The organism is Bacillus sp. CCNWLW194 (assembly GCF_037120585.1).
GTDB lineage: Bacteria > Bacillota > Bacilli > Bacillales > Bacillaceae_G > Bacillus_A > Bacillus_A basilensis.
In genome coordinates, this window is the sequence record NZ_JBBBBL010000003.1 from 1 (window position 1) to 57,671 (window position 57,671).

59 protein-coding genes, 1 pseudogene and 2 other annotated features (1 of these 62 running past the window's edge) are annotated in these 57,671 nt (G+C 37.0%); of the genes and pseudogenes, 8 read left to right on the forward strand and 52 right to left on the reverse strand.

Annotated elements, in window-relative coordinates; genetic code table 11:
• Positions 1-138: 138 nt before the first annotated feature.
• Together V7S50_RS06460 and V7S50_RS06465 are read right to left on the reverse strand one after the other, a co-directional pair.
• On the reverse strand, positions 139-996 hold the full coding sequence (locus tag V7S50_RS06460; protein ID WP_242256466.1) for a VOC family protein: 858 nt from the start codon (positions 994-996) through the stop codon (positions 139-141).
• A 21-nt stretch (positions 997-1,017) separates the two neighbouring features.
• Positions 1,018-1,422 (reverse strand): DoxX family protein, encoded by a 405-nt coding sequence (locus V7S50_RS06465; protein ID WP_063222888.1) that lies wholly within the window; start codon positions 1,420-1,422, stop codon positions 1,018-1,020.
• Between the two features lie 156 nt (positions 1,423-1,578).
• On the opposite strand from V7S50_RS06465, the gene V7S50_RS06470 reads away from it, so the two are divergent.
• Positions 1,579-2,124 carry a helix-turn-helix domain-containing protein gene (locus V7S50_RS06470; protein ID WP_001020700.1) on the forward strand — a complete coding sequence of 182 codons (546 nt, stop codon included), beginning with the start codon at positions 1,579-1,581 and terminating at the stop codon, positions 2,122-2,124.
• Positions 2,125-2,156: 32 nt separating this feature from the next.
• Here the strand turns inward: V7S50_RS06470 and V7S50_RS06475 are convergent, their stop codons facing one another.
• From V7S50_RS06475 to V7S50_RS06535, 13 genes are all read right to left on the reverse strand, one after another.
• Complete coding sequence (locus tag V7S50_RS06475) at positions 2,157-2,534, reverse strand: MaoC/PaaZ C-terminal domain-containing protein (protein WP_063222886.1); 378 nt, start codon at positions 2,532-2,534, stop codon at positions 2,157-2,159.
• A 126-nt stretch (positions 2,535-2,660) separates the two neighbouring features.
• Positions 2,661-3,119 (reverse strand): GNAT family N-acetyltransferase, encoded by a 459-nt coding sequence (locus V7S50_RS06480; protein ID WP_063222885.1) that lies wholly within the window; start codon positions 3,117-3,119, stop codon positions 2,661-2,663.
• A 56-nt stretch (positions 3,120-3,175) separates the two neighbouring features.
• Entirely contained in the window at positions 3,176-3,682 is a 507-nt protein-coding gene (locus tag V7S50_RS06485; protein WP_242256464.1) for a GNAT family N-acetyltransferase, read from the reverse strand.
• A gap of 308 nt (positions 3,683-3,990) precedes the next feature.
• Entirely contained in the window at positions 3,991-4,386 is a 396-nt protein-coding gene (locus V7S50_RS06490) for an ankyrin repeat domain-containing protein (RefSeq protein WP_242256462.1), read from the reverse strand.
• Entirely contained in the window at positions 4,353-5,171 is an 819-nt protein-coding gene (locus tag V7S50_RS06495) for an ABC transporter ATP-binding protein (RefSeq protein WP_242256460.1), read from the reverse strand. The genes V7S50_RS06490 and V7S50_RS06495 overlap by 34 nt, the downstream gene beginning before the upstream one ends.
• Complete coding sequence (locus tag V7S50_RS06500; protein ID WP_242256458.1) at positions 5,158-6,186, reverse strand: FecCD family ABC transporter permease; 1,029 nt, start codon at positions 6,184-6,186, stop codon at positions 5,158-5,160. Before V7S50_RS06500 ends, V7S50_RS06495 begins: the two co-directional genes overlap by 14 nt.
• Positions 6,187-6,191: 5 nt before the next feature.
• On the reverse strand, positions 6,192-7,139 hold the full coding sequence (locus V7S50_RS06505; RefSeq protein ID WP_242256456.1) for an ABC transporter substrate-binding protein: 948 nt from the start codon (positions 7,137-7,139) through the stop codon (positions 6,192-6,194).
• 156 nt (positions 7,140-7,295) lie between these two features.
• Positions 7,296-7,523 carry a YrhC family protein gene (locus V7S50_RS06510; protein WP_063222879.1) on the reverse strand — a complete coding sequence of 76 codons (228 nt, stop codon included), beginning with the start codon at positions 7,521-7,523 and terminating at the stop codon, positions 7,296-7,298.
• Between the two features lie 126 nt (positions 7,524-7,649).
• Positions 7,650-10,253 (reverse strand): bifunctional acetaldehyde-CoA/alcohol dehydrogenase, encoded by a 2,604-nt coding sequence (gene adhE, locus V7S50_RS06515; protein WP_242256455.1) that lies wholly within the window; start codon positions 10,251-10,253, stop codon positions 7,650-7,652.
• 260 nt (positions 10,254-10,513) lie between these two features.
• A complete protein-coding gene (locus V7S50_RS06520; protein WP_242256453.1) occupies positions 10,514-11,647 on the reverse strand; it encodes a bifunctional cystathionine gamma-lyase/homocysteine desulfhydrase in 1,134 nt (377 codons plus the stop codon).
• Between the two features lie 3 nt (positions 11,648-11,650).
• On the reverse strand, positions 11,651-12,574 hold the full coding sequence (locus V7S50_RS06525) for an O-acetylserine dependent cystathionine beta-synthase (RefSeq protein WP_242256451.1): 924 nt from the start codon (positions 12,572-12,574) through the stop codon (positions 11,651-11,653).
• 82 nt (positions 12,575-12,656) lie between these two features.
• On the reverse strand, positions 12,657-13,352 hold the full coding sequence (gene mtnN / locus V7S50_RS06530) for a 5'-methylthioadenosine/S-adenosylhomocysteine nucleosidase (protein WP_063222875.1): 696 nt from the start codon (positions 13,350-13,352) through the stop codon (positions 12,657-12,659).
• A gap of 15 nt (positions 13,353-13,367) precedes the next feature.
• Positions 13,368-14,006, reverse strand: a complete 639-nt coding sequence (locus tag V7S50_RS06535) for a class I SAM-dependent methyltransferase (RefSeq protein WP_063222874.1) — start codon at positions 14,004-14,006, stop codon at positions 13,368-13,370.
• Positions 14,007-14,142: 136 nt separating this feature from the next.
• Here V7S50_RS06535 and V7S50_RS06540 point away from each other — a divergent pair, with 136 nt between their 5' ends.
• On the forward strand, positions 14,143-14,358 hold the full coding sequence (locus V7S50_RS06540) for a YrzA family protein (protein ID WP_000010984.1): 216 nt from the start codon (positions 14,143-14,145) through the stop codon (positions 14,356-14,358).
• Between the two features lie 35 nt (positions 14,359-14,393).
• Here V7S50_RS06540 and V7S50_RS06545 read toward each other — a convergent pair whose 3' ends face one another.
• The 12 genes from V7S50_RS06545 to alaS all read right to left on the reverse strand — a co-directional run bounded on the left by V7S50_RS06545 (position 14,394) and on the right by alaS (position 26,480).
• A complete protein-coding gene (locus tag V7S50_RS06545; protein ID WP_242256449.1) occupies positions 14,394-15,041 on the reverse strand; it encodes a YrrS family protein in 648 nt (215 codons plus the stop codon).
• A gap of 116 nt (positions 15,042-15,157) precedes the next feature.
• Positions 15,158-16,912: a peptidoglycan D,D-transpeptidase FtsI family protein gene (locus V7S50_RS06550; RefSeq protein ID WP_242256447.1), complete on the reverse strand. Its 1,755-nt coding sequence runs from the start codon at positions 16,910-16,912 to the stop codon at positions 15,158-15,160.
• Positions 16,913-17,004: 92 nt separating this feature from the next.
• Positions 17,005-17,481: a transcription elongation factor GreA gene (gene greA, locus V7S50_RS06555; RefSeq protein WP_063222872.1), complete on the reverse strand. Its 477-nt coding sequence runs from the start codon at positions 17,479-17,481 to the stop codon at positions 17,005-17,007.
• A 279-nt stretch (positions 17,482-17,760) separates the two neighbouring features.
• Positions 17,761-18,399: a uridine kinase gene (gene udk, locus V7S50_RS06560; protein ID WP_000537079.1), complete on the reverse strand. Its 639-nt coding sequence runs from the start codon at positions 18,397-18,399 to the stop codon at positions 17,761-17,763.
• A 17-nt stretch (positions 18,400-18,416) separates the two neighbouring features.
• Positions 18,417-19,697 (reverse strand): peptidase U32 family protein, encoded by a 1,281-nt coding sequence (locus tag V7S50_RS06565; RefSeq protein ID WP_000217970.1) that lies wholly within the window; start codon positions 19,695-19,697, stop codon positions 18,417-18,419.
• Between the two features lie 18 nt (positions 19,698-19,715).
• Positions 19,716-20,645, reverse strand: a complete 930-nt coding sequence (locus V7S50_RS06570) for a peptidase U32 family protein (protein WP_063222871.1) — start codon at positions 20,643-20,645, stop codon at positions 19,716-19,718.
• A gap of 7 nt (positions 20,646-20,652) precedes the next feature.
• Positions 20,653-21,294: an O-methyltransferase gene (locus V7S50_RS06575; RefSeq protein ID WP_242256445.1), complete on the reverse strand. Its 642-nt coding sequence runs from the start codon at positions 21,292-21,294 to the stop codon at positions 20,653-20,655.
• 202 nt (positions 21,295-21,496) lie between these two features.
• Complete coding sequence (gene mltG, locus V7S50_RS06580) at positions 21,497-22,567, reverse strand: endolytic transglycosylase MltG (RefSeq protein ID WP_242256443.1); 1,071 nt, start codon at positions 22,565-22,567, stop codon at positions 21,497-21,499.
• Between the two features lie 219 nt (positions 22,568-22,786).
• A complete protein-coding gene (locus V7S50_RS06585; protein WP_000392245.1) occupies positions 22,787-23,065 on the reverse strand; it encodes a DUF1292 domain-containing protein in 279 nt (92 codons plus the stop codon).
• Between the two features lie 12 nt (positions 23,066-23,077).
• Entirely contained in the window at positions 23,078-23,491 is a 414-nt protein-coding gene (gene ruvX, locus V7S50_RS06590) for a Holliday junction resolvase RuvX (protein WP_063222868.1), read from the reverse strand.
• 3 nt (positions 23,492-23,494) lie between these two features.
• Entirely contained in the window at positions 23,495-23,761 is a 267-nt protein-coding gene (locus V7S50_RS06595) for an IreB family regulatory phosphoprotein (protein WP_000348590.1), read from the reverse strand.
• Positions 23,762-23,837: 76 nt separating this feature from the next.
• The gene (gene alaS, locus V7S50_RS06600; RefSeq protein WP_060632359.1) at positions 23,838-26,480 is read right to left on the reverse strand and encodes an alanine--tRNA ligase; all 2,643 of its coding nucleotides are present in this window, start codon (positions 26,478-26,480) and stop codon (positions 23,838-23,840) included.
• A gap of 40 nt (positions 26,481-26,520) precedes the next feature.
• Positions 26,521-26,740: a binding site (T-box leader), on the reverse strand.
• A gap of 222 nt (positions 26,741-26,962) precedes the next feature.
• Here alaS and V7S50_RS06605 point away from each other — a divergent pair.
• Entirely contained in the window at positions 26,963-27,307 is a 345-nt protein-coding gene (locus V7S50_RS06605) for a PH domain-containing protein (protein WP_242256441.1), read from the forward strand.
• A gap of 38 nt (positions 27,308-27,345) precedes the next feature.
• On the opposite strand, the gene V7S50_RS06610 is transcribed toward V7S50_RS06605, so the two are convergent.
• Positions 27,346-28,413, reverse strand: a complete 1,068-nt coding sequence (locus tag V7S50_RS06610; protein ID WP_063222865.1) for an AI-2E family transporter — start codon at positions 28,411-28,413, stop codon at positions 27,346-27,348.
• 176 nt (positions 28,414-28,589) lie between these two features.
• Here V7S50_RS06610 and V7S50_RS06615 point away from each other — a divergent pair, with 176 nt between their 5' ends.
• On the forward strand, positions 28,590-28,802 hold the full coding sequence (locus V7S50_RS06615) for a hypothetical protein (RefSeq protein WP_060632362.1): 213 nt from the start codon (positions 28,590-28,592) through the stop codon (positions 28,800-28,802).
• Between the two features lie 35 nt (positions 28,803-28,837).
• Here V7S50_RS06615 and V7S50_RS06620 read toward each other — a convergent pair whose 3' ends face one another.
• The 7 genes from V7S50_RS06620 to cymR all read right to left on the reverse strand — a co-directional run bounded on the left by V7S50_RS06620 (position 28,838) and on the right by cymR (position 35,232).
• Positions 28,838-28,966, reverse strand: coding sequence for a YrzQ family protein (locus V7S50_RS06620; RefSeq protein ID WP_001053553.1), 129 nt, complete (start codon positions 28,964-28,966; stop codon positions 28,838-28,840).
• Positions 28,967-28,984: 18 nt separating this feature from the next.
• On the reverse strand, positions 28,985-29,173 hold the full coding sequence (locus V7S50_RS06625; RefSeq protein ID WP_000469281.1) for a hypothetical protein: 189 nt from the start codon (positions 29,171-29,173) through the stop codon (positions 28,985-28,987).
• Between the two features lie 127 nt (positions 29,174-29,300).
• Entirely contained in the window at positions 29,301-31,637 is a 2,337-nt protein-coding gene (recD2, locus tag V7S50_RS06630) for an SF1B family DNA helicase RecD2 (RefSeq protein ID WP_242256439.1), read from the reverse strand.
• 95 nt (positions 31,638-31,732) lie between these two features.
• Entirely contained in the window at positions 31,733-32,392 is a 660-nt protein-coding gene (locus tag V7S50_RS06635; RefSeq protein ID WP_242256438.1) for a tetratricopeptide repeat protein, read from the reverse strand.
• Positions 32,393-32,502: 110 nt separating this feature from the next.
• The gene (mnmA, locus tag V7S50_RS06640) at positions 32,503-33,618 is read right to left on the reverse strand and encodes a tRNA 2-thiouridine(34) synthase MnmA (protein ID WP_016135363.1); all 1,116 of its coding nucleotides are present in this window, start codon (positions 33,616-33,618) and stop codon (positions 32,503-32,505) included.
• 16 nt (positions 33,619-33,634) lie between these two features.
• Positions 33,635-34,780 carry a cysteine desulfurase family protein gene (locus V7S50_RS06645; protein ID WP_063222862.1) on the reverse strand — a complete coding sequence of 382 codons (1,146 nt, stop codon included), beginning with the start codon at positions 34,778-34,780 and terminating at the stop codon, positions 33,635-33,637.
• Positions 34,781-34,815: 35 nt separating this feature from the next.
• Positions 34,816-35,232, reverse strand: coding sequence for a cysteine metabolism transcriptional regulator CymR (cymR, locus tag V7S50_RS06650; RefSeq protein ID WP_000704116.1), 417 nt, complete (start codon positions 35,230-35,232; stop codon positions 34,816-34,818).
• Positions 35,233-35,524: 292 nt separating this feature from the next.
• Between cymR and V7S50_RS06655 the strand changes: the two genes are divergently transcribed.
• A complete protein-coding gene (locus tag V7S50_RS06655) occupies positions 35,525-36,811 on the forward strand; it encodes a replication-associated recombination protein A (RefSeq protein WP_242256436.1) in 1,287 nt (428 codons plus the stop codon).
• Between the two features lie 37 nt (positions 36,812-36,848).
• Complete coding sequence (locus V7S50_RS06660; RefSeq protein ID WP_063222860.1) at positions 36,849-37,490, forward strand: RsfA family transcriptional regulator; 642 nt, start codon at positions 36,849-36,851, stop codon at positions 37,488-37,490.
• Between the two features lie 510 nt (positions 37,491-38,000).
• On the opposite strand, the gene V7S50_RS06665 is transcribed toward V7S50_RS06660, so the two are convergent.
• From V7S50_RS06665 to V7S50_RS06725, 13 genes and pseudogenes are all read right to left on the reverse strand, one after another.
• Positions 38,001-38,768: a tRNA threonylcarbamoyladenosine dehydratase gene (locus V7S50_RS06665; protein WP_000903182.1), complete on the reverse strand. Its 768-nt coding sequence runs from the start codon at positions 38,766-38,768 to the stop codon at positions 38,001-38,003.
• A 355-nt stretch (positions 38,769-39,123) separates the two neighbouring features.
• Positions 39,124-40,899 carry an aspartate--tRNA ligase gene (gene aspS, locus V7S50_RS06670; RefSeq protein ID WP_242256434.1) on the reverse strand — a complete coding sequence of 592 codons (1,776 nt, stop codon included), beginning with the start codon at positions 40,897-40,899 and terminating at the stop codon, positions 39,124-39,126.
• A 12-nt stretch (positions 40,900-40,911) separates the two neighbouring features.
• Positions 40,912-42,183 (reverse strand): histidine--tRNA ligase, encoded by a 1,272-nt coding sequence (gene hisS, locus V7S50_RS06675; RefSeq protein WP_242256432.1) that lies wholly within the window; start codon positions 42,181-42,183, stop codon positions 40,912-40,914.
• Between the two features lie 69 nt (positions 42,184-42,252).
• Positions 42,253-42,483: a binding site (T-box leader), on the reverse strand.
• Between the two features lie 54 nt (positions 42,484-42,537).
• Positions 42,538-42,714: a hypothetical protein gene (locus V7S50_RS06680; RefSeq protein ID WP_001242605.1), complete on the reverse strand. Its 177-nt coding sequence runs from the start codon at positions 42,712-42,714 to the stop codon at positions 42,538-42,540.
• A gap of 85 nt (positions 42,715-42,799) precedes the next feature.
• Positions 42,800-42,991: a hypothetical protein gene (locus tag V7S50_RS06685; protein ID WP_063222857.1), complete on the reverse strand. Its 192-nt coding sequence runs from the start codon at positions 42,989-42,991 to the stop codon at positions 42,800-42,802.
• Between the two features lie 84 nt (positions 42,992-43,075).
• Positions 43,076-43,306 (reverse strand): annotated as a pseudogene (locus tag V7S50_RS06690) (YrdB family protein); the annotation flags it as partial.
• A 171-nt stretch (positions 43,307-43,477) separates the two neighbouring features.
• Positions 43,478-43,918 (reverse strand): D-tyrosyl-tRNA(Tyr) deacylase, encoded by a 441-nt coding sequence (locus V7S50_RS06695; RefSeq protein WP_001266956.1) that lies wholly within the window; start codon positions 43,916-43,918, stop codon positions 43,478-43,480.
• Between the two features lie 17 nt (positions 43,919-43,935).
• Entirely contained in the window at positions 43,936-46,119 is a 2,184-nt protein-coding gene (gene relA, locus V7S50_RS06700) for a GTP diphosphokinase (protein ID WP_063222854.1), read from the reverse strand.
• A 209-nt stretch (positions 46,120-46,328) separates the two neighbouring features.
• Entirely contained in the window at positions 46,329-46,841 is a 513-nt protein-coding gene (locus V7S50_RS06705) for an adenine phosphoribosyltransferase (protein ID WP_000346213.1), read from the reverse strand.
• 47 nt (positions 46,842-46,888) lie between these two features.
• Complete coding sequence (recJ, locus tag V7S50_RS06710; RefSeq protein ID WP_063222853.1) at positions 46,889-49,228, reverse strand: single-stranded-DNA-specific exonuclease RecJ; 2,340 nt, start codon at positions 49,226-49,228, stop codon at positions 46,889-46,891.
• A gap of 101 nt (positions 49,229-49,329) precedes the next feature.
• Positions 49,330-50,223 (reverse strand): cation diffusion facilitator family transporter, encoded by an 894-nt coding sequence (locus V7S50_RS06715; protein WP_063222852.1) that lies wholly within the window; start codon positions 50,221-50,223, stop codon positions 49,330-49,332.
• A gap of 153 nt (positions 50,224-50,376) precedes the next feature.
• Positions 50,377-52,641: a protein translocase subunit SecDF gene (secDF, locus tag V7S50_RS06720; protein WP_242256430.1), complete on the reverse strand. Its 2,265-nt coding sequence runs from the start codon at positions 52,639-52,641 to the stop codon at positions 50,377-50,379.
• Between the two features lie 270 nt (positions 52,642-52,911).
• A complete protein-coding gene (locus tag V7S50_RS06725) occupies positions 52,912-53,196 on the reverse strand; it encodes a post-transcriptional regulator (RefSeq protein ID WP_000884549.1) in 285 nt (94 codons plus the stop codon).
• Positions 53,197-53,367: 171 nt separating this feature from the next.
• Between V7S50_RS06725 and spoVB the strand changes: the two genes are divergently transcribed.
• Positions 53,368-54,927 (forward strand): stage V sporulation protein B, encoded by a 1,560-nt coding sequence (spoVB, locus tag V7S50_RS06730; protein WP_242256428.1) that lies wholly within the window; start codon positions 53,368-53,370, stop codon positions 54,925-54,927.
• Positions 54,928-54,956: 29 nt separating this feature from the next.
• On the opposite strand, the gene V7S50_RS06735 is transcribed toward spoVB, so the two are convergent.
• Positions 54,957-55,604, reverse strand: coding sequence for a DUF421 domain-containing protein (locus V7S50_RS06735; RefSeq protein ID WP_242256426.1), 648 nt, complete (start codon positions 55,602-55,604; stop codon positions 54,957-54,959).
• 103 nt (positions 55,605-55,707) lie between these two features.
• On the opposite strand from V7S50_RS06735, the gene V7S50_RS06740 reads away from it, so the two are divergent.
• Positions 55,708-56,091: a TIGR04086 family membrane protein gene (locus V7S50_RS06740; RefSeq protein ID WP_242256424.1), complete on the forward strand. Its 384-nt coding sequence runs from the start codon at positions 55,708-55,710 to the stop codon at positions 56,089-56,091.
• A 36-nt stretch (positions 56,092-56,127) separates the two neighbouring features.
• Here V7S50_RS06740 and yajC read toward each other — a convergent pair whose 3' ends face one another.
• The 3 genes in view from yajC to queA are tightly spaced (at most 27 nt apart) and all read right to left on the reverse strand, a layout consistent with a single transcriptional unit that may run on beyond the window.
• Entirely contained in the window at positions 56,128-56,388 is a 261-nt protein-coding gene (yajC, locus tag V7S50_RS06745; RefSeq protein WP_063222847.1) for a preprotein translocase subunit YajC, read from the reverse strand.
• 27 nt (positions 56,389-56,415) lie between these two features.
• The gene (gene tgt, locus V7S50_RS06750; RefSeq protein ID WP_000125368.1) at positions 56,416-57,555 is read right to left on the reverse strand and encodes a tRNA guanosine(34) transglycosylase Tgt; all 1,140 of its coding nucleotides are present in this window, start codon (positions 57,553-57,555) and stop codon (positions 56,416-56,418) included.
• A 12-nt stretch (positions 57,556-57,567) separates the two neighbouring features.
• A protein-coding gene (queA, locus tag V7S50_RS06755; protein WP_062922781.1) for a tRNA preQ1(34) S-adenosylmethionine ribosyltransferase-isomerase QueA crosses the window boundary here: on the reverse strand, positions 57,568-57,671 show its 3' end. It continues 949 nt past the right edge of the window; only the last 104 of its 1,053 coding nucleotides appear in the window; its start codon lies off the right edge, out of view; its stop codon occupies positions 57,568-57,570.

A 57,671-nucleotide genomic window follows, 5' to 3' on the forward strand; every position in this document is an offset into this window, starting at 1 on the left:
TTAAATATAAATCTACAGCTTTTTTCTTAAATTCCACATCGTAAGTGACCCTAATTTTGCCCACAGAAAAATCCCCTCCATAGTAAACAGGTTAATGTGCTTTCTTTTTCCTGTCTACTATAAGGGGATCATATCATTTTAGGCTTCTCCTTTTATTTTGAAATGTATACAATGTCCAAATGGATCCTCGACTTGTAATATTCCATCTTTGTACGTAGCAATCTTGCCAATATTTTTTAAACTTTCACATACTTGCTCTTTTTGTTTTTCATCTGCTAATACAATTGTGAAATATTTCAAGCCAACGGAATTTGGCATTTGCGGTAGTATTCCTTCACCTTGCCACGTATTTAAACCGATATGGTGATGGTAGCCACCTGCCGATACGAACAACGCCCCATTACGAGCTGGGATTGTTACTTCAAAGCCAAGACCATCCACATAGAAACGTTTCGCTTCTTCCAAATCAGCTACATGGAAATGAATATGTCCCATCACAGTACCAGCTGGAAAACCGTTCCACGCACTTCCTTGCTGCAATAATTCTTCACCAGCTAACGGGTTACTAACAAATGGTAGTTCTCCATTCTCATCACGCCAAACCTCTTTTTGGCGATCATGATAAATTTCAATCCCGTTTCCATCTGGATCAGCTAAATAAAGGGCCTCACTAAAGTAATGGTCGGCTCCGCCGTGCAGTGGATATACCATTTCTACAAGATGACGAAGGACATTCGCTAAATCCTGTCTGCTTGGTAATAAAATTGCATAATGATATAACCCCGTTCTCCCTCTTTGCTTTGGTAAGGCTTCTTTCTTTTCTTCAATGATAAGGAGTGGTTCGTTATTTTCATTCCCAAATGTAACGACCATTTCATCTTCTTTTAGTACTTTCATACTTAGTACTTCTGTATAAAACTCTAGTGATTTCTTTATATTTGATACATATAAATGAACAACATCAAGTGTTGTATCGGGATGAAGTTGAAAACTCATCTTGTTAGCCCCCCATTTAAATTAGTTCTTCTTTGACATTTTCTCTTTTAAGAAATTATCTACAAAACCATCCGCTTTCGCAACAAATAAGTACGCACCCATTGCTAGTAATGCAAGTTCTAATTCGAAGCCAGGATTCTTTCCATCTCCTAATAAACCAGCTGACCATTTTACTTTTACAATTGCTCCAACCATAACAAGTGCAAATAATAATCCAATATATCTTACACCTAAACCTAGAATTAACAATATACCACCAACTAATTCTACTGTTGCTACACCGTATGCCAGTCCTCCTGGTAAACCAATGCTTGTGAACCACCCTGCAATATTGTCAATTCCTGATTGGAATTTTGTTAAACCGTGCATAAAGAACGTTACCCCTAACACGATACGAATAATTAAGTTACCAATATGTTGATTCATTTCTTTCTCTCCTTTATAGTTTTCTTATACAAAACTTTTATTTACATTACAAAACATACACTAAATTTTTTTATTCGTCAATTCATTTTCACTGGGAAAAAATATATTTTTTTTGCTATGATACAAATAGTTGTTTACAAAAAGGAGCTTGATTTTATGAATATTGGTTCTGCAATACGTGAAATTCGTCAACGTAGAGGCATAACAATCGCACAAATTTGTGAGGGAACAGGTCTTTCTAAAGGATTTATGAGTCAGGTTGAAAATAATAAAACATCACCTTCTATCTCAACTTTAGAAACGATTTCCAATTTCTTGAATGTTCCTCTTCCCTACTTATTGTTAGAACAAAAAGATCGGTTGAAAGTTGTCAAAAAGGTAGAGCGTAAATACAGTGTATACGGAAAAGATGAACAAAGAATTGAGCATGTTGCAGAGCAGGGTGGCCTTCGCCTAAATCTCGTAGAAATTCCTGCTGGATTTCCGAAAGAAAATACACCAAATGCACATGAAGGGGAAGAATGTCACCTTGTATTACGCGGCAAACTAGAAGTTCAACATGGAGAAGATATTGCAATTGTAGAAGAAGGTGATTCTTTCTCCTGGAATGCATGTGTTCCTCATATTGTTCGTAATATAGGGGAAGAAACTGCATTATTACTCATCTCTAGTCATGCGGAAAATCGGAAACGTGTTTATTAAACAAAAAAGAAGCCTGTAAATCAGGCTTCTTTTTATTCCCTTATAACTCCATAACTTGTCCCAACTAGTACAGTTTTTTCATGTTGATTGCGATAAACTGACTCGATTGAAACCTTTTTGTATCCTTCCATCTGTTCAACATTCGTTAAAGTTAATTCACAAGTGATCGTATCTCCTGCAAAAACTGGTCTAATAAACTCACTTACTAATTCTCTTGCTATGTAATGTAACTCTTCTCCTACTTTCGTTCCAATACTAGCAGTCAATAAACCATGAACCATTAAACGTCCATTTTCATCATATTCCATATGATGCCTACCTTTATCTCCTGTAATATTTGCAAATTCAAAAACCTCTTCCTCAGTAAATCTTCTTTCGTACTTAAATACATTCCCAACTTTTATACTCATTTTTATCCCCCTAATAATAAACAGAATTTTCTTTCATTTTATCATAAAATGAGTCTCAATTTATTTTCTATTATAAAAAGAATGAAAAATACTTATAACTGTACTTATTCTTTGTCTTTCGCTCTTTTACCGGTGCCCATCTCTTTTGGCAATTTGGTATCCATAGTACGCACATGTTCCATTTCTTGATAACTCTCTTACCTCAAAACCACAACTTCTATAAAAATCAAAATTACTCGCAGATGTGTGCGCAAACCAGTCGCCATGTGGTAGCTTTTGTAAACAAAGGGCGACAAGTTTCTTACCTAGTCCCTTCCCTCTATATTCACACTTCACAACTAAATTTACTATATTCGCGACCATGATTCCATCAGAAATGACTCTAACCATAGCAATCATCTCTTCTTCATCCCAAATTGTGAATGCCCATGTTGAATTTTCAAATGCTATCGTGAATTTTTCAATTTGCCAAGAAGGGATATTATCATTACTCCAACCGGCATCTTCGAATAAAGTTTTAATTGCATATGCAGGTACACCATTCGTTCCCTCACGAATAATAAGTCCATTATGGTAAATATACATGTAATCCCCCCTTTATTTTTATATACCATTCTTCAAAAGATGCAATTTACCTTTTTTCATCCAACGCGCTTAATGGAATACACGAGAACATCCATCCCATGAAATGAAGTTGTTTTCTCATAACTAAGCCCTGTTTTTCTAGCAACAAAGATTGAGGCAGGGTGGTCCGGATTAATAAGAGAAACTAATTTATTCATTCGTAACGCTTGAAAGCCATAGTCTCGAAATGCTGCCGCTGCTTCTTTCGCATACCCTTTTCCCCAATACTTAGGTAATAACCAATAACCAATTTCAATTTCCTCTTTCCCATCTATCTGCTGCTTTACTAATCCTGCATGACCAATTCGTATTCCCGTTTCCTTTTCAATCAATACAAATAAACCGAGACCGTTTTTATAGCTAGGGATCACCCATTCCTCCAAACTTTTTTTACATTGCATATATGTTTTTAACGCCCCATTTCCAATATAGCGCATTACCTTCTCATTTCCCCATAGTGAAGCATAGAACTGTAAATCATCCATTGTATATTTGCGAATTTGTAAACGATCTGTATGAAACATCTTTTTCTCCTTCCCACTAATTTGTACTTAACTACACGATCATGTTTTGTATATATACTAAATGTTACTATCTATTATAAATGAACTAACGGAAAAATGCAGAGTATTCAATCTCTCAAGAGTTTAAAAAAGGCAGTAGACAAATATTGTCTACTGCCTCCATATCATAACTAGCATACAGAAAACTACAATTGAGGGGGGTGTAGGATTTTCAAATATACTAGATACTTATCCCGTTCTAACGGGCGGTAAACTTTTCAATTATATGAAAGTGAAAAGTTTACCGCACATAAGAACCTTTGCGGTCATTAAGAGAGCACCGTTAAGTACTCAAATACACGCTGTGCTTTTTCTCCACCCATTCGTGCATGTTGAAGAAGGGAAATACCGTGGGGACCAGGTGCATGTAATGCTTCTGGTTGTGCTACTAAAATAGCTTGTACGACTTCTAATTCTCCAAGCATAGCAGCTGCGAAAATATCCATTCGAGCACCTTTTTCTAATAAATAAAGAGCAATATCTTTACGACCTACATGTGCTGCTGCTCCTAACGCACTTTCCCAATCTGATCCGTCCCAATTGTAAGAAGCATGAAGTAAGCTTGGCGATTCAGCCAACAGTTCTTGTACTTTCTCTAAATCTCCATGAGCTGCCATTACAAATTCCCTTACTAACTCAGTGGTAACACGTTCTTCTGTTCGCATCTTGTTCCTCCTCTTTTAGAAATTCGTTTCGGTGTGAAAAATGGCTTGTCGCTTCCTTGAAAAATATCTACATCTATACCAAATACATGTTGAAACATTTCATGACATAATACTTCTTCTGGTATACCGTCATACTGAATCTTCCCTTGCTTTAATACGAGTAAGCGATCACTATATTGAGCAGCTTGGTTAATGTCATGTAAAACCATTATAATTGTCATTCCAAACTCCTCGTTTAATCGTTTCACAAGTTCCATTACTTCCAACTGATGTACGATATCTAAAAAGGTTGTTGGCTCATCCAATAATAAGACATTTGTACGTTGTGCTAGCGTCATTGCAATCCAGGCACGTTGTCTTTCTCCTCCTGATAAAGATTGTAAAAGACGATATTCATACCCTTCAAGATTTGTAACAGACAATGCCCAATCAACAATTTCTTCATCTTCTTTATTTAAGCGGCTACTCCATGATTTATGGGGGCCTCTTCCGAATTCAATTAGTTCTTTCACGGTTAAATCTAATTGATGATCATGCATTTGTGGTAACATCGCTAATTGCTTCGCTACATCTGCACTTTTCATCTTATGAATACTTTTTCCATCTAAAATGATATCCCCTTCGCTTTGTTTAAGTAATCTTGCCATTAAACGAAGCAAAGTAGATTTCCCTGATCCATTCGGTCCAATTAAACTAACGACCTCTCCAGCTTTAATATGTACATTCATATTTTGCATTTGAAATCTTTCAGAATGTGCGTAAAACACTTTGTTAACGGAAATCACGTTGTTTTCCTCCTCTATGAATTAAATATAAGAAGAACGGACCACCTAAGAAGGATAATAAAATACCAACAGGTAATTCAATTGGATCGAACCAACTTCGAGCTATCGCATCCGCAAAAACAAGTAATATCCCTCCGCCAAGGCATGATAATGGCAGTAAATATTTATAGTCATTTCCAACCAATAAACGTAACATATGTGGTACGACCAGACCGACAAATCCAATAAGACCAGAAACACTAACTGCAATTCCAGCTAATAATGTGCTTACTACTATTAAATAAAAACGGCTTCTCTCCACGTTATGACCTAATAATTTCGCCATTTCATCTCCAAGCATTAATACTCGAATATGTTTAATACCAAAGAAGGCTAATATAATAGCGAATATTGCATAATAAATAATCATGTTTAAATGTGCCCAACTTACACCACCAATGCCGCCCGCTAACCACGGTAACACGGATTGTACTTTGTCACTATGTAATAACATTAATGCTGACGTCGCTGCACCAATTAATGCATTAATTGACACACCTACTAAGACAATTCTTGAAGGTGGTGCCCCTTTTTGCCATGATAAAGCATAAATGACCATCGCCGTTATGAAAGCTCCTAAAAACGCCCCGAGCGGTAAAAAAGCCATATGCTGAGGGAATAAAATCATAATTACAATTGCTACAAGGCCTGCTCCAGATGAAACTCCGATAATACCAGGGTCTGCAAGAGGATTTCTCATAACTCCTTGTAGTAATGCACCAGATGTAGCTAAACATGTCCCTACTATAAACCCAACGAGCACTCTTGGTATACGAAGGTCCCATACAATTCGATGAACTGTCGAACCCTCATCTTGTATCCCTGTTAGAATATCTCGTAAAGAAAAGGATAAGCTTCCTGCGAAAAGGCCGTAAAAAAGACCTAAGATCGTTAATACAACTAAACTAACTGCTATTATCCATCTTTTTTTCGCAAAAGGATGTTCCTTTTCCCTTACTACTTCACTACTTTCCATACTTATCATTTCCTTACATCTTGTATACTTTTATACATAAAGTCCATCGCTTCTGTAACTTTTGTTCCAGGATTAGATCCAAATAAATCAGGTGGCAAAATAACTACACGATTTTGTTTTACTGCATCTAAATTTTTCCACGCTTCATTTTTCATCATTTCGCCTTCAAATGCTTTTTTAACGCTATTTGGATCTCCATGTGTAATTAAATAAATCACATCTGGATTTGCCTCAATAATACGTTCTACGCTGAGCTGTGCATATTGCGGATATTCCTTCATTTCTGGAAAATCAGCTGCAATATTTTTCCCGCCTGTCTTTTCTAAAATATCACCTGATAAAGATGTTGGTAATGCTGCTAAATATGTACCTGGTGCTCCATACACTAGCAATGCTTTCACATCGCTCTTTTTCTCATATTTCTTTATTTGATCATTAATTTTTTGGTTAAGTTCTTTTGCTTTATCTTCTTTCTTCATTATCGTTCCATATAGCTCAATATTCTTTTGAATATCTTGTACAGAATTTGCAGAAGAAATCATTACTTTCGTTCCTTGTCTTTCAACCGTTGGAGCGTTCTTTTGGAATCCATTGTTAGCAATAAGTACATCAGGCTTTACACTAGCAATTTGCTCAAAATTCGGCTGATGTGCGTTCCCGATTACTTGTATTTTCTTTACATCCTCTGGAAGAGTTATTTTTGCATCTGGACGACCTACTATTTTTCCACCTAAAGCATGAATTATATCCATATCTCCCATACTCAACGTAGCAAAACTTTCTGGCGCCTTATCGAATGTTACCTTCCTTCCTGACAGATCCGTAACTTCGATTTTCTCTTTTCCTTTTTCCGTTTTTGTTGCCGATGCTGTTTCGTCTCCTTTTGCACTGCAACCTATTAATAAGAAAAAAATTGATAAAATCGCTGTGAATAGCGTAATAGATTTATTCATCCTTTCACCTCTAACTGATAATGATAATCATTAACTACCATTCTACTTTAATTGATAAGGATTATCATTGTCAATATGAAACGCATACATTTTCTAGAAAAAACAAAAAGCGTTACAAAAAAATTCCTTCTTTTTGTAACGCTCTATTTATCAGTATTATTCACATTCGTTTCCCTCTAACTCGTCTCGCATCACTTTCACACGCTGAAAGAAAAAGAAGGATAAACCTAAAAATATAACGATGCTCCCCATCATAACAAAAGGTTGTAATGTTTCTTTTGCTCCATTCGGAATCAATAAGCCAACCATTAACAATGTACTTACAGCGAGAAGAATTTGTCCGAACCGAGTATAATCTTCTATTTTTTCTTGTAATTCTTTCATTATATTCTCACTCCTCCATTTCACTGTATCATATTCTATTAAACTTAAAGACAAGTAAATACAGCCATTCTGGGAGATGTTTTCCAAAAGAAAAAGAGCCGCTTTATTGCGACTCTTTCATAACCATTACTCACCTTTATATGCTTCCATATAAATTTCTTTTAGCTCTGAAATGAGAGGTAATTTTGGATTAGCTGTTGTACATTGATCTTCAAAAGCTCTTTCTGCTAATAATCCAACAACCTCTTCAAATTGATCTTTAGCAACTCCTTGTCCTGCAATACTCATATTTATATTTAAACTTTTTCCAAGCTCAATAATTGCTTTAACGAGTGATTCCACACCTTCTGCTGTTGAACGTGCTGGAAGCCCGAGCATTCTCGCAATATGTGCATAACGTTCATCAGCTACAAAGTGCTCATATTTTGGGAACAATGCGTGTTTTCTTGGCTTAATAGCATTATAGCGAACTACGTGTGGCATAAGAATTGCATTCGCACGTCCATGCGGAATATGGAATTCCGGCCCAATTTTATGTGCTAAACTGTGATTAATACCTAGAAACGCATTTGCAAATGCCATCCCTGCGATTGCAGAAGCATTATGCATTTTTTCTCGTGCTTCTTCATCATTTCCATCTTTAAATGCTCTTGGTAAGTATTTAAATACGAGATCAATGGCCTTTAATGCTAATCCATCTGTATAGTCATTTGCCAGAACAGACACATACGCCTCTATTGCATGCGTCAATACGTCCATCCCAGTGTCTGCTGTTACATGTGGCGGTACTGTCATTACAAATTGTGGATCTACAATTGCTACATCTGGCGTTAATTCATAATCTGCAAGTGGATACTTTATATTATTTTTCTTATCTGTAATAACCGCAAATGGTGTCACTTCTGATCCTGTTCCTGATGTTGTTGGAATGGCAACAAACTGCGCCTTACTTCCTAATTCCGGATATTTACATGTACGTTTTCTTATATCTAAAAACTTTTGTTTAATTCCATAGAATGTTGCTTCTGGGTGCTCATAGAAAAGCCACATCCCTTTCGCTGCATCCATAGCTGAACCTCCACCAAGTGCGATAATGACATCCGGCTTAAAACTTCTCATCATTTCCGCACCTTTAAAAACAGTTTCATCTGATGGATCTGGCTCGACCTCAAAGAAAACTTCAACTTTCACATCATTTGCATGTTTACGTAAATAGTGCGCGACTGTATCTACATATCCGTGCTCAACCATTCCCGGATCCGTTACAATAAATGCACGTGAAATGTTAGGCATACTTGCTAAATATGCCGTCGCATGTTTTTCAAAATAAATTTTTGGTGGTAATTTGAACCACTGCATATTCTTTTTTCTATTTGCCAACCTTTTTATATTTAATAAATGCATCGCTGTTACGTTTTGAGAAACTGAGTTTTTCCCATACGAGCCGCAGCCAAGCGTAAGTGATGGAATAAACCCATTATATATGTCACCGATTCCTCCTTGTGATGAAGGAGCATTTACAATAAGGCGGCAAGCTTTCATGCGTAATCCAAATTGCTTTTGCACTTCTTTATTTACAGAATGAATGACTGCTGAATGTCCTAAACCACCGAGGCTTAACATTTCTTCGCAATATATAAATCCTTCTTCTAATGAATTTGCTTTTACACAAGCTAATACTGGACTCAATTTCTCACGAGATAGTGGATATGCTGCTCCGATACCTTGTATTTCAGCTACAAGCATTTTTGTATTTTCAGGTACAGCAATTCCAACTAATTCGGCAATATACTGTGCTGATTTCCCTACAATATCACTATTTACTGCACATGTATTTTCATTAATAACGAGCTTTTCTAATTTTCTTCTCTCTTCCTCGGTTACAAAGTAACAATCATTTGCAATCATTTCTGTTTTCACATCATCATAAATTTCCTTGTCTACAATGATTGCTTGTTCTGATGCACAAATCATACCGTTATCAAACGTTTTTGATAAAATCAAATCATTAACCGCTCGTTTTATATGCGCTGATTTCTCTATATAACACGGTACATTACCAGGACCTACACCTAGCGCTGGTTTTCCAGTAGAATAAGCTGATTTCACCATACCTGCTCCTCCAGTTGCCAAAACAAGCGCAACACCTTCATGGTTCATTAATTGTTTCGTTGCTTCGACAGAAGGTTTTTCAATCCACTGAATACAATGTTTTGGTGCCCCCGCCTTCACCGCTGCATCGTATACTGTTTTCGCGGCTGCAATAGAACAGTTTTGTGCTGAAGGATGAAATGCGAAAATAATTGGATTTCTCGTTTTTATCGCGATTAATGCTTTAAACATTGTTGTCGATGTCGGATTCGTTACCGGCGTTACCCCAGCTACTACACCAACAGGTTCCGCAATTTCTATTATTTCTTCATGAGGATCTTCGTGAATAATCCCTACTGTTTTATCTTTCTTTATGCTATGCCAAATATATTCAGTAGCAAAAATATTTTTAATGCATTTATCTTCGTATACACCACGCCCTGTTTCTTCAACAGCCAACTTTGCAAGTGGCATATGTTGATCAACACCTGCTAATGCCATTTCATGAACAATGTTGTCAATTTGCTCTTGTGTAAAACTTTCTAATGCTTGTAAAGCCTTCCGACCGTTATTCACTAACGTATTAATCATCTCTTTTACTTCCTGCATTTCATTTACAACTTTCTCTTTGACTACCATGTAAATTCCTCCTATTCTGCTATCTTGGACTAAATAAGACCCTATAGGTCATCACAAGTCCCGATTAGCGCAAAAAAAATAGAGTTGCTTTCCTACATGAACTTCATTGTTTGTGAAATATTTCACAAGCTTGTTCGTGAGTAACACTTCATGAATTCAATATACATGAAATCATTTCATTTGTGTATGTCTATTTTGTGAAAACTTTCACAAAATAGTGTAATAAAAACGCACTGCTCTATATTAGCAGTGCATTTTTACTACACTAATGCTTGTGCTAAATCTTCAATTAAATCTTCACCGTCTTCAATACCGACAGAAATTCGAATTAATGTATCTGTAATTCCTAATTCTTTGCGACGATCTGCCGGGATTGATGCATGTGTCATTTGAGATGGAATAGAAATTAAACTTTCTACTGCTCCTAAACTTTCAGCAAGTGTAAAGTATTGCAATTTCTCAAGTACTTTATTTAATGTCTCTTCGCTATCTACATCAAATGAGATAATTGCACCAAATCCATTTGCTTGCTCTGTTGCTAGTTCATGGTTTTGATGTGATGCAAGACCTGGATAATATACTTTATTTACTTTTGGATGGTTATTTAAAAACTCAGCAATAGCGCGTGAATTCGTTTCATGTTCCTCCATACGAATTCCTAATGTTTTTAAACCGCGAAGTAGTAAGAAGCTGTCTTGTGGTCCAAGAATACCTCCTGTTGAGTTTTGTACAAAGTGAAGGTCTTCTGCTAGTTGTGGGCTATTTACAACTACTAGACCTGCCACTACATCACTATGACCTCCTAAATATTTCGTTGCACTATGAAGCACAATATCTGCTCCTAAAGAAATCGGCGACTGCCAATATGGCGTCATGAATGTGTTATCAATAATTGTTAATAAGTCTTTCTCTTTAGCAAGAGTAGAGATTTTCTTAATATCAGTAATTTTTAGTAGTGGGTTCGTTGGTGTTTCTACATAAATTGCTTTCGTATTTGGACGAATCGCTTCTTCAACTTCTTCTAGATTTGTTGTATCTACAAATGTATGTTCAATACCGAAGCGATTTAATACTTTCGTAATAACGCGATACGTTCCGCCATACACATCATCTGTTAAAAGAACGTGGTCACCTTTTGAGAACAACATAATTGTCGCTGTAATAGCAGCCATTCCTGAACCAAATGCAAATCCAGCATGACCATTTTCTAATACAGCAATCATTTCTTCTAAAGCAGCACGTGTTGGATTGCCTGTACGTGAATATTCATATCCTTGATGCTTACCAACTGCTTCTTGTTTGTACGTACTTGTTTGATAAATCGGTACGTTTACAGATCCAGTTGAAGGTTCTCCTATGCGAATACCATGAATTAACTTTGTCTTTGCTCTCATTTTTTATTCCCATCCTTTGTATATGTCTTTACTTAAATAGCGCTCACTACTATCAGGAAAAATCGTTACAATATTTGTACCTGGCGCCGCTTTCTCTGCTTCAAGTAAGCTTGCATGAAATGCTGCTCCTGAAGAGCTTCCAACGAGAAGTCCTTCCTTCTGCGCTAATTCTTTCACTCGTAAAAATGCATTTCGATCAGAAATTGTATGAATTTCATCAAAATAAGATGTTTTCAAAAATGGCGGGATGAATTCAAGGCCAATCCCTTCTGTTTCATGTGAGCCGGCTTTACCACCATTTAAAATGGATCCTTCTGGTTCCACAATAACCGTTTTTATATCTATATTTTTTTCTTTCAAATAAGATGCAGTCCCCATAAATGTACCACCAGTTCCTGCTCCTGCAACAAATATGTTAATCTCTCCGTTAAGTGCATCCCAAAGTTCAGGACCTAGTGTTTTGAAATAAGCACGAGGATTTGCTTCATTTGCAAACTGACTTGGAGAGTATGAATTCGGTATTTCATTTACTAGCTCTTTGGCTTTTGCTATTGCGCCGGTCATTCCTTGCTCAGTCGGTGTATGCACGACCGTTGCACCTAGTGCTTTCATTAATTCTTGCTTTTCAATACTAAATTTCTCTGGTACACAAACAATAACGCGTAAATCATGTTCTAACGCTGCAAGTGCCAGTCCAATACCAGTATTTCCAGCAGTCGGTTCAATAATTGTTCCGCCATCTGTAACAAGCCCTTTTTCGAGTGCATCTTCAATTAATTCTCTTCCTAAACGATCCTTAACGCTTCCACCTGGGTTATAAAATTCAAGCTTCGCAAATAAACGGACCCCTTCTGGAAGTGAAAAACGAGTAATTTCTACAATTGGTGTATGACCAATTAACTCATGAACTCCACGATATACATTCATCGTGTTCTCCCCCTTATTTGCCAATAAAGAAAAGGCAACTGTATGTATTTTCTTTATATGAGACAGTTGCCTTTTTGTTACATTACTTTAACTCTTCTAATACTTTTACGATAAAGTTTGTAGAATGAAGAGCTGCTTGATCTAAAAATTGATCAAATGAAACATTTGATTCTTTACCAGCAATATCAGAAAGTGCACGAATAATAACAAACGGAACTTCATATTGGTGGCATACTTGTGCAACAGCTGCTGCTTCCATTTCTACTGCATAAAGATCTTTAAATTTATCACGAATGGCTGCAACGCGGTCCGGATCACTCATAAATGAATCGCCTGTTGCAATCATACCTTTTACAACTTGAATACTTTCTTCTGTTTGCATACATTTCTCAGCTAATGCAACTAATGCTTCATCAGCCTTGAATCCAGGCGGCATTCCTGGTACTTGACCATATTCATAGTTAAATGCTGTTACATCTACGTCATGATGACGAACTTCTGTTGAAATCACTACATCTCCAACATTTAGAGAATGATGGAATCCACCAGCTGAACCAGTATTAATTACTTTTTCAGGCTTATATTTTTCTAATAAAATTGTCGTTGACATCGCTGCGTTTACTTTACCAATACCAGACTTTAACAAGATGACTTCATGTCCTGCTAATTGTCCTTTCGTAAATTCACAACCCGCAACCGTTTCTGTTTCTGCTTGTTCTAATTTGTCACGTAAAATACGTACTTCTTCTTCCATTGCTCCAATTACAGCAATTCTCAATCTAATTCCCTCTTTCTATCGCTTAGTTGCCTCCATTACCCAAACGAAATGATTTAATCTCGTAAACGTTACATGGAAGCCATTGTTTTCAAAAATAGATTGCATGACTGGAATACGTGTATAGTATTCTGTTTGCAAATCGTTTGCTAAATCGTGAAAACCTCTTTGTTTTGCTGCTTCAACAGTTTTATCATATGCATCTTGATCTGCAAATATCGTATCAGCAAACACTATTTTACCACCTTTGTTTAGTAATTGACTATACTTCGCAATCGCTACATTTTTTTCATCATCTGTTAAATGATGAAATGCATAGGTGCTTACAATGGTATCAATTGAATTTGGGACTTCAAACGAAAGAAAATCACCTTCTGTAATGGAAAACTCTTGCGGTAATTTCTCTTTTGCAATCATGCGCATTTCACGTGACGGTTCTATACCGTAAACTGTGCGGCCAGCAAGTAATAATTTATTTGTTAAATTACCTGTACCAACACCAAATTCTAATACATGACCAAATGACTTGTTAACTACATCCTCTAGAATGTCCTCATAATGGGCGAAAACTTCTTTATATTGTATATCTTCGCCTTGTACGAATGAGTCGTACGTATGAGCCCACTCATCAAATAAACCATTAAATTCTGTCCCCATAAAAATTCCCCTTTTTCTTATCGGTTTTATCAGTATGATATTCCCTCTTTCTAAAAATGTCAATTGAAATGTACATGGTATTTCCTTCTTTTCTTTGTTACACTATAGTTGATTACATAGGAGAGGGGCCGTCTTCATGTCATTTACCTTTGAAATGTTAGAAGATAAAGTAGAATTTTTTGAAGCGGGAGACTTAGCTTCTTTAGAGCGAAAAATTAGTGAACAAATCGATAATAATAAAGCACTTATGCTTGAAGTTCATCACATCTCACATCAAATGGTTATGGATCCCGAAAGCAAAAGACCGTATTATAGCGCGGTTGTTCATTTTAAATTAAAGAAATTACGCTAACAAAAAAGAGAAGCTCCTAAGGAGCTTCTCTTTTTTTAGTTTAGAGTTTGAACAAGTACTGGTTTCCAGCCCTCATTATCTACCCAATCAATATTTACATAATATCTTTTACCCGATTGTTTATCTTGTACGTTACCGTAAGCTTTATTTTTACCGTTATTTCCGATTCGATGAATAACTAATTGCTCTACTGGAACGTCAATTGCAGCTGAAATCGCTTGATTCATCTCATTCCAATCTGCTGTACCTTTTTTAAACGTCATCGCAGGTGTTGCACCTTGCTCTGTACCTACTGGCTTCCAAGAAGGTTTCGTATAAGCGTCAGTTGCCTTTGGCTGTGTTTTTTCAGCTGCTACTTTCTCGTTAGCCTTCGCTTCTTCTTCAGCTTTTTTCTGTTCTTCTTCAGCCTTTAGCTTCTCTTCTTCTTCTTTCTTAGCCTCTGCCTTCTCTTGTTCATTCTTCTTCGTCTCTTCTTTGCCCTTAGCTTTCTCAGCTTTATTCTCTTTCGTTGTTTGCTGAGCTACTTTTTTGTCACTAGAAGACGCTTGTTCTTTTCTTTCAGGAACAAACAATTGATATGATACAATAGCTACTAATATTAATACAATTGCGATTGCAATATTTAAAACACCGTTTTGACGACGTTTTTGTTGTTTCTGTTGGAATCTAGATCCTCCTGCCATTCTTCAAACCTCCATGCAGTTTTTCATACTTGCTATTGTAACATTAAATCTAGAAAGGTTGAACATTTACAATAATATTTTCACGAAATGAAAACATTTCACTATGAATTGCAAGATTACTTTTCATTCTCTAATTGATGGATTGATTCTACAATAGCTTTGAAAATAGGTGTAACTGTATTTACCTTGCTATTCGTTTCTATATCCACGACAACTAAAGCATATCTTGGATTTTCATATGGAAAATAGCCCGCAAACCAACGATTCGCTTTCGTCCCTTTTCCTGTTTGCGCTGTCCCAGATTTTCCGGCAACACTTAGCGGCAATGATTGGAATGCTGCTCCTGTTCCTTTCTCCGTTGTTACAACACCCCTTAATAACTCTTGTAATGTTTTCACTGTTTCATACGAAAGCTGTTTTCCACCTAATGTATGGTCTTCAAATGTATAAAAGTCCGTTCCATTTTTATACATTATTTTTTCAACAGCTTTCACTTCCATCTTTTCTCCGCCTCTAGCAATTGTCGCCATCATATTTGCAATCGCTAGAGGTGACATACGTACATTTTTCTGTCCAATTGCTGTTTGCGCTACCGCTTTTTTACTATTCTTATTTCCTTCATTCCCCCAGATCGTAACACTCTTCTCCTCTGGCATTTGCTCAAAATGAGGTGTATGAAATACAGGACCTTTCCATCCAACCTTATCAGCGGCTCCTAAAGCCGCTACGTAAGTTTCTAACACCATCTTATCCTTTTGTATCAACTCGTTACCTAACTCTGCAAATGTCCTGTTACAGCTTCTAGCAAAGCTCTCTTTAAAACTAAGTGTACCCATCATAACTTGTGGGTGGTCTTCACCATATAAATCTTTACTACAATTAAATGCGCGATTAAAAACATTTTTATTTTGATCAATCACTGCCGCTGCAACTATTGTTTTAAAAACAGAACCGGGAAAATGTGGTGTTAACATTTGATTTTCAAGCGTAGTTTTATATAAATTCTCATCTTTCACCTGTACAGACGGTTTACTGACCATCGCTAAAATTTCATGTTTCTTTACATCAAGTAACACTAATCCCCCCTTCTTTATTTCGCTTGCTTCAACCACTTCTTCTGCTTTTTGCTGTAATTCGTTATGTAAAGTAGTTTGAATCGTCACTGGGTAAAATGGATTTCCAGGCGACGTATATTTCGCTTGTTTCCCAAAAATCGGTTCTCCTTGTCTGTCCACTTGATACAATACTTTTGCCCCTCCATCGGTCAAAAGAAATTCATCAAATGATTGTTGCAATCCTGAAATGCCAATTGGCGTTTGTTTTGAAATTTTTCTTACTTCTCCGTATCGTTTTTGAAATTCCCGTTCATTCTCACCCACATCGCCAATTAAATGATTCATCACGCTAGTTTGCCGTAAACGAACTTCAGCTGCTACAATGCCTAATACATTTAATTGATTCACCTTCTCCATCTGCTCTCTTGCCAAGCGAAATGGTCCATTTCCTCTTTGCATGATAAATGCACTTTTCTTATCTTTCATTTGACTTTCAATCTCTTGTCTCGACATACCAATGATATGCGCAATTTTTTCTAACATGCCATTTTTTATTTGTAGAAATGGAAAAACAATTAACACCGGATACTTTTGCTCACCTATTTCCTTACCGTTTCGGTCTATGAAATGGCCTCGTCCATCATCTACCGTAATGGATTGCGTCCGTTGTGTAACACTTTTTTCAAGTAAATTAATCTTACGATCCGTAAATGATTCCGTATCTGTAATTTGTATTTGAATTAAACGACAAAGTAATATAAACATGATACTTATAAAAAAAATTAAAACAATTGTAATTCTCCGTTTTATTTTCATAAAAAACACCTCGTCTCATGTAGTTTAGACGAGGTGTTTCATCTTTTATACAAATAAAAAAATCACCCGTTTTTACACGAGTGATTTTTACGTTATTTTACAGAGATAATCTCTACTTGCATTTCTCCACCTGGTGTTTGAATTGCTACCTTCTCACCAATTTGCTTACCTAATAAACTTTTTGCGATTGGAGAATCGTTAGAAATTCTTCCTTCAAATGGATCTGCTTCTGCGCTACCTACGATTGTGTAAGCTTCTTCGTCTCCACCTGGTAACTCTTTAAATGTTACTGTTTTACCTAGTGTTACAACTGTAGACTCTTCACCATTGTCTTCAATGATAACCGCATTACGGATCATGTTTTCAAGTTGTGTAATACGTCCTTCTACGAATGCTTGCTCATCTTTCGCTGCATCGTACTCAGAGTTCTCTGAAAGATCTCCAAAGCTACGTGCAATCTTAATGCGCTCTACAACCTCTTTACGTTTTACCGTTTTTAAATCCTCAAGCTCGTTCTCTAGCTTTTGCTTACCCTCTTGCGTCATAGGGTATGTTTTTTCTGTTGCCATATTTTCCACTCCTTTTATATACCAATCCCCCGAAAAAAAAGAGGAGTTCCATATGAAAACTCCCCCACTTATATGTATAGCGGAGGTTTCTAGCACGCATGCACTAGCGGAGTTGTCACATACAACCCCGTATTCCCAATTCTTCTTTATATAAAGAAGATATGTATGGAAAGTTGATATAAATATGCCCTCACCTATATATAGATGAGGTTGCATGTTTCATTGTATTCGATAGGAAGGGAAAAAATCCCTTCCTATCGTATATCTTTTACTATGCTATTACAAATTTACTTTTTGTTCAAGAATTGTTGCAATTTTTGTAACCATAATATCAATTGCAACGTGGTTTTGTCCACCTTCAGGGATAATAATATCCGCAAACTTCTTAGAAGGCTCAATAAATTGATTGTGCATTGGACGTACAACACTTACGTATTGATCAATAACTGAATCCATCGTACGACCGCGCTCTTTAATATCACGCTGCATGCGGCGCAGGATACGAAGATCCGCATCTGTATCAACGAACAGCTTAATGTCCATTAATTCACAAAGGCGTGGGTCTTCTAAAATAAGAATTCCTTCTAAAATGATTACATCTTTCGGCTCAACTGGAATAATTTCTTCTGAACGCGTATGCAATGTATAGTCATATACAGGCTTATCAATTTGCTCATATGCAAGCAACTGCTGCAAATGTTCAATTAACAGATCATTATCAAACGCAAGCGGATGATCATAATTTGTTTTTAAACGCTCTTCCATTGGTAAATGGCTTTGATCTTTGTAATAATAATCTTGCTCTAAGATTAAAATAGAATGACCTTTAAAATGGTCAAAAATCGCTTTCGTTACACTCGTTTTACCTGATCCCGAACCACCAGCAATTCCAATTACAACAGGCTTATTCGTCCCCATTCGACTATCACTCTTTCTTATTGAAGTATGCTTTTGCGCATCATATTATTCACATACACTCGTTGATCCACTTTGAATTTCACGATTTGCAACGGATGTCTCGCTGCATCTAATTCGTTTCCATCCTCATCCCAAATTTTCTCCACCGTCTGCGTAAAGTTTTCTATTTCTGGCCCAAAGAACTCCACTTCATGTCCTGGTTTGAAATGATTACGTTGCTCAATCGTTACGATGCCCGTTTCTTCATTATAATCTAACACTAAACCAGCGAAATCATACGTTGTTTTCTTACTATGATTTCCAAACATTTGCTCTTGATGTCCTGGAACCCCTTCAAAGAATGCAGGAGCTGTATCACGATTTGCACATTTATCAAGCTCATCTAACCATTCTTGTTTAAACTCAAAGTTATCAGGATCCGCACAATATGCATCAATTACTTTACGATATACAGTCGCTACAGTTGCTACGTAATGGATAGATTTCATACGTCCTTCAACTTTTAAGCTATCGATTCCAATTTCAATCATTTTCGGAATTGATAAAATTAAATTTAAATCTTTTGGACTCATCGCAAAGTGAGCATCTTCTTCTTGGAATAGAGGAAGCTCTTTTGCATCTTTATGTTGTGATACCGTTTGAACTAAATCATAGTCCCAGCGGCAAGATTGACAACAACCACCACGGTTAGAGTCACGCGCTGTCATATGGTTACTTAACGTACATCTTCCTGAATATGCGATACACATTGCACCATGGACGAATGCTTCAATTTCAATATCCACTTTTTCTTTAATCTCTTTCATCTCTTCATAGCTTGCTTCACGAGCTAATACAAGACGATGTAAACCTTCTTCTTTCCAATACTGTGCTGCTTTCCAGTTGGATAGTGATTGTTGTGTACTTAAATGCACCTCAACAGAAGGTGCTACACGTTTACACGTCTCAATAATAAGCGGATCAGCAACGATAATTCCCGTTACGCCAGCTTTTTCAATCCCTTTTAAATATTCCTCTAGCCCGTCCATATTTTCATTATGTGCAAAGATATTTGTTGTTACATATATTTTCGCTCCATATTTCTTTGCAAATTCAACACCTTCTGCCATTTCTTCCAGTGTAAAGTTACCTGCATTCGAACGAAGACCAAATTCTTGTCCACCTAAATATACAGCATCTGCCCCATAATGGATAGCTACTTTTAATTTTTCTAAGTTACCCGCAGGGATTAACAGTTCAGGTTTCTTCACAATAACGCGTTTGCCATCGATCACTCGTGAAATTTCTTGTACAGTCATTTCCTACACCCTCCTCGTTTAGTAAACCGTCTCTTTAAAGAAGAATCCTGTATCTAACGGACGATTTACCGGTTGCATTTCCTCTATCTCTTTATATAAATCGTCTTTCACGTCATAATACGCATCACGATCTTCTACACATAAATCAATAGCTTTACGATACTTCTTCGTTACCTCAATAATGTATTCAGAGCTTTTTAGTACACCATCAATTTTTAAGCTATCTACTTCACCATCGATTAGTTCCTCTAATTCATCGATGAAACAAATATCGTTTGGACTCATAATGTGAGTACCATTTTCATCTTCATAAATTGGATATTTATTGTTACGCTCTGGGTCATATAAGAACATATTCTCTTCATATTTTTTCTTTTCAATGTCAAGATTACGTCCTTGATACTCAAAGTAGTTTCCTACTAATGAACGCTTTGATTGGAACATACAAGTCATACCGTGAATTTGCACTTCAAGTTCCACTTCAGCATTTTCTTTTAATTCAACAATTTCATCTAAGCTAAGCTCACGAGCTAATACAGCACGTTTTGCTCCTCTTTGTCCCCAGTAGTTACAAGTAAACCAGTTTGTTGCTGTTGTTTCTGTATTCCAGTGCAATTGCATATTTGGCGCTACTTCGCGGACCGCCATTAATACCGCTGGATCACCGAAAACAATTGCATCTACATGTACTTCATTTAAAAATGCAACATAGTCTGTCAATTCTTCTACTTTATCATTGTGGAACATAGCATTCATTGCTACGTATACTTTTACACCATTTTCATGTGCAATCTTCACAGCTTGTTTCACATCTTCACGTGAAAATTCCCCTGCTAAACGTAAACCAAACTTTTGCTCACCGATCATTACCGCATCTGCTCCTGCTTTCGCAAGAGGTTCGATATCCGCCACTGCTTTTGGCGTTACTAACAATTCAGGTTTTTTCATACCTTGGTCACCCTTTCTTTTTACTAACAGCTACTCCATCACCAATTGGGAGAATCGTTGTATCATATCCTTCATGGTTCATAAGCCATTCATTGTACGTCTTAATACGACGGATTAAACCACGTGTACGTCTGTTTTCAATTTTCTCTTTAGTCGTTACAAGGCCATGGTACATAACATTATCTGAAATAATTACACCACCAGGATTTAATAACGGTTCATATAAGTCAAAAAAGCGACGATATTGTCCTTTTGCTGCATCAATAAAAATAACGTCAAATGTTCCATGTTCTTCTACTTGCTCGCCTGTTTCTAATGCATCACCGTAAATAACGGAAATACGCTCTTTAACTGGTGAACGTTCTATATATTCAAGTGCTTTTTCATATCGCTCGCGATTGCGCTCAACTGTCACAATGCGAGAATTTGGAATAGCTTGCATCATACGAATACTAGAATAGCCAATTGCTGTACCAAGCTCTAAAATGCTTTTCGGTCCAATTAAACGTAAAAATTGCAACATAAATTCCATTCCAAGTCGATCCATAATCGGCACATGATTTTCTTTCGCATAGTCTTCCATTTCAAGAATTAATTTATCTTTTGGATCAATAAATGATAATAGGTACTCGTTAACTGCATCCTCCATAATGGTCCTCCTTATTTACATGGAGAATTGCCTCTATGACGTCTTTTCACACATAGAATGCAATAAAAATACAAGCCAGCTTCACCCTTAGCTTGTACGTCCCGTTTTGATATTAAAAACGATTCTTCTGCCAGTTTTTAACCCGATATATTTTACCACAAAAAAGAGGGATGTGCGACCTTTTTCGCTACCCCTCCCCATTTCACTGTTTTTTCGTAATATATTTTTGCTTTAATGCATTATGCTCTTCCAATGTTTTCGCATAGTACACTTCACCAGTTGGTGCAGCTAAGAAATAATAATAATCTGTTTGCGTAGGCTCTAACGCCGCTTCTACTGAATGTTTACCAGAGTTTGCTATTGGGCCAACCGGCAATCCTTTCACAACATACGTATTGTACGGTGAGTTTATTTTTAAATCTTCGTATAATACACGTTGTTTATGCTTTCCAAGTGCGTATAATACCGTTGGATCAGTTTGCAGTGGCATACCTTTCGCTAAACGATTATAAAAGACACTAGAGATCTTTTGACGATCTGTAAAACCTGTTGCCTCTTCTTCAATAAGTGAAGACAATGTTAAAAGCTGATGAACATCCCAGTTTTTCGCTTTCATTTTTGCCTCGTTTTGAACAATGATTGCATTTGTTTTTTCAAGCATTGGAATTACAATTTCTTCTAACGTTGTATCTTTTTTATAGAAAGAGTACGTCGCAGGATATAAATAACCTTCTAATGGATATTTAATATTGCTATCAAAGATTTTATCCGTTAGTAACTTCGGATACTTTTTCTGCATTTTTTGAATAAATGCTTTATCGTTTAATTGACGTACGACATCATCTTTATTCCACTTTAATTCGTTTGCAACCGTTTCTGCAATTTCGGTTACTTGTGCCCCTTCTTTTATCGTCACTTTATAAAGAGCTGGACGATGTACATTACCAGATGACATTTGTTCTATAACATCTTTTGCATTCATTGAAGAATTTAATAAATATGTACCCGCTTGTAAATTTTTAGATTTAGCCTTTGTATAAAAACTAAAAACTGTACCGTTTTTCACAGCACCTTTTTCTTCTAAAATCTCACCAATTTTACTAGTAGATGATCCCTTTGGAATTTCTACTTCAATCTCTTTTTTATTCCCGCTGTCAACTGGTCCTAATGCGGATGAAATATACGCATAGACTGAACCACAAACTAAAAGCAGTGCAATAATCGAAAATAAAAAAATGCGTCTACGCTTCTTTTTCACTTGATTCTCTACCAAAACTCTTCCTCCTTATTCAATTGTAGGCCATATGTACATATTTCTATACAACACGATACAAAATCACAATAAACTTACCTATCATTTTTGACAGATACTTTATTTTTTCTACAATCCGTCTCATTATACTACAAAGGATTACACAGTTTCGACAAAAAATCTTTCATTTTACATATAAAAAAAGGTGGACTATATGTCGTCCACCTTTTCAATACTTAATTATTCAGCTTCTTGCTCATCAGCTAGAGTGTTGAACATTTCTTGTACCATTTCCCACTCTTCTTCAGATTCGATTGGAAGTAAACTTCCGCCCTCTTCTTCATTTTGCTCATAAGCCATTGCATCATAAATTGGGTCTCCATCTTCGTCTACTTCACCGATTGGAGAAAAGACTACGTATGATTTTTTACCGAATTTTTCAGCATCAAAAGTGAAAATAATTTCACATAAATGTTCGTTACCTTTTTCGTCTACAATTGTAATTTGATTTTCTTCCATTTTGGTCACCTCTTATTTACTATCTAAAAATCCTTGTAAGATTACGACTGCAGCCATCTTATCGATTACTTGCTTTCGCTTCTTACGACTTACATCAGCTGAAATGAGCAGACGTTCCGCTGCCATCGTTGACAAACGCTCGTCCCACATTACAACGTCTAATTGTAACAGCTCTCGTAGGTTTTCTGCAAATTGCTGGCACGCTTCACCACGTGGGCCAATTGTACCATTCATATTTTTAGGTAAACCTACTACTATTTTGTCCACATTGTACTGCTTTACTAACTCAGAAATACGGTCAAAACCAAAATTACCTCTTTCTTCGTTAATTTTAATTGTTTCTAACCCTTGTGCTGTCCAGCCCATTTCGTCGCTAATTGCAACTCCGACTGTTTTTGTACCTACATCTAAACCTAATATCCGCATAAACTACTCCTCACGATGATGTTTCAAGTAAGACTTCACAAGCTCTTCAATTAATTCATCACGTTCAAGCTTGCGAATGATGCTTCGTGCATCTTTATGGCGAGGTATGTATGCTGGGTCTCCACTTAATAAATAACCGACGATTTGGTTAATCGGATTATAGCCTTTTTCTTGAAGTGCATCATACACAGTTAAAAGTACATCATTTACATGGACACTCTGTTTTTCATCTTGAATGCTAAACTTCATTGTTTTATCAAAACCGTCCATTTCAAGCACCTCACTTATATAGTAAGTATAGGGAGAAGAACTTCTCCTCTCCCTACCATTGTACACTACTATCTCTTTATTTTGAAACAGATTTAACGTACTCTTGTACAAATGCTAAAGCTTCCTCAACTTGCGCTGGGTTTTTACCGCCCGCTTGTGCCATATCAGGACGGCCACCACCGCCACCGCCACAACGAGAAGCTACTTCTTTCACAAGTTTACCAGCATGGTATCCTTGGCTAATTAAATCTTTCGTTACGCCAGCTAAGATGTTTACTTTATCATCATTTACAGACGCTAATACGACAACTGCTGATTCTAATTTATTTTTCAGGTCATCCATCATCGTACGTAAGTTGTTCATATCTGCAACATTTACTTTTGCCGCTAATACGTTCACGCCATCAACTGTCATTACTGAATCAGTTAAGTTTCCAGCTTCGATATTGCTTAATTTCGCTGCAAGAGATTCGTTTTCTTTTTGAAGTTGTTTTACTTCAGCAAATAAACCATCTACTCTTGTTAAAATATCTTTCGGATTTGTTTTCATTTTTCCAGCTGCTTCTTTTAATAAACCTACTTGATCGTTCATTAATTCATAAGCAGACTTACCAGTTACCGCCTCAATACGACGAGTTCCTGCACCGATACCAGACTCAGCAACAATTTTGAAAATACCGATAGAAGCTGTGTTATCAACGTGACAACCACCGCAAAGCTCTAAGCTATAATCGCCAACTTGTACAACGCGTACAACATCACCGTATTTTTCACCGAATAATGCCATTGCGCCCATTTCTTTCGCTTCTTCGATTGCTTTTTGAGAAATCTCAACATCAATACTTTCCCAAATTTTCTCGTTTACAATACGCTCAATTTTTTCTAATTCGTCAGCTTGTACTTGACCGAAGTGAGAGAAGTCAAAGCGTAAACGTTCAGAAGTTACAAGAGAACCTGCTTGGTTAACATGCGTTCCAAGAACGTCTTTTAATGCTTGGTGTAGTAAGTGAGTTGCTGTATGGTTTTTCACAACGCTACTACGGTTTTTCGTATCGATAATAGCTTTCACAGCCGCATCTTTCGTTAACGTACCTTCTTCCACAACAACTTTGTGTAAGTTTTGACCATTTGGTGCTTTTTGTACGTCTTTTACAAGAACTTTCACGCCATCAGCAAGAAGGTAACCACGGTCTGCAATTTGTCCGCCGCTCTCAGCATAGAATGGTGTTACATCAAGCATCAATTGTCCTTCTTCGCCAGCTTGTAAGCTGTCTGTGTATTCGCCGTTTTTCACAAGTGCAACAACGTTACTTTCTGTTGCAACTGTACCGTAACCAACGAATTCGCTCGCTACTTTCACTTCTCCAAGGACACCGCCTTGAACTTGCATAGAATCAACGTCTTGACGAGCAGCACGTGCACGCTCACGTTGTTTTTCCATTTCATTTTCAAAGCCTTCTTGATCAACTGTCATACCAGCTTCTTCTGCATATTCTTCTGTTAATTCAATTGGGAAACCGTATGTGTCATATAGACGGAACGCATCTACTCCAGAAATAACAGTTGTTTTTTCTTCTTTTGCTTTTGCGATAACTTCAGCTAAAATTGCTTCACCATCATGAAGTGTTTCGTGGAAACGCTCTTCTTCATTTTTCACAACTTTTGCGATGAAATCTTTCTTCTCAAGTACTTCTGGATAGAAGTCTTTCATTACTTCTCCAACAACCGGTACTAATTCAAACATGAATGGACGGTTGATGTTTAATTTCTTAGAGTAACGAACAGCACGGCGTAATAAACGACGTAATACATAACCACGGCCTTCGTTAGATGGAAGAGCACCGTCACCAACAGCGAATGTGACTGTACGGATATGGTCAGCAATTACTTTAAACGCCATATCTTTTTCTAAGTCACCATTACGATACTTCTCACCAGAGATTGTTTCTGTTGCACCAATCATTGGCATGAACAAGTCTGTGTCAAAGTTTGTAGGCACATCTTGAACGATAGATGTCATACGCTCTAGACCCATCCCTGTATCGATGTTTTTCTTAGGAAGTGGTGTATATGAACCGTCTGGATTATGGTTAAATTGAGAGAATACAAGGTTCCATACTTCTAAGTAACGCTCGTTTTCTCCGCCCGGATATAATTCTGGGTCACTAAAGTCATTACCGTAAGCTTCTCCGCGGTCATAGAAAATCTCCGTATTCGGTCCACTTGGTCCTTCACCGATATCCCAGAAGTTTTCTTCTAAACGGATGATGCGCTCTTTTGGAACACCCATTTTCTCATTCCAAATTGTGAATGCTTCTTCATCTTCTGGATGGATTGTAACTGATAATAATTCTTTATCGAATCCGATCCATTTGTCACTCGTTAAGAATTCCCAAGCCCAAGTAATTGCTTCTTCTTTAAAGTAATCACCGATTGAGAAGTTCCCTAACATTTCAAAGAATGTATGGTGACGAGCTGTTTTCCCTACGTTTTCAATATCGTTTGTACGAATTGATTTTTGAGCATTTGTAATACGTGGATTTTGCGGGATTACGCGTCCATCAAAATATTTTTTTAATGTTGCTACACCACTGTTAATCCATAAAAGAGATGGATCCTCATGTGGAACTAGTGATGCACTAGGTTCTACTGCATGTCCTTTTTCTTGGAAAAAGTCTAAAAACATTTGACGAATTTGTGCGCCTGTTAGTTGTTTCATTGTATTTTCCTCCTTAAATATAAAAAACTCCCGCCCCTATAAAAGGGACGAGAGTTAACTCGCGATACCACCCTAATTATGAATTGATTGTTATAACAATCAATTCATCACCTCATGGTGCCGTAACGTGGCAAGACGGCAGTGATTAGCTGCTCTCAGGATTAGCTTTCTGTTACCCTTCATTTAAAGCTTCTTTCAGCCATGTGGAAGCTTCTCTCTATAAATGGACTGTAACGTACTTGTTCCGTCATTGATTTAATGTATTATATGACTAAATATAATAGAATTCTCTTAAGTTTGTCAATGTAGATAATCATTTATATTATATCAATTGTTTATTAATCATAGCTATTCTACTAGTCATTCTTAACAGCCTTTTCATATATTATGCATGTATTAATAAATTGTACTAATCCTATAAACTTTTCTGAACATTTTATTTTTGTTATAATCAAATTATCAATAATAAAGGAGCGATTATAATGACAACCTTATTGAATAAAGCTAAAAATATGTTAACGACTGATGAAACGATATTATTTTACGCAGCATGTTCATTAGATATATTTATATATCGTTCCGTCGCAAGACCAGGGCTGTTAATTTTAACGAACAAACGACTCTTCTTTTATGGACCAGATGTAAGTAAGAACCCATTATTTGAGGAGTACTCTTTCACAAAAATTTCTAATCTAAAAGAGAAAAAACATCTTTTCAGCAGTCAAATTGTATTTATGTATGATAATGAATGGAAAATAATAAAACATATTCAAACAAATGATGTCAGCTCTCTCGTTCAACAAATACACGAACAGCTCTCTAAATAATGAAAGCCCTCTACTTTTATAAATAGAGGGCTTTCTTATTACACATCTTCTCTTTTCCAAAGAGGTCTCACATGCACAATCACTGTACGAATAACAGCTAAAATCGGAACCGATATTAACAACCCCACAATCCCCGCAACCTCTCCTCCAACTAGTAAGGCAAGCATAATAATAACAGGATGCATGCGAAGCGACTTACCAACAATGTAAGGCGATAAAATGTTACTTTCCAAAAATTGTAAAATAGCAATCGTAATCCCTGCCTTAATGAGTAAACTCGTTGATACAGTTGCTGCAATCATTAATGTCGGGATTGCTCCTAAAATAGGACCAAAGTATGGTATTATATCCGTCACCCCAATAATAATGCCAAGTAATAATGGATATTTCATGCCGATAAACCAAAAAGAAAGAACGGACACTCCCCCTAATACTAAGCAAACAAATAACTGTCCTCGAATATAACTTCCGAGTGACTTATCAATTTCTTTTGCAAGCATTTGTCCCGTACTACGCCATTTACTCGGGACTAGTTTCCAAAAGATATGATAAAACTCACCATAATCTTTTAATATGTAAAATACAATGAACGGTATTAAAAAAATAATGAGCAATGAATCGAGTACACCGCGAGCTGTACTCATCACTTTATTTAAAAGTGCTTGTATTTTTGCTTCTACACCACCAAAAATTTGTTTCACCTTTTCATGAATAAATGATGGAAAATTCGCCGTTTGTTCCGTAACGCCATCCATCCAAGAATCATACATTTTTGTAAACTGCGGAAATTGTTCATTGATTTCTTGTAACTGCTTAATAACGACTGGTGTTCCTTTATAAATTCCATAACCAATTCCGCCAAAGAAAAGGATGTAAATAAGCAAAATAGCGAGTGTGCGCGGCATCCCTTCCTTATGAATTTTTTCAATTAAAGGATGCAATAAATACGCAATAAAACACGCAATAAGAAACGGTGTAATCGCCACTTTAAATACAAAAATAATCGGTGCCCATAGCGGCTTAATCTTTAAAAAGACGAGCAGACAAAGAAATACAAGTAACAATAATCCTAAACGATATATCCAAATGATTTTAAGATTCTTCACACGAAAAACCTCCTCCACCTTTATTTTGAAAATAAATAGGGTAGGTTATGTGCAAAACTTTTAAAATCTTTTCATACCGACCATACTGTTTTGTAAAGACGTACATATACATAACATAACAAGGACAACCACCCCTGAGAATGCAACATGAAACAATATAATCAGGAGGGCTCATAATGGTTTTATTTATGCTCATCTTATCTGCACTTTTTATGATTCTTGAATGGATTTGTATCGGGTTTGGTATTTGGAAAGGTTTCTTTATTCGTTCTTCACGAAAAGAAAGGGCGAAGCAATTATTTCATTACGGCATGCTTGGCGTTGGATGTTACGGCCTATCTTATCTCTTCTCTGAAATTGGACTTTTATATTTGCATACAAGCGCATAAAAAAACTCCCTTATCATGAAGGGAGTTTTTTACGCTTATAAATAAGATTTAATCATCTTACGTGCTTTTTTCATATTACGTTTTGAAAATACATCTTGTTTGCGAGCATATTGATATGCTGCCGCTCCAACACCTAATGCGATTAATGAATTGCGTAGATTCAAAGTAAATCCCCCTTTTCGTTATCCGATCGTTCTTTCGTTTTCATCAAATAAATCATCAAGAGAGCTTAATGAACCATCTTCCTCTACTTGATGCGTATGGATTTTCCCCTTTGAAACCGATAATTCGATATAACAATTCCAGCAATAAAATTGGTTGACACCTATTTTTCCAATGTCTTTCCCTTTGCAATTTGGACAAATAAACATATGGCTTTCATCTCCTTACAGTCTCCCAGATTCTATTCGCCATTATGTCCAAACCGCATTCATTTATACATTGCTGGAGCCTTTCAACGTTATACGTTTGAAAGTTTCACTATATAATCTCACCTTGTTACATGAAATCATACGGTGAAATGTTTTCCACGTCCATTTCTTCACCATTAACTGTTACTATCTGTACTTCTCCTTGTGATTCTTGCAAACGACTGGCTAAAGTCGTTTGACGCATTACATCATCAAGGCGATTTACACCAGACTGGAAAGCGGCTTCCTCCCCGCAAATAATAAGGAACTTCTTACTTCTTGTAATACCAGTATAAATTAAATTACGACGTAACATACGATTGTAACTTTTTACTATCGGCATAATCACAATCGGAAATTCACTACCTTGCGATTTATGAATCGAACAACAATATGCATGTGTAATTTGATTTAAATCCGGCTTTGTATATGTTACCTCAATTCCATCAAATGAAACGATAATCATATCTTGTTGCTCAACGTTCTCTTTCGCATAAAACACCGAAACAATTTCTCCGATATCACCATTAAACACTTGGCTCTCCGGCTGATTAACAAGCTGTAGTACTTTATCGCCTCTTCGATATACAACATCACCGTAAGCAATTTCTTTACTCTTTTCCCTTTTCGGATTAAACACTTCTTGCAACGCTTCGTTTAGTACATTAATACCAGCCGGTCCACGATACATCGGGGCCAACACTTGTACATCTCTTGCGCTAAACCCTTTTGTCTTAGCATTTTCACAAACCTTCTTAACAACCTCAACAATTTGTGCTCCTGTACAGCCAATAAACGAACGATCTTTTTGGTTTTGCGCTAAATCTGGCGGGAGCGTTCCATTTTTTATCGCATGGGCAAGTTGGATAACAGATGAACCTTCCGCTTGACGATAAATCTCAGTAAGCTTTACTGTTGGAACTGCACCTGCATTCAATAAATCTTTCAACACTTGTCCTGGTCCTACAGATGGCAACTGATCTTCATCACCTACAACGATAACTTGAATGTTTGTCGGCAGTGATTTAAACAGCTGATTCGCAAGCCAAATATCAACCATTGAAAATTCATCAATTATGAGCAATTTCCCTTGTACCGGGTCCGTTTCATTACGTTGGAAAGACCCTTCTGGTGTCCAGCCAAGTAAACGATGAATTGTACAAGCTGGAAGACCTGTTGATTCACTCATACGCTTCGCCGCTCTTCCCGTTGGAGCCGTTAATAATATTGGAAATGGATTATCATCACTATATTCATTCGGATTTAACGATAGCCCGTGAAGTGACGCATACATTTCAACAATTCCTTTAATAACTGTTGTTTTCCCTGTTCCTGGTCCACCTGTCAATAACATCATCGGTTTATGAAGTGCCGTTTGAATTGCTTCTTGCTGAAGCGGTGCATACTGAACAGTCAGCTGTTCTTCAATTTCACCTAACGTCTTTAACACTTCAGCTTCAGGAAATGAAGGTGTTTCTTCTTGATTCATAAGCCTCCGAATAGACTTTACAACACCTTTTTCAGAGTAGAATAACGATGCTAAATACACTCGTTCTTCTTCTATTATGACTTTCCCTTCACTTTGCATCATTTCAACGCAGCCTATAATGTCTTCCTCTGTCACTCTTCCTTCTTGGCTGTTTAAAAGTGACATCGTTTCTCTTACAAGTTGATCTTTTCCCATATAAACGTGACCGAGTTGCAGTGAAACATTCTCTAGCGTATAAAAACATCCTGCACGTACACGATCATCGTGATTACCCGATATCCCTAACGCACGTCCTATATCATCTGCTCGTCCAAAGCCAATGCCGTCCACTTCTTCAATAAGTTGATATGGATTATTACGAATCACTTCTAACGTCATCTCTTTATATTGTTGGTAAATCTTAATAGAAAGCTTCGTTCCAAAACCGTAACCATTTAAAAAGCTCATTACTTTCTCTAGCCCTTGATGCTCAACAATTGTCTCATATATTTCCTGCGCTTTTTGTTTGTTGACAACACCACTTAACGCCTCAGGATCATCCATAATTTTAGAAATGGCATGTTCCCCAAGATGGTCCACAATTTTTTCAGCTGTACGCTTTCCGATTCCTTTAAATAAATCACTCGCTAAATATTGCACCATACCTGCTTTTGTTTGCGGTAATTCTTTTTTAAATGTTTCAACTAAATATTGTTTCCCATACTTTGGATGATCCTTAAAATGACCTGTCAATGTAAACATTTCATCTTCATGCATACGGGGAAAATGACCATTTATCATCACTTTTTTTTCGTCGTACGTTTCATTTGTTTCAATGACTTTCATACTGACAACGGAATAGAGGTTTTCTTCGTTGTGGAAAATGGTATGAAGAACTTGCGCTTTTATAAACTTTTTCTCTTCCTCAAACAAATCCATTGCATGTTGATTTCCCATCTTTCCTCTCCTTTCCGATCTTTTCACTTTAATGAACAGTACATCCCCCACCTCTTTAGATGAGGGATAACTACTCATTAAACTATATGTTCATCTTATTCAGCTTCTTGCTCTAATAAACGAACACCATTACCAGCTAAGAAGTGATCTGGCTGAATTTCAGTTGCTTTCTTAAATAAAGCCAGAGCCTTCTCGTTATTTTCTTCAAATACGTACGCAACACCTAAATTATAATACGCATCCGCATGCTCTTCATCCATTTCTAATACCTTTTCAAAATAAGGTTTCGCCTCTTGAATATGTTCTAAACGCGCAAAGCAAAGTCCGCACTGAAACATAGCTTCTACATCGTTTTCATCTAATTCTGTTGCTCTTTGTAAAAATGGCAGTGCAAGACGATCGTTTCCAAGTTGCACATGTGTGATACCTAGCATAAATGTTACATCAGCTGATTGTAATCCAGATTGCATTGCTTGTTCAAATACAGCTTTTGCCTCTGCAAATTGCTCTTGGCCGTAATACACATTTCCTAATCCATAATAAGCAGCTGCAGATTTATCATCTAACTCTAATGCACGTTTATAAAATAAAATTGCTCTTTCACTATCACCTAGTACATCTAATAAGTTCGCAAAATTAATGTATCCAAGTGCATCTTTTGGATTTTCTTCAATTGCTTCTGTAAAATTTTTAGCAGCTTCTTCCCAGTTTCCTTCTTGCATATATTTAATACCTGTTTCAAGTTTGTTTGACATGTCCTTCACCTCTACAACAAATTATAACAAAGAATGTATTTTCCAAGCGAACGAAAATTCGCTTTATGTAAAAGAAACCTCTAACCGCGAATCGGCAGAGGCTTCTCGTTTTATCCTAAATAATCCAATTTCTTACCGCTACGGTATACTTCATCAATTGTAGCACCACCTAAGCACTCATCTCCATCATAGAAAACAACTGCTTGTCCTGGTGTAATTGCACGAATTGGCTCGTCACAAAGAATACGAACTGTATTTTCATCAACGATTTGAACCGTTACTTTATTGTCTTCTTGACGATAACGGAATTTCGCTGTGCACTTAAATTCTTTTTCTTTCGCTTCATTACTTACCCAGCCGATATTCGTAGCAATAACTTCATCACCATATAGAAGTTCGTTATGGAATCCCTGATCAACATATAGAATGTTTTCTTTCAAGTTCTTCCCAACAGCAAACCATGGATCACCGTTACCACCAATACCAAGGCCATGACGCTGTCCAATTGTATAATACATTAAACCGTCATGCTTTCCTTTCACTTCACCAGATAATGTTTGCATCACACCTGGTTGTGCTGGTAAATAGTTACTTAAGAAATCTTTAAAGTTACGCTCACCAATGAAGCAAATACCTGTACTATCTTTCTTCGCCGCTGTCGCTAAACCAGCTTCTTTCGCCATTTCACGAATTTGTGGTTTCTTCAGCTCACCCAGCGGGAACATTGTTTTTGATAATTGCTCTTGGCTTAATTGATTTAAGAAATACGTTTGATCTTTATTGTCATCAACGCCGCGAAGCATTTTATATTCGCCGTCCATATAAGCAACACGTGCATAATGACCTGTCGCTACATAATCAGCACCAAGCGCAATTGCATGCTCTAAAAATGCTTTAAATTTAATTTCTTTATTACACATTACATCTGGGTTTGGTGTACGACCAGCTCGGTATTCATCTAAGAAGTACGTAAATACTTTATCCCAGTATTGTTTTTCAAAGTTTACTGCATAATACGGAATACCAATTTGGTTACACACTTCAATTACATCATTGTAATCTTCGGTTGCTGTGCAGACACCATTCTCATCCGTATCATCCCAGTTTTTCATAAAAATTCCGATTACATCATAACCTTGCTCTTTTAATAAAAGAGCTGCTACAGATGAATCGACGCCACCGGACATCCCGATGACAACGCGTGTTTCGTGAGGTAGTTTGTTCATCATGTCACCTCCCATGCTAATTTTGTGTTAATCGCTTCACGATTTTCACTGTTTCGTACGCCGCTTTCTCAATTTGCTCTTTCGTATTTCCAAGTCCGAAACTAAAGCGTACGGATGAACGTATTTGATCGGAGTCTTTTCCGAACATCGCCACTAATACATGTGATGGATCAATTGAACCAGCTGTACAAGCCGAACCACTTGACACTGCAATGCCAGCTAAGTCTAAGTTCACAAGAAATGGTTCAATGTTCATTCCTGTAAAACTAATATTAAGCACATGTGGTAAGCGATATTCTAAGTTTCCGTTTACCTCGAAAGTAATGTCTTCATTTTTGAAGACAGATACCATTATATCTTTAAACTCTTCATATTGGGCATTTTTTTGCTCACGAGTTTTTTCAGCTAACAAAATTGCTTGCTGTAAACCAACAATACTCGGTACATTTTCAGTACCAGCACGGCGTTTTCTTTCCTGCTCCCCGCCTATTAATAACGGTTCAAATTTCACATTTGCACCAGCGTATAGGAACCCTACACCTTTTGGTCCGTTAATTTTATGAGCTGAAATTGATAATAGATCAATGCCAAACTCTTTCACATCAATTTCTACTAAGCCATAAGCTTGTACCGCATCTGTATGGAAATAAGCTTGATGCTCTTTTAGCAGCTTACCTATTTCCGCTATTGGTTGCATCGTCCCAACTTCATTATTCCCAAACATAACGGATACAAGGATTGTCTCTTCTGTTAATGCCTTTTGTATGTCAGAAACTTGAACGCGTCCTGTTTTATCAACAGGTAAATATGTCACTTCAAATCCTTCACGCTCTAACAATTCACACGTATGCAAAATTGCATGATGTTCAATTTGTGTCGTTATAATATGGTTACCTTTATGACGGTTCGCACGCGCTACACCGATAAGCGCTAAATTATCAGCTTCCGTACCACCGCTCGTAAATATAATTTCATTCGGATTCGCATGAATGCTACGTGCGCATGCGCGTCTCGCCTCATCTACTGCATGGCGCGTTTGACGTCCATAAAAGTGAATACTAGACGGGTTTCCGAATGTTTCTGTCATATATGGAATCATCTTTTCGACCACTTCTGGGTGAGTCGGAGATGTCGCAGCATGATCTAAGTAAATGCGTTCCATTAAATCTCCTTCTTTCCAAATCGTTTCACAAGGAATTAAATGTAAAACATATAGCCCCCGTGATTTTCTTCCTCATAACGTACTAAATCTTCTAACGTTGTACTATCTAACACTTCTTGCACCGCATCACGAACACGCATCCATAATTGGCGTTGTGCTGGCTCTTCTTCTTCTATCATTTCTACAACACTAATCGGACCCTCTAACACACGGATTACATCCCCAGCTGTAATGTTAGCCGGCTGATCTGATAATACATATCCACCATATGCACCACGCGTACTCTTTACAAGACGAGCGTTACGAAGTGGTGAAATTAATTGCTCTAAGTAATGTTCAGATAAATCATGTGCCTGCGCAATTGATTTTAATGAAATTGGACCTTCACCAAATTTTTTTGCAAGATCGATCATAATTGTTAAGCCGTAGCGGCCTTTTGTTGAAATCTTCATCTATTTTGCACCTCTTTTCAAATTTTCACTTCTATTGGTTATATCTTATTTATAAAAGAACACAATTTAAAATCCTATGAAATTATAGCATAATATAGTATTATAAGAAATTTCAACTTGTGTATCAAAATGATAACATAAAATCACATTGAAAAACTCGGAAATTATTACAATTGAAAGAAAAATGAAAATATTCATATTCATATTTCCCACAAAACAGCATCCTATTTCAAATTCCACTAAAAAAAATGATACGATAGAAAGAGATTATACATTAAGGGAGACGGTAAAAATGAAACAACCACTCGCACATCGAATGCGCCCTACAAATATTCAAGAAATTATCGGACAACAACATTTAGTTGGTGAAGGAAAGATTTTATGGCGAATGGTCCAAGCAAATCATTTTCAATCTATAATTTTATACGGCCCTCCAGGCACCGGAAAAACATCAATTGCTAGCGCAATCGCAGGAAGTACCGGTACTCCGTTTCGTCTATTAAACGCTGTTACCCATAATAAAAAAGATATGGAAGTTGTCGTACAAGAAGCGAAAATGCATCGACATCTTGTTTTAATTTTAGATGAAGTGCACCGTCTAGATAAAGCAAAGCAGGACTTTCTATTACCTCATTTAGAAAGTGGGATTCTTACTTTAATTGGTGCAACGACAAGTAATCCATTTCATGCGATAAACTCTGCTATTCGGAGCAGGTGTCAAATTTTCGAGTTACACGCCCTGACAGAAGACGATCTTTTAATTGGCTTAAAACGAGCACTTGAAGATAAAGAAAAAGGTCTTGGGGAATATGATGTAACGGTTACACCTGAAGCATTACATCACTTTGCAAATGCATCAGGCGGAGATATGCGTTCCGCTTATAATGCACTTGAACTAGCTGTATTATCTAGCTTTACAACGGATGACAAAGCTGTGGAAATCACGCTAGAAATCGCAGAAGAATGCTTGCAAAAAAAGAGCTTCGTTCACGATAAAGGTGGAGATGCTCATTATGACGTATTATCGGCATTTCAAAAATCGGTGCGCGGAAGTGATGTAAATGCAGCACTTCATTATTTAGCACGCCTTATTGAAGCAGGTGATTTACAAAGTATTGGTAGACGTCTTCTTATTATGGCATATGAAGATATCGGACTTGCTAGCCCGCAAGCCGGACCACGTACACTAGCAGCTATAGAATCAGCTGAACGGGTTGGATTCCCAGAGGCACGCATACCACTTGCAAATGCCGTTATCGAGCTGTGCCTATCACCAAAATCAAACTCAGCTTATAAAGCACTTGATGCTGCATTACACGATTTACGTAACGGTCAAACAGGCGACATCCCAAGTCATTTAAAAGATAGTCATTACAAAGGCGCAGAATCACTTGGAAGAGGCATTGGATACTTATACCCACACGACCAACCAAATGGCTGGGTACAACAACAATACTTACCTGATAAAATAAAAAACAAACAATATTATAAACCGAAAACGACAGGAAAATTTGAGCAAGCACTTTCTACTGTATATGAAAGATTACAAAGTTCGAATAAAACGAAAAATAAAGGGTAACATAAGCGAAAACGTCACCATTATGGAGGCTTCGCTTATGAAAACACGTCAAGATGCATGGACAAAAGAAGACGATCTCCTTTTAGCCGAAACTGTTTTACGGCATATTCGCAGCGGCAGTACACAAATAAAAGCATTCGATGAAGTCGGCGATACATTGAACCGTACTTCAGCAGCTTGCGGATTTAGATGGAATGCTGAAGTAAGACCGAATTACGAAGATGCGGTGCAACTTGCAAAAAAACAACGTAAAGAATTAAAGCGCTCTGAAGCTAAAATAGAAAAAGAGCATTTCACGAAAACGAAACAACTCGTAATCGATGCCGAGTTTTCAGAAGATATTACGCCAAATAAACAAGAACTTACAATGCAAAATATCATCTCGTTTTTGCAAAATTTGGAGCATAACAACCCTTCACTCGCAAAATTACAAACTGAAAATGAAGTATTACAGACTCAGCTCACGTCCCTGAAAAAAATGAATCATGAACTTGAAGCAAAATTAGCGGTACTCTCAAAAAAACAACAAGCAATCGAAGAAGATTATGCGATGCTTGTTAGAATTATGGACCGTGCTCGAAAACTTGTTTCGGTTGAAGAACAAGAAGAACAGATCGCTCCCATTTTCAAGACAGATCAAAATGGAAATTTAGATATTATATATTCTGCAGAGAATTAAAAACAGGGATGTCACTCTTTTGATTAAGTGACATCCCTTTTTATTTTTTCTGTGAATGATATATTGGTAAATGAAATTATATTGACGATTTTTCAAATATATCTATCGTAACTTACAATATATCAACGATTTTTTTAATTATATCAACTATTCGACAAGAGATATCGATTTACCAACAAATATTGACAAAACAAGTCGATTTGTTACAAAAGGAAATTTACGGAGTGAATTGGATATGTTTAACTTAAATGTCACTATAAACATATACGATTGAAAGGAGCCGATTGCCATTTCATTAGTAGTCTTCAAAATAACACTCGGTATTCTCGTTCTAACTTTAGGCCTTTTTACAATTCATAGTTTAAAAAAGACCTCAGGTTATAAATCGGACAAATACGATTATTCTTTATTAGGATTACTTACACTTGAAGTATTAGTATTGCAAATATCAGCAGTTCTTTAAAATATAATAGAAAAAGCATATACCCTAGACGGATATATGCTTTCTTTTTATTCTTGTCCTACACGTTTCACTTCTACATTTTTAATGCGTTCACGTACAACGTGACTTGCCATAATTAAGCCTGCCACAGATGGTACGAAGGCATTTGATGAAGGCGGTAATTTCGCTTTACGAATTTTCGCATTTTCGTCTGGTACAATTTCTTTACGTACTTCTTCACGAATTACGATTGGGTTTTCATCAGAGAAGACAACTTTTACACCTTTTTTAATACCCTCTTTACGAAGCTTCGTACGAATTACTTTCGCAATTGGATCTGTATGTGTTTTAGAGATGTCCGCAATACGGAAACGAGTTGGGTCCATTTTATTTGCTGCACCCATACATGAGATAATTTTAATTTTACGACGTAAACATTGTTTAATTAAATGGATCTTGAACGTAATCGTATCCGATGCATCCACTACGAAGTCTAAACCGTGTTTAAAGAACTCTTCATATGTTTCATCTGTATAAAACATTTCTAGTCCAATTACTTCACACTCTGGGTTAATGTCTGCGATACGCTCTTTCATTAATTCTACTTTTGAACGTCCTACAGTAGATACTAAAGCGTGAATTTGACGGTTTACGTTTGTAATATCTACAACGTCTTTATCAACTAATACAAGACGCCCAACGCCAGAACGCGCTAACGCTTCAGCGGAAAAAGAACCTACGCCGCCAATTCCTAAAATACCGACTGTACTATTTTTTAATATTTCAAGTCCTTCTTTACCGAAGGCTAATTCATTACGTGAAAATTGATGTAACATTCAGCTCTACACTCCTATTACAAAAATGGTCTACCATGTATTCTAGCGTTTTTCCGACTATTTGTATAGAAAAAGTTATAGAATTCCTAAAAATACATATTTCGAGCATGAAAACATAGTGTAAACCAACTTTTATTTCTTCCTAAATACAGTTTTAAAAAGGAGGATTCAGAGAACCGAGCAGATCGAGGCGCGTATGCTAGGAGGAGCGCAGTGTAGGAGTACTACTCGAGCACCGGACTAGCATACGTAACGATGAGATGCGACAGTTATCTGAACCGGACTTTTTAAACTTCCTATCAAAAAAAGCCTAGATGGTATTAGTATAACCATCTAGACCCTATTTTTACTTCTCTTACTTCTCTTCTTTCAAGCTCAATTTCAAGTTCAACTCTTCAAGCTGTGCTTCTGCAACTGGGCTTGGAGCTTCTGTTAATAAGCAGCTTGCACTTGCTGTTTTCGGGAATGCAATCGTATCACGAAGGTTCGTACGACCTGCAAGTAACATAACAAGGCGGTCTAAACCTAATGCGATACCGCCATGTGGTGGCGTACCGTATTCGAATGCTTCTAATAAGAATCCGAATTGCTCTTGCGCTTCTTCTTGTGAGAATCCAAGTGCTTTGAACATTTTTTCTTGTACGTCACGCTCGTAAATACGAAGTGATCCACCACCAAGCTCATAACCATTTAATACAAGGTCGTATGCTTGTGCACGTGCTTTTTCTGGTGCTGTTTCTAATAACTCAACATCTTCACGGAATGGCATTGTGAATGGGTGGTGAGCTGCGAAGTAACGATCTGCATCTTCGTCGTACTCAAGAAGTGGCCAATCCGTTACCCATAGGAAGTTATATTTACTTTCGTCAATTAACTCAAGCTCTTTACCTAGACGTAAGCGAAGTGCGCCTAAGCTATCTGCAACAACACTCTTCTTATCTGCTACGAATAGTAATAAGTCGCCAGCAGTAGCTTCTAGCGTAGTCATTAACACGTTTGCATCCTCTTCACCGAAGAATTTCGCAATCGGTCCTTTTAAGCCGTCTTCTTCCACTTTAAGCCAAGCTAGACCTTTAGCACCGTATACTTTTACGAATTCAGTTAATGCATCGATATCTTTACGAGAGTATTTGCTCGCAGCACCTTTTGCATTAATTGCTTTTACTTGTCCGCCGCTTTCTACAGCACTTGTAAATACTTTAAACCCACAACCTGCTGCAAACTCAGATAAGTCTGTTAGTTCCATTTCAAAGCGTGTATCTGGCTTATCAGAACCGTAGCGAGCCATTGCATCAGCATATTTCATACGAGGGAATGGTGCGCTAACTTCTACACCTTTTGCATCCTTCATAACTTTCGTCATCATGCGCTCCATCATATCTAAAATTTCATCTTGTGTTAAGAATGAAGCCTCGATATCGATTTGCGTGAATTCTGGTTGACGGTCCGCACGTAAATCTTCGTCACGGAAACAACGTGCTACTTGATAGTAACGCTCAAATCCACCGACCATAAGAAGCTGTTTAAATAGCTGCGGAGACTGTGGTAATGCATAGAATTCGCCGTCATGTACACGACTTGGTACTAAATAGTCACGAGCTCCTTCTGGCGTGCTCTTCGTTAAAATTGGTGTTTCCACTTCTAAGAATTCTTCTGTATCTAAGAAGTTACGAATTGTTTTCGTTACGTCGTGACGCATTTTGAATGTGTTAAACATTACAGGACGACGTAAGTCTAAATAACGATATTTTAAACGCACATCTTCTGATGCATCTGTATCATCAGCAATAATGATTGGCGTTGTTTTCGCTGCATTTAATACGTTTACTTTCGTTGCTTGTACTTCAATACGACCAGTTACCATATTGTCATTAATTGCACCTTCACCACGCTCAACAACTGTACCTTCTACGTGTAATACGTATTCGCTACGAATTGTTTCTGCTACTTCTAGCGCTTCTTTTGATGTTTCTGGGTTAAATACAACTTGTACGATACCTGTACGGTCACGTAAGTCGATAAAGATTAATCCACCTAAATCACGGCGTTTTTGTACCCAACCTTTTAATTGAACTGTTTGTCCAACTGCTTCTACTGTTACTTTTCCACATGCATGTGTTCTTTCAGCCACTGTAAGTTCCCCCTATATTAATTTCTCTGCTACGTATGAAGCAAATACATCTAATGCTACTTCTTCTTGTTCACCTGTTGCCATATCTTTTAAGTTAATGATGCCTTTATCTAGCTCATCTTCCCCTAATACAGCTACAAATTTTGCCTTTAGACGATCTGCTGATTTAAATTGTGCTTTCATTTTGCGATCTAAATAATCTTTTTCAACTGATAATCCAGCTTTACGAAGATCAAACGCAACTTTTGCAGCATGGTCTTTCGCTTTTTCACCAAGCGCTACAACGTAACAATCGATACTATGTTCAATTGGTAATTCAATGTTTTCAGCTTTTAGCGCCATAATTAAACGCTCGATACTCATCGCAAAACCGATACCTGGCATCTCTGGTCCACCGATTTCTTGTACAAGTCCGTTATAACGACCACCACCGCTTAATGTAGTGATAGCACCGAAACCTTCTGCCTCACTCATAATTTCAAAAACAGTATGTTGGTAGTAGTCTAAACCACGTACTAAGTTCGGATCTTTTTCAAATGGAACGTCCATCATCGTTAATAGTTCTTGAACTTTGTCGTAGTATACTGCTGAATCTTCGTTTAAGTATTCTGTAATAGATGGTGCTGTTCCCATTAATTCATGGTTACGGTCCTTCTTACAATCTAAAATACGAAGAGGATTCTTTTCTAAACGAGATTGACAATCAGAACAGAACTCACCAATACGTGGCTCGAAGTGTGCGATTAACGCATCACGGTGCGCTTGACGGCTCGCCGCATCACCCAAGCTGTTTAATACAACTTTAATATTTTTTAAGCCCATGCCGCGGTAAAACTCTACAGCAAGTGCAATTACTTCTGCATCAATTGCAGGATCGTTACTACCGATTGCTTCGATACCGAATTGTACGAATTGACGATAGCGACCTGCTTGTGGTCTTTCGTAACGGAACATTTGACCGATATAGTATAATTTCGTTGGTTGTGTTGCGTCACCGAACATTTTGTTTTCAACGTAAGAACGTACAACAGGTGCAGTGCCTTCTGGACGTAATGTCAAACTACGCTCTCCACGATCTTGGAATGAGTACATTTCTTTTTGCACGATATCTGTCGTATCACCAACACCGCGTAAAAATAGCTCAGTGTGTTCAAAAATTGGTGTGCGAATTTCTTTATAATTGTAACGACGGCAAATTTCGCGTGCTTGCCCTTCGATATACTGCCATAACTCAACATTGCCTGGAAGAATATCTTGCGTTCCGCGTGGGATTTGAATAGACATATTCAGTTCCTCCTCAAATTGTTTTAATCTTAATAAAAATAAAAAAACTCCCGCCTCTACTGTTTGAACAGTAGGGACGAGAGTATTATACCCGTGGTGCCACCCTAATTGAAGCACGTATGCTTCCACTTTTTTAATAACGCTTAAATATGCGTTCATCTCTACTAAGCATATATGCCGTTCAAGTTGAAACCTCTAGAGTGTCATTCAATCAGTCATCATGCAGAAATGTTTTCAGCCTAAGACATTTCTTCTCTTTCCATGTGTGTCTCATTTACTCTTCTCTATCAACGGTTATATTCATATGTAAATATAAAATTACTATACGTTTGTTGAGTAGGATTGTCAAGTACTCTAAGAGCGTTCAATTTGCTTCTTTAGACGCTTAACATCTTGAAGCGAAATGCCAAATTCAGAAGCAAGCTCCATTGAAGTGTTGTTTTGCTCTTTTGAAATAAAATCATGAAAATTCACGTTAAACAGTTGATTTGCACCATTTGTAACAGAATGCCCTTTTTCATTCATACGCATACGTATATCCCTCACATTCAATATGGATGTTTTACTTTTTATTGTTCCATATTGATGAGAGGGTTATACATATAAATGAATAACGTTATTCCATAACGCTCTTATATAAGTAAGCACCTCTTTGAATCATAAAGAATGTTGCAACCATCGCTGCCATTACAAATACTACCCAAGTACCGTAACTTAACACTGCGAAAGTAATTCCTAATGCATTGAAAAGAATAGCTAAGCTAAATCGCAATAAAAATTTTAAATCTTTAAAGACTGACCAATTCATATACTATCTCCCCTTATCACACATACATTCAAATATTTTTACCATTTTTTTCATTATACTATATAATTAATGACCCGAGCTATTGATTCCAAACACAATAATTTCTAACAGCGCATGCAATATACCTCGCACTTCCCATTCTGCGTGCGGTGCTCCAAATAACGCCCATATGACAGCAACAATAATCTGAAAAATAATCGTAAGTGTAATTTTTATAGCTGGTATTTTTCCTACTCGCAATCCCCAGTATCCAACAATCCCAAGAATGCATAACTCTAGCACGAAGCGTAAAGCTATATTGAATTCTTGAAGCATGCTACACCTTATTTTCCTTTTATTCCCTTTAAATTAATCCTATGATAAAGTGAAACTTTCATCAGGCTTTTACGGGTAGCCCAATTCCCACATATAACGGGATAAATGAACAAAACATACAACAATGTATAAAAAAGAGAGGATTATATAACCCTCTCTTCTTAAGCAACACTATTTACTTTCCACAATTAAGGTCACCGGACCATCATTGATTAAAGAAACATCCATCATTGCTCCGAACTTACCTGTTTCTACATGCAATCCTTGCTTACGTACTTCTTCATTAAAGAAATCATATAAACGCTCTGCATAGTCAGGTTTGGCAGCATCCATAAAGTTTGGACGTCTTCCCTTGCGGCAATCTCCGTATAATGTGAATTGCGAAATTGATAGAACTTGTCCTTCTACATCAAGTACAGAATGGTTCATCTTTCCGCTCTCATCTTCAAAAATACGTAAGTTCGCAATTTTTTCTGCAATGTAAGTTGCATCTTTTTCTGTATCTTCATGCGTAATGCCAACTAGTAATGTTAAACCGAACGGAATTTGTCCTACGATCTCACCGTCTACTGTGACAGACGCTTCTTTTGATCGTTGTAAAACAACTCTCATCTTTTCTACACTCCCTATTAATGCATCATGCGTCGTACTGCATAAATTTCTGGAACACGTTTAATGCGTTCTACTACTTTTTTCAAATGTTGTAAGTTACGAATCGAGATTGACATATTAATTGTCGCCATCTTATTACGGTCACTTCTACCAGAAACAGCTGAAATGTACGTTTTCGTCTCTGTAACAGCTTGCAATACTTCATTCAATAAACCACGGCGATCGTAACCTGAAATTTCAATATCAACGTTATACTCAATTTCTTTTTCAGGGCTACCTTCCCACTCTACTTCTAATAATCGTTCTACAGCTTCTTCTGTATGAACATTTACACAATCACGGCGGTGAATCGATACGCCTCGGCCTTTCGTAATATACCCAACGATATCATCACCCGGTACTGGGTTACAGCATTTTGATAAGCGAATTAATAAATTATCCGCACCACTTACTTTAACGCCAGAATCCCATTTTCGAATTTTCATCGGTTTACGAACTTCTTTAACTTCCACAATTTCTTCTTCTTCACGCTGCTTACGGAACTTGTCCGTTAGTCTCGTAACAATTTGTGACGCTGTAATTCCGCTATATCCAACTGCTGCAAACATATCTTCTTCATTTGCAAAATTGAACTTCTCAGCAACACGTTTTAAATTGTCAGGAGCTAACACTTCTTTCATTTCATACTCTAGACCACGTACTTCTTTTTCAACAAGTTCACGGCCTTTTTCAATATTTTCATCTCTACGTTGCTTCTTAAAGAATTGACGAATTTTATTTTTAGCATGAGATGTTTGAGCAAGTTTTACCCAATCTTGACTTGGCCCATACGAATGTTTCGATGTTAAAATTTCAATGATGTCACCTGTTTTTAATTTATAATCAAGCGTCACCATTTTTCCGTTTACTTTTGCACCAATTGTTTTATTTCCAATTTCCGAATGGACACGATACGCGAAATCAATCGGAACAGATCCAAGTGGTAATTCCATTACATCGCCTTTCGGTGTAAAGACGAATACCATATCAGAGAATAAATCAATTTTTAATGACTCCATAAATTCTTCTGCATTAGAAGCTTCATTTTGCCATTCTAAAATTTGACGGAACCATGTGAGTTTCTTCTCTAATGTACCTGTTGTTTCTGCTGTTTTTCCTTCTTTATACGCCCAGTGTGCCGCGATCCCGAATTCTGCAATTTCGTGCATTTCTTTCGTACGAATTTGCACTTCAAGTGGATCACCTTTCGGCCCAATTACAGTCGTATGAAGAGATTGATATAGATTCGCTTTCGGCATCGCAATATAATCTTTAAAACGACCTGGCATCGGCTTCCAACACGTATGAATAATTCCAAGCACTGCATAACAATCTTTAATACTATTTACAACGACACGTACAGCTAATAAATCGTAAATTTCATTAAACTGCTTGTTTTGCAGTGCCATTTTACGATAAATACTGTAAATATGTTTTGGTCTTCCAGAAATTTCAGGTTGAATTGCAACTTCGTCTAATTTCTCACGAATACCAGTCATTACTTCGTCTAAATACTCTTCACGTTCTGCACGTTTACGCTTCATTAAATTTACAATACGATAATATTGCTGTGGATTTAAATAGCGAAGTGACGTATCCTCTAGCTCCCATTTAATAGTACTAATTCCGAGCCTATGTGCTAAAGGTGCAAAGATTTCTAACGTTTCATTCGCTATGCGACGCTGCTTCTCTTGAGGCAAATGTTTCAATGTACGCATGTTATGAAGACGATCAGCTAGTTTAATTAAAATAACTCGAATATCTTGAGCCATTGCAATAAACATTTTGCGATGGTTTTCTGCTTGTTGTTGCTCATGAGATTTATATTTAATCTTTCCGAGCTTTGTCACACCATCGACAAGCATAGCAATCTCTTTGTTAAATTCCCGTTCAATATCTTCTAGTGTAATCTCTGTATCTTCCACTACATCATGTAAGAAACCTGCTGATACTGTAGCTGGATCCATGTGTAAATCAACTAAAATACCTGCAACTTGAATTGGATGAATAATGTACGGTTCACCCGATTTTCTGTATTGTTCGCTATGCGCATCTCGTGCATATTCATAGGCACGTGCCACTAGCTCAATATCTTCATCCACTAAATATTGACTTGCTTTCTCGAGTACCTGTTCAGCTGTTAGTACCTGCTCATTTGCCATCGAATCACCTTTTATTGAAAATTGACTTTATCTTTATTAAATAGAATAAATTATATTCTATCATTATAACCCAATGATTGTGAATTGTGAAAAGGAAAAGATTTTACTGACATTTCACCATAATTTTTTGTTCAATTATACAAAAGTACCCGCTCCTCTCCAAGAGATTCACGGGTACTTTTTATCACCGTAGTTTTACTATATAGTGATTAGTATTTTTCTAATACTAATACATCGTAACCATCTAACATTTTACGACCATCTAAGTAAGTAAGCTCTACTAAGAATGCAATCCCTGCTACAACTCCGCCTAGTTCTTCAACTAGCTTAATTGTCGCTTCAATTGTTCCACCAGTAGCTAATAGGTCATCTGTAATTAATACGCGTTGACCTGGCTTAATTGCATCTTTATGGATTGTTAAAACATCTTTACCATATTCTTTACCGTAGTCAACTGTAATTACTTCACGTGGTAATTTTCCTAATTTACGAACCGGCGCAAATCCTACTTCTAATGCGTAAGAAACTGGGCAACCGATAATAAAGCCACGAGCTTCTGGTCCTACTACAACATCGATATCTCTATCTTTTGCATACTCAACGATTGCATCTGTTGCTGCTTTGTATGCTTTACCGTCATTCATTAACGGTGTAATGTCTTTAAACACAATACCTTCTTTTGGATAATCCGGTACAATTGCGATATGTTGCTTGAAATCCATATTTCTGAATCCTCCTCAGATCTAAAAGGTTTGTAAATACAAATCCTTTACCCTAACTGTTCTACTTCTTTATGATTACGAATCGTTTCAAACCATGTATATAGTTGCTGATATGTGCTATAAACCAATTCTTTTTCTAATTGTAAGTGGTTCATTTTCTCACGATATGTGTTCGATTCAATTAAATCACGCTTTTGTTTTTTGTCTGCCATAAAAATGACGCCATCTTTTATTGTAACAAATTCTAACTCAAAAAACACCTGTGTCATGAAATTTACTGTATCTTTTGACCAACCTTTATGACGACATAGTTGTTCTCCATATTGTCTTAAAGAAAATGGTGCTTTTTGGCTCAAGAACGAATAGTACCATTTAAAGTGTTCTCTCGTTGGAACAGTACTAAATAAATGATTATTCTCTTGATAAAATAGTGTATAAATTCGCGACGGGAACCCAACTTTAAATAGATCTCGTAATTCATCTGTTCCTTTTGGTAAATCAAGTAACACGATGTATTGATCATTTAACTCAGTTACTTCTGATGCATGCATAATATGCTCTTTATAGTCTTCTAAAGAAAATTTATGCAATACCTCTTCAGAAAAATACACCATTGTTATTTTTTCTTTTGGAAGTTCTGCTAAATTTGATTCTACGTTACGCATACTACGCCAATCAAATAATTGCCATGCGTCTACAGCAATATCTTGTACCATTAATTGCGGCTTCTTAAAATTATTCCATTCATTGATAGACGCTTCCCCTATTACAGATACCTTTGCAACTGGAGAAATTTCTTTCGCATACGCGCCAAAACCAAATCCGATTGTATCCAGTGTTGCCTGTCCATCGCGAAGAGCCATTTTCAAATGAGAACCGTCTGATCCGATTGCACGAATACTTTCTAGCTCTGCATCTTTCACTGCAATACGTGGTTTCGGATTTCCAACACCAAATGGCGCCAACTTTTGCATATCTTCAATCGCTGCAAGTGTTACGTCCTCCACTTTACAAAAAGCATCAACAGCTGTAATCGGAATAAAATCTTCTTCTGTTAAAATTACCTCTGCTTGCTCATTTAAGCGACGGCGTAATTCATCTACATCATTCATATGTAGCGTCATTCCCGCTGCCATCGGATGTCCTCCGAAGTGTGGCAATAGCTCTCTACAATCTGACAAGTTTGCAAACAAATCGAATCCTGCAATACTACGTGCTGAACCTTTTGCAGTTTCTTTTACAGGATCAATGCTTAATACAATCGTTGGACGATAAAAACGTTCAACTAATTTAGAAGCAACAATTCCAATTACACCTGGATTCCAGCCTTCTTTTGCAAGCACTAATACTTTATTTTCTTCAGGCGTGAAATTAGTTTCCACTTCAGCGATAGCTTCTTCTGTAATTTGCTTTACAATATCTTTTCGCAGTTTGTTCAGCTCATCAATTTCTTCAGCCAGCTCTTTCGCTTCTTCTGGATCATCTGATAATAAAAGATGTACAGCAGGCGCTGCATCTTCTAAACGGCCAACTGCATTAATACGCGGTGCGATTGAGAAGCCAATACTCTCTTCTGTAATTTCACTTTGCGAAACGTTAGCAACTTTAAATAGCGCCTTTAGTCCAATATTTTTCGTCATACGCATATGTTTTAAGCCGCGTTTCACTAGCAATCTATTCTCACCATGAAGTGATACTAAATCGGCTACCGTACCAATTACCGCAATTTCTAATAAATGTTCTGGTACACGGCCCAGTAGTGCATGCGCAACTTTAAACGCAACACCTACACCAGCTAAATAGTGAAATGGATACACACCGCCATCTAATTTCGGATGAATAATCGCAAGTGCTTCTGGCAATTCTGGTGGTGGCTCATGGTGATCTGTAATAATAAGATCTACTCCAAGCTCCTTCGCTACCTTCGCTTCATGTACTGCTGCGATACCAGTATCGACAGTAATAATTAGCGAGAATCCTGCGCTATGCGCCCAACGAAATGCTTCTTCGTTTGGTCCATAACCTTCTGTAAAACGGTTTGGAATATAAAATTCTACATCTGCACCTAATTCTTGCAAGGCAAGATATAACACAGTCGTACTACTTACTCCGTCCGCATCGTAGTCACCAAATATTAATATTTGCTCTCCATTTTGAATCGCCTTATTTACACGTTCTACCGTTCTATCCATTCCTTCCAATAAAAATGGATCATGAAATTCTTGATTTTCTGTATTTAAAAAATCTAAAATCTTATCTTCAGTATCTAGTCCTCTACCGAGGAATAACGAAACGACAAGTGGTGATAATTGTAATTTACTTGCTAATTCACTCACTCGCTCGCCATTATATTCTTTTTCTTTCCAACGCGTCTTCGGTTGTAACACGAAATCACCCCTTAACCTGTTCATTATACAAGACAGATTAAGGGGTGACAATATAATGCAAACTACGATGCAATATCTATATACTAAAATGTTAATAATGTTTAATTTGGAGAATACGGATTTATATGTACAAATACATTTTGTACGTTATCTTGTTTCATAAGCGTTTCTTTCACATGCTTTCCAATGCGATGCCCTTCTTCTACAGTAATGTACGGATCTACTGAAACTTTAATATCAACAATAACGTAATGACCATGCTCCCTTGCATATAAAGAACCGATTTTTTTCACACCATCTATTTGAAGTACTGCTTCTCTAAGCGGAATAACATCTTCCTCATGAAGAACATGATCAAGCGTTGCATGAATTGCTTCTGCTCCAATACTCCACGCCATTTTTGCAACAAGAAGCGAAACAAATAACCCTGCAATTGGATCAGCATATACAAGCCAATCTAATCCGAACTTACCACCCATAATCGCTGCACAAATACCGATTAAAGCTGCAATTGAAGAAAATACATCCGAACGGTGCTCATATGCATTTGCAATAATTGCATCACTATTTACCCTTTTCCCTAATCGGAATTTATATTGAAACATTCCTTCTTTCACGATAATCGAAAGAACAACAGCAAAAATCGTAATTGCTTTCGGTGGTTCTAGTTCCTGCGAAAAAGCTTTTATAGACGAAATCGCTATCTCGATTCCCACAATAAATAATAATACCGCAACAATAATCGCTGAAATTGATTCCGCTTTACCATGACCATATGGATGATCTTCATCAGGCGGCTGCTTTGCTGCTCGCAATCCAAACAGTACAGCTAGCGAACCAATTACATCTGATGCAGAATGCACGGCATCCGCTAATAACGCTTTACTGTTCCCAATATAACCAATTACCGCCTTTACAATCGCTAATATAATATTACCAACGATCCCGACAATAGCACCAAACTCGGCCTGTTTAAAACGTTCATCTTTTTCCATAATTAAAATCCCTTCTTTTCTTAACCTATCTTTTTATTGTAACAAAAACAGCGATAACGTCACCACTTTCTTCCATTTTTTCATTTTAAAGTTGCTATCTTATTGTATCCACAAACGAAAAAAGAGATGCCTCATAAAGAGACATCATCTTTTTTATACTTGCGGTTCAGATTCTACTTTCTCAACCTTCTTCTTGTTTTTACCCTTTTTCAAACGACGGCTTTCAAGCATTAACCAAATTTGAGAAGCAACGAAAACAGAAGAGTACGTACCTACAACTAATCCAACAAGTAACGCAAACGAGAAGTTACGTAGTGACTCACTACCGAAGATAAGTAACGTAATTACTGGGAATAACACTGTTAATACGGTGTTAATCGAACGACCAAGTGTTTGGCGAATACTTGCATTTACGATTTCTTCTAAGTCTTTTATATCGCGAACTCGTTTTTTCTGTTTGTATAATTCACGGTTTCTATCAAACGTAACAATTGAGTCATTAATAGAATAACCGATGATTGTTAATACCGCAGCGATAAACGTTAAATCTACCTCTAACTGGAAAATACTAAATATAACAATCATAACAAATGCGTCATGTAATAATGCAAGTACTGCAGATAATGCGTACGTAAATCGGAATCGAATACTTACGTATAAAATGATAACCGCAGAAGCAATTAATACTGCGATAAATGCATTTCGTGCAATTTCTTTACCGATTGTCGGTGAAACTGTACTCACGTTTGGATCTGTACCGTATTTATCGTGGAAGAATGTTTTTGTTTTTGCAATTTCATCTTTTGATAGAACACCTAATGTACGAACTGCGAATCCTTTATTGTCATCTCCAGTCGGTACAATATTTTCTTCCTTCACTTCAATGTTCAATTCTTTAAAATCTTTATGCACATCAGACACAGTAACTGCTTGTTTTGATTGCAAGTCAATTCGTGTACCACTCGCAAAGTCAATACCAAGATTCAATTTGAAAATTGGTAGTATAATTGCACCTGCAATTACAACTACAATCGAGAAAACAAGGAATTTATGACCGATATTTACGAAGTTAATACGATCAAATCTTGTCGGTGGATGTACTACACCTTTTGTTAATGGAATAATATCCTTTTGTTTCACACCAAAGTATCCTGGTTTTTTATCGAAGTAACGACTCTTTACAAGTAAACTTAGTAAGAAACGAGTACCGAATACGTTCGTAACGAAACCAACTAAAATACTTACGATTAAACTTGTTGCGAATCCTTTTACAGAGCTATTACCATAAACGAATAACACACCAGCTGCTGCAAGAGTCGTAACGTTTGCATCTAAAATTGTTGCTAATGAACGATGGTTACCAGCACGGAACGCTGACATCATTGACTTACCAATTTTCAGTTCTTCTTTCAGTCTCTCGTACGTAATAATATTCGCATCAACTGCGATACCTACCCCGAGCACTAACGCCGCAATACCTGGCAACGTAAGGACTGCATGCATCCAGTTAAAGACAAGTAGTGTAACGAAAATGTATAGACCTAACATAATAACCGCTACAATTCCTGGTAAACGGTAGAATACAAGCATAAATAAGAAAATAAGAGCGATACCAATCGCACTAGCGAAAATCGTTTGCTCTAACGCTTGTTGACCAAATTTCGCTCCAACTGATGTTGAATACATTTCTTTTAAATCAACAGGAAGTGCACCTGCATTTAATAAAGATGAAAGTTCTTTCGCACTTTCAACTGTGAAGTTTCCACCTACGATAGATACTTCAGCTTGGTTAAATACTTGTTCTACTGTTGCTGCTGATAAAAACTTCGGATTCGGTTTTGCAGATTCTGCTTTATACGAATCTTTTCCTTCTTCAAAATCAAGCCAAATTACCATTAAGTTCGTTGGTGGTGGCATTTTTGAAATTTTTTCAGTTACTTCACGGAATTTTTCAGCGCTTTTTAGTGTAAGACCTACGCTCGCACGCCCTTGCTCATCAAACGTTTGCTTCGCTCCGCCGCCTTTTAAATCCGTTCCATCCATAAGTAGATTGTCATCTACATCACGGAATGTTAATTTTGCTTGCGTTGACAACATCTCACGTGCTTTTTGCTGATCTTGTACACCAGCAAGCTGTACACGAATTCGATCTTGCCCTTCGATTTGAATGTTCGGCTCACTTACACCGAGAACATTGACACGATTTTCAAGAGCACCTACTGTACTTACAAGTGCCTCTCGGTCAATTTTATCACCTTTTTTGGCTGGTTTTACTTCATACAGAATTTCAAAACCACCGCGAAGGTCTAGTCCTAGACTAATTCCTTTTGCTATGTCTTTTCCTGCCGCACCAATTACTCCACCGATTAATAGAACGATGAGGAAAAAGGCGGCAATTCTCGTACCACGCTTTGCCATATGTACCCTCTTTCTGCTACTAACACTTTAAATAAATCTCTTACGATTCACTTTTACACGTGTGCATACGTCTAGTTAGTAGACTTCCTTTCTATAATTTTGCTAGTTCATCACTAGCTGTGTCGGTAAGTTTTTCACCATACCTACACTTTCATTATTTATTTTCTCTCTTCACTACCCCCTTTATATATAATCTTAGACATAATTATTTCCTCATTATCAATACCTATCATTATACTGCAAAAGGAAGAACAAACCAATTGCAGTCGGTTATTTATTTTCATATTCATCAAATGACCAAAGTGGCGCTTGGTACGCTTCAACAGTTAAATATGTCATATACTCATTAGCACTTACTCTTAATACATCATTTACTAATTCATACAATCTAACATCACTGTCTATCTTTTTCCACTTTTTCACTTTGAGAAACTTCCAAATGTCATCATCTGTCACTCGGTCGTAACCGAACATGTGGAACTCTTCTACTTTACTTTCTAAAACGACTTGTAACTGTCCGCGGTATGATTCTACCAAAGCCTCTTTATCTAACATACATAACATCTCCTTCTTATTTCGCACGAAAAGTCGCTTTTAATCCCGCTCTAATGGACAGCAATAACTACTTTCAAGAGCACTCTCTTAAATGCTTGTCATTCTTGTCTCGTACGTGCATATAAATTATTGTAAATCATTCCACTGATTTTGAGAAGGTAGGAGAAGACCATGACGAGACAAAGCTTTTTAAAAGGCGCATTTATTTTAATGATAGCCGGCTTTATTACCAAAATCCTTGGATTTATTAACCGGATTGTAATGGCACGTATTTTAGGAGAAGAAGGCGTTGGCCTTTATATGATGGCCGTTCCTACATTCATTCTAGCAATTACATTAACACAAATCGGCCTTCCTGTCGCAATCGCAAAATTTGTAGCAGAAGCGGAAGCTGTGAACGATAAACAAAGAGTTAAAAAAATATTAACAGTATCATTAGCTGTTACATCCGTTATTAGTATCATTTTAACAATTGGGATTATGCTCCTCACACCTATTTTAGCAAAAACATTATTAACCGATGAGAGAACGTACTATCCATTAATGGCTATTTTACCTGTCGTTCCTGTTATAGCTGTGTCTTCTGTTTTACGCGGTTACTTTCAGGGGAAACAAAATATGAAACCTAGCGCTTACGCCCAAGTCATAGAACAAGTTGTCCGCATTACGATTATTGCTATATGCATTCAATTATTTTTACCTTACGGCGTAGAATATGCAGCAGCCGGCGCTATGTTATCAGCTGTTCTAGGTGAAGTTGCATCATTATTATTTTTACTTACTTTATTCCAGCGTGAAAAACATTTATCTATACGCTCTGGATTTTTCACTACTGTAAAGGAAAGCAAAGGGACATTTTATTCTCTTATGGATATCGCTCTTCCAACTACAGGAAGTCGTTTAATCGGCTCCGTTTCATACTTTTTTGAACCTATTGTCGTTATGCAAAGCTTAGCGATTGCTGGCGTCGCTGCCTCTGTCGCAACCCAGCAATACGGTATATTAAATGGTTATGCCTTCCCGCTCTTATCACTGCCAGCCTTTATTACATATGCTCTTTCTACAGCACTCGTTCCATCTATTAGTGAAGCGATGGCTAAAAGGCAACATAAATTAGTGGAACACCGCTTACAACAAGCACTTCGAATTTCATTAATTACCGGTGGATGGTCTGTCGTTATATTATACGTATTCGCTTCACCTATTTTAACTCTTATGTATGGATCGGATAGTGCAACAGCATTCATCCAGCTTCTTGCACCTTGCTTTTTATTTCATTATTTTCAAAGTCCGCTTACCTCTGTTTTACAAGCTTTAAATTTAGCACGTGCTGCCATGATGAATACGTTTATTGGTGCCATCGTGAAATTAATCGTTATTTTTGTACTAGCTTCACGGCCAGAGTTTCAAATGATGGGGGTTGCCCTTGCAATTGCAGCAAATATAGTAACAGTAACATTTCTTCATTACGCTACTGTTTTAAAGAAAATTACATTTACCATTTACGCAAAAGACTATATTTTTGGCGGACTTGCCATCGGTATCGCAGGCTCATGCGGTTTTTACCTTCATAAGTATATAATTTTCTCTCATTCACTTGGCATACAAACATTATGGGAAATCACTTTAACAACACTCGTTTATATTGTGCTCCTTTTCATTTTCAAGCTCATTCGAAAAGAAGAGTTAAGTCGTCTACCTATCATTCGAAAACTTTCATTTTTGAAGTAAACAGGCTTACTATTTCATATAGTAAGCCTCTAGTTTTCTTTCAAATCAACAAAAAATTGTCCATTTTGAAAGCTACAGTATAAAATTTGTGTTACATCGTTATATCCTAAGTTTTTTAATTTTCCAACGAGCCACTCATCTGTATGTTCAATCATTTGCAAATGACTAGATTGAATTTCTCCATCAATAACAAGAGGAAGAGTAAACTGCAATGCATCCTCTTGGCCTTTTCGTTTTTGAAAGACAGATAACTTCCCAGAAGGTTCTAAAATAGCGTATTTTACATCCCGGATGTCTCCAACTCCCTGTTCCCTTAGTTGCATCATTAAATCATCTATATTATATCGCTGATTTTTCATCTTTTTTCCGTCAATTTTTCCCGCATTAATAATGATCGCTGGTTCCCCTTCTATTAAATGCCGAAAGCGTTGAAACTTTAAAGAAATGACAGACAAAATGATCTGTATACACATAAGGAAAATCATCGGAACTAATTGATGCCAAAGTGATTTATCGGTATTTTCAATTGCCACTACAGCCATTTCGCCAAGCATAATGAATACGACTAAATCTAATACACTTAATTCTCCTATTTCACGTTTACCCATAAGACGAAAAATAATTAATATGATGATATACAAAAGCATCGTCCGGCCAATTACCGATACCCATTCCATTTCTGCATCTCCTTTTTTACCTATAGATTCCCCTATAAAAAAGAAACTAGTCTAACTTAGGCAAAAGGAAAATATGCTTGTATTAAAAAGGGGGAATGTATAAATGGATGGAACAAAAAAATTATCAACTGCGATTGGCTTCGGTATCGTTATCCTATTAATTCTTGCAACAATTACTAGCATGGTTATGGCTCTTTTATTGAAATTTACAGATATGAACGAAGGGACATTAGCCGTTACTATTTTTATACTAGCTCTTTTATCTATGCTCATATCTGGATTTACTGCCGGCAAGAAAGCCCAAGGAAAAGGTTGGCTAGTAGGATTCACAACAGGACTTACATTCACTATACTTGTTTTTCTAGTTAACTATTTAGGCTTCTCTCAAACTTTATCGAACTCACAGTTACTTTACCAATTAGCATTAATGGGTGCGAGTACACTCGGTGGTATTTTCGGTGTAAATATGTCAAAACAAAACAACTAAAAAAGGCCCTGCACATTTCATGCAGGGCCTTCCTCATTAGTTTTTCACAACTTCACGAATCGCATTGCGATCGAAAGTTAAATGTGAACCACCAGATTTAACAACAATTTTCGTTTCATCTACTGATTCGATTGTACCGTGTAAACCACCGATTGTTACGATAGCATCACCTTTTGATAACTCACTTTGCATTTGAGCAACTGCTTTTTGACGCTTTTGTTGCGGGCGAATTAATAAGAAATAGAAAATCGCAAACATCGCAACGATCATAACGATATTCATCATACCTGGATTCATCTTTTGTTCCTCCTTTTAAATTATGTATTAGAAGTTTTTAGCATTCGGTTTATTAAAGCCATACTGTTCAAAGAACTCTTCGCGGAAATCGCCAAGACGGTCTTCACGAATAGCTTGTCTCACCTGCTCCATTAAGTTTAACAGAAAATGAAGGTTGTGATAAGACGTTAAACGAATTCCGAACGTTTCATCACATTTCATTAAATGACGAATATACGCGCGAGAGTAATTTTTACATGTGTAGCAATCACAATTTGGATCAAGCGGACCGAAGTCTCTTGCGAATTTCGCATTTTTCACAACAAGGCGACCTTCACTTGTCATACATGTACCATTTCGAGCGATACGAGTTGGAAGTACACAGTCAAACATATCAACACCGCGAATTGCACCATCAATTAATGAGTCAGGAGAACCTACGCCCATTAAGTAACGTGGTTTATCGTCTGGAAGAAGTGGTGTTGTAAACTCAAGGACACGATTCATAATATCCTTTGGTTCACCAACAGATAGACCACCTATAGCATAGCCAGGGAAGTCCATTGAAACAAGATCTTTTGCACTTTGACGACGAAGTTCTTCAAACTCTCCGCCCTGTACAATACCGAATAAACCTTGATCTTGTGGACGTTCATGCGCTTTTAAGCAACGCTCTGCCCAGCGGCTTGTACGTTCTACAGATTTCTTCATATATTCAAAAGTAGCTGGGAATGGTGGACACTCATCAAATGCCATCATAATATCTGAACCTAATGCATTTTGAATTTCCATCGCTTTTTCTGGTGATAAGAATAATTTATCTCCATTCAAGTGATTACGGAAATGAACACCTTCTTCTTCAATACGGCGGAAGTCACTTAAGCTAAATACTTGGAAACCACCAGAGTCTGTTAGAATGGCACGATCCCAGTTCATAAATTTATGCAAACCACCTGCTTCGCGTACAATTTCATGACCTGGACGTAACCATAAATGATACGTATTACTTAAAATAATGCCAGAATCCATTGCTTTTAATTCTTCTGGTGACATTGTCTTAACTGTTGCAAGTGTACCAACTGGCATAAATGTCGGCGTATCAAATGAACCGTGCGGCGTATGTACACGTCCTAAACGGGCACCCGTTTGTTTACAAGTTTTAATAAATTCATAACGAATTGCTGTCATAATTTACTCCTTTTATTTGTTTCCCATTTTAGCGTGAGATGCAACGAACATTGCATCACCGAAGCTAAAGAAACGATATTTTTCTTTTACTGCTTCATTATAAGCATGAAGTACAT

What these genes read in the sequence shown, in the direction of transcription:
- V7S50_RS06725 (WP_000884549.1), bottom strand. Translation starts at nt 53,196, where the DNA reads ATGTTAGATAAAGAGGCTTTGGTAGAATCATACCGCGGACAGTTACAA.
- cymR (WP_000704116.1), bottom strand. Translation starts at nt 35,232, where the DNA reads ATGAAGATTTCAACAAAAGGCCGCTACGGCTTAACAATTATGATCGAT.
- V7S50_RS06595 (WP_000348590.1), bottom strand. Translation starts at nt 23,761, where the DNA reads ATGGACGGTTTTGATAAAACAATGAAGTTTAGCATTCAAGATGAAAAA.
- V7S50_RS06680 (WP_001242605.1), bottom strand. Translation starts at nt 42,714, where the DNA reads ATGCGTATGAATGAAAAAGGGCATTCTGTTACAAATGGTGCAAATCAA.
- V7S50_RS06565 (WP_000217970.1), bottom strand. Translation starts at nt 19,697, where the DNA reads ATGACTGTACAAGAAATTTCACGAGTGATCGATGGCAAACGCGTTATT.
- V7S50_RS06605 (WP_242256441.1), top strand. Translation starts at nt 26,963, where the DNA reads ATGACAACCTTATTGAATAAAGCTAAAAATATGTTAACGACTGATGAA.
- V7S50_RS06485 (WP_242256464.1), bottom strand. Translation starts at nt 3,682, where the DNA reads ATGTTTCATACAGATCGTTTACAAATTCGCAAATATACAATGGATGAT.
- greA (WP_063222872.1), bottom strand. Translation starts at nt 17,481, where the DNA reads ATGGCAACAGAAAAAACATACCCTATGACGCAAGAGGGTAAGCAAAAG.
- V7S50_RS06550 (WP_242256447.1), bottom strand. Translation starts at nt 16,912, where the DNA reads ATGAAAATAAAACGGAGAATTACAATTGTTTTAATTTTTTTTATAAGT.
- ruvX (WP_063222868.1), bottom strand. Translation starts at nt 23,491, where the DNA reads ATGCGGATATTAGGTTTAGATGTAGGTACAAAAACAGTCGGAGTTGCA.
- V7S50_RS06625 (WP_000469281.1), bottom strand. Translation starts at nt 29,173, where the DNA reads ATGTTTATTTGTCCAAATTGCAAAGGGAAAGACATTGGAAAAATAGGT.
- udk (WP_000537079.1), bottom strand. Translation starts at nt 18,399, where the DNA reads ATGGGGACGAATAAGCCTGTTGTAATTGGAATTGCTGGTGGTTCGGGA.
- V7S50_RS06465 (WP_063222888.1), bottom strand. Translation starts at nt 1,422, where the DNA reads ATGAATCAACATATTGGTAACTTAATTATTCGTATCGTGTTAGGGGTA.
- secDF (WP_242256430.1), bottom strand. Translation starts at nt 52,641, where the DNA reads ATGGCAAAGCGTGGTACGAGAATTGCCGCCTTTTTCCTCATCGTTCTA.
- recD2 (WP_242256439.1), bottom strand. Translation starts at nt 31,637, where the DNA reads ATGGGAAATCAACATGCAATGGATTTGTTTGAGGAAGAGAAAAAGTTT.
- V7S50_RS06535 (WP_063222874.1), bottom strand. Translation starts at nt 14,006, where the DNA reads ATGGGGACAGAATTTAATGGTTTATTTGATGAGTGGGCTCATACGTAC.
- V7S50_RS06570 (WP_063222871.1), bottom strand. Translation starts at nt 20,645, where the DNA reads ATGAAAAAACCTGAATTGTTAGTAACGCCAAAAGCAGTGGCGGATATC.
- tgt (WP_000125368.1), bottom strand. Translation starts at nt 57,555, where the DNA reads ATGACAGCAATTCGTTATGAATTTATTAAAACTTGTAAACAAACGGGT.
- V7S50_RS06660 (WP_063222860.1), top strand. Translation starts at nt 36,849, where the DNA reads ATGAAAACACGTCAAGATGCATGGACAAAAGAAGACGATCTCCTTTTA.
- V7S50_RS06585 (WP_000392245.1), bottom strand. Translation starts at nt 23,065, where the DNA reads ATGGAAGAAAATCAAATTACAATTGTAGACGAAAAAGGTAACGAACAT.
- yajC (WP_063222847.1), bottom strand. Translation starts at nt 56,388, where the DNA reads ATGAATCCAGGTATGATGAATATCGTTATGATCGTTGCGATGTTTGCG.
- relA (WP_063222854.1), bottom strand. Translation starts at nt 46,119, where the DNA reads ATGGCAAATGAGCAGGTACTAACAGCTGAACAGGTACTCGAGAAAGCA.
- V7S50_RS06695 (WP_001266956.1), bottom strand. Translation starts at nt 43,918, where the DNA reads ATGAGAGTTGTTTTACAACGATCAAAAGAAGCGTCTGTCACAGTAGAC.
- V7S50_RS06635 (WP_242256438.1), bottom strand. Translation starts at nt 32,392, where the DNA reads ATGTCAAACAAACTTGAAACAGGTATTAAATATATGCAAGAAGGAAAC.
- hisS (WP_242256432.1), bottom strand. Translation starts at nt 42,183, where the DNA reads ATGTCTATTCAAATCCCACGCGGAACGCAAGATATTCTTCCAGGCAAT.
- V7S50_RS06540 (WP_000010984.1), top strand. Translation starts at nt 14,143, where the DNA reads ATGTCATTTACCTTTGAAATGTTAGAAGATAAAGTAGAATTTTTTGAA.
- alaS (WP_060632359.1), bottom strand. Translation starts at nt 26,480, where the DNA reads ATGAAACAACTAACAGGCGCACAAATTCGTCAAATGTTTTTAGACTTT.
- V7S50_RS06735 (WP_242256426.1), bottom strand. Translation starts at nt 55,604, where the DNA reads ATGGAATGGGTATCGGTAATTGGCCGGACGATGCTTTTGTATATCATC.
- V7S50_RS06575 (WP_242256445.1), bottom strand. Translation starts at nt 21,294, where the DNA reads ATGGAGGATGCAGTTAACGAGTACCTATTATCATTTATTGATCCAAAA.
- V7S50_RS06490 (WP_242256462.1), bottom strand. Translation starts at nt 4,386, where the DNA reads ATGCGAACAGAAGAACGTGTTACCACTGAGTTAGTAAGGGAATTTGTA.
- mnmA (WP_016135363.1), bottom strand. Translation starts at nt 33,618, where the DNA reads ATGAACAAACTACCTCACGAAACACGCGTTGTCATCGGGATGTCCGGT.
- V7S50_RS06685 (WP_063222857.1), bottom strand. Translation starts at nt 42,991, where the DNA reads ATGAATTGGTCAGTCTTTAAAGATTTAAAATTTTTATTGCGATTTAGC.
- V7S50_RS06615 (WP_060632362.1), top strand. Translation starts at nt 28,590, where the DNA reads ATGGTTTTATTTATGCTCATCTTATCTGCACTTTTTATGATTCTTGAA.
- V7S50_RS06460 (WP_242256466.1), bottom strand. Translation starts at nt 996, where the DNA reads ATGAGTTTTCAACTTCATCCCGATACAACACTTGATGTTGTTCATTTA.
- V7S50_RS06520 (WP_242256453.1), bottom strand. Translation starts at nt 11,647, where the DNA reads ATGAGAGCAAAGACAAAGTTAATTCATGGTATTCGCATAGGAGAACCT.
- V7S50_RS06715 (WP_063222852.1), bottom strand. Translation starts at nt 50,223, where the DNA reads ATGGAAAAAGATGAACGTTTTAAACAGGCCGAGTTTGGTGCTATTGTC.
- V7S50_RS06655 (WP_242256436.1), top strand. Translation starts at nt 35,525, where the DNA reads ATGAAACAACCACTCGCACATCGAATGCGCCCTACAAATATTCAAGAA.
- V7S50_RS06470 (WP_001020700.1), top strand. Translation starts at nt 1,579, where the DNA reads ATGAATATTGGTTCTGCAATACGTGAAATTCGTCAACGTAGAGGCATA.
- V7S50_RS06525 (WP_242256451.1), bottom strand. Translation starts at nt 12,574, where the DNA reads ATGAATGTATATCGTGGAGTTCATGAGTTAATTGGTCATACACCAATT.
- V7S50_RS06510 (WP_063222879.1), bottom strand. Translation starts at nt 7,523, where the DNA reads ATGAAAGAATTACAAGAAAAAATAGAAGATTATACTCGGTTCGGACAA.
- adhE (WP_242256455.1), bottom strand. Translation starts at nt 10,253, where the DNA reads ATGGTAGTCAAAGAGAAAGTTGTAAATGAAATGCAGGAAGTAAAAGAG.
- V7S50_RS06705 (WP_000346213.1), bottom strand. Translation starts at nt 46,841, where the DNA reads ATGGATTTCAAGCAACATATCGCAATTGTACCGGATTATCCAAAAGAA.
- V7S50_RS06740 (WP_242256424.1), top strand. Translation starts at nt 55,708, where the DNA reads ATGGATGGAACAAAAAAATTATCAACTGCGATTGGCTTCGGTATCGTT.
- V7S50_RS06645 (WP_063222862.1), bottom strand. Translation starts at nt 34,780, where the DNA reads ATGGAACGCATTTACTTAGATCATGCTGCGACATCTCCGACTCACCCA.
- V7S50_RS06545 (WP_242256449.1), bottom strand. Translation starts at nt 15,041, where the DNA reads ATGGCAGGAGGATCTAGATTCCAACAGAAACAACAAAAACGTCGTCAA.
- V7S50_RS06480 (WP_063222885.1), bottom strand. Translation starts at nt 3,119, where the DNA reads ATGTATATTTACCATAATGGACTTATTATTCGTGAGGGAACGAATGGT.
- V7S50_RS06500 (WP_242256458.1), bottom strand. Translation starts at nt 6,186, where the DNA reads ATGGAAAGTAGTGAAGTAGTAAGGGAAAAGGAACATCCTTTTGCGAAA.
- V7S50_RS06505 (WP_242256456.1), bottom strand. Translation starts at nt 7,139, where the DNA reads ATGAATAAATCTATTACGCTATTCACAGCGATTTTATCAATTTTTTTC.
- V7S50_RS06475 (WP_063222886.1), bottom strand. Translation starts at nt 2,534, where the DNA reads ATGAGTATAAAAGTTGGGAATGTATTTAAGTACGAAAGAAGATTTACT.
- spoVB (WP_242256428.1), top strand. Translation starts at nt 53,368, where the DNA reads ATGACGAGACAAAGCTTTTTAAAAGGCGCATTTATTTTAATGATAGCC.
- V7S50_RS06665 (WP_000903182.1), bottom strand. Translation starts at nt 38,768, where the DNA reads ATGTTACATCAATTTTCACGTAATGAATTAGCCTTCGGTAAAGAAGGA.